This window comes from Bacillus sp. FJAT-27225, from assembly GCF_001685025.1.
In the GTDB taxonomy this organism is placed as follows: domain Bacteria; phylum Bacillota; class Bacilli; order Bacillales; family Cytobacillaceae; genus Bacillus_D.
On the sequence record NZ_MAYU01000023.1, the window covers coordinates 403,701 to 461,371 of the forward strand.

The window sequence follows — 57,671 nt, forward strand, 5'->3', positions numbered from 1 at the left end:
TTCAAAGCAATGAATACATTCTGGATAAATTAGTTTAAAACTGAAACAAAAATATATGTTATTTCGTCAGTTTAGGCGAGTATACTTAACGTATAGAAAAGTTCCGGGACAACCGGGGGCAGGATGTATGGGAGGAAAGGGTGGAGGAAGTGGCTGATATGGCAAAGCGGGATTCCCTGCTTTTCATTTATTTCGGATCAATAGCCTTTATTGATTTCATTTTTAGGTTGGGTGTCTTTGAAAATTTTTATTTGCGGGACTATAGTTTATCAATCCTTTTTATTTTGGCACTTTCATTTTTGTTCCACTTTTTGACCAGCTTCCTTTCTGGTATCGCCAGTTATGTAGTTGCCTGTCTTATTCTTTTGTCGGTGACGATTCTTTATGCCTCCCAATTTATCTATTTTCAATTTTTCAGGACCTTTTATAGCGTATATTCAGCTGGAAATGGCGGCCAAGTTCTAGAATTCTGGAAAGATATACGACTGCTAATTGCAGAGAACGCACTGTGGCTTGGGGTGTTTTTTATACCTCTGTTGCTGCTCGTGATTTGGGGAAGAAAGCTCATATCGCCCAAAAAATTCGGTAAATTGAACCGCATTTCGGTTGCATGTTGCTTTATCATTGTCCAGATTGCAAGTATTGGAACTGTTTTTGCAAGTGGAAAAGATATCAACTCAGCTTATGACTTATACTACCGAAACAGCTTCCCGCTGCTTTCCGTAGAGAAGCTTGGCCTTATCACAACGATGCGGTTGGATTTGCAAAGACTCGTGACCGGATGGTCTCCAAAGCTCAGAGCAGTTGTGGACCCTGGCCAGTCTGAAGTCCCACGTCCCAACCCACAGGATTATTCTCCCGAGAAAAAGGTTGAATATAATAGAATGAACCTCGATTTCGAAGCGATGGCTGCTGCCGAGAAGGACCAGGAACTAAAAAACATGCACACCTACTTCAGCAAGGTACAGTCTACTGAGAAAAACGATTATACAGGAAAGTTCAAAGGCTATAATCTTATATTTATCACCGCCGAAGGCTTTTCCCCATACGCAGTTAATAAAGACGTGACACCGACATTGTATAAGCTTGTCCATGAGGGCTATAACTTTAAAAATTTCTACAATCCAATCTGGGGGGTCAGTACGTCTGATGGGGAATATGTAGCGACACTTGGGCTTATCCCAAAGAGCGGAGTATGGAGCTTCCAGGAATCCGCAAAGAATTATCTGCCGTTTGCAATGGGAAACCAGCTGAAAGAACTTGGCTATATAACAAAGGCATATCACAACCATACGTATACCTATTACCGGAGGGATTTGTCCCATCCGAATATGGGCTATGAGTATAAAGGGCTTGGAAATGGCCTTGATGTAAAGAAGACATGGCCGGAGTCAGACCTGGAAATGGTTGAAAAGACCGGGCATGAGTATATTGGGGATAAACCCTTTCATGCTTATTACATGACGGTCAGCGGGCATATGCAATACTCGTTTACTGGAAACTATATCGCTTGGAAAAATAAGCAGCATGTTGCTTCTCTAAATCTTTCGGAACAGGCAAAGGCCTACCTTGCAACACAAATCGAGCTCGATCGTGCACTTGAAAACCTCCTCAGCCAGCTGGAGCAGGCAGGGGTGGCGGAGAGGACACTGATTGCTTTAAGTGCGGACCATTACCCTTATGGGCTTGACCCGGCTACGATAGATGAACTTGCGGGCCAAAAGGTTGAAAAAAATTTCGAGCTTTACAGGAGCCCATTTCTCCTTTATGCAAAGGGGATGAAACCTTTAGTCATTGATAAACCAGCTTCCAGCCTTGACATTATCCCAACACTGTCCAACTTGCTTGGCCTCGAGTACGACTCAAGACTATTAATGGGCCGGGACATCTTTTCGCAAGAAGCCCCTCTCGTCATGTTTATGAACAAAAGCTTTATCACGGACAAAGGGCGATATAATGCGATAACAGGGGAGTTTATATCTGAGCCGGGCACTGACGTTGACCAGGGGTATGTAAAGACAATGTCCTCCATAGTTGAGGCGAAGTTCTACTATTCGTCCAAAATTCTTGACCTTGATTATTATCGGAAAGTCTTAAACCCTTAATATATCTTGCTTTTATTTTCTTTGCGTACCGGCCCCAGCCGGTTTTTTTCTTTCCAACTTATCCATATTGCGCTGTTTTTGCTCAATAATCGACAAATAGTCACAAGGTTCTGTAAAATAAAGCTGGAGCATATTCTTTCCAGCCAGTGAAAAATACATGATGACCATTATTGTATGATGGAGAGTGAGATCTATGTCCAGCAGCTACCCGCTTTTTGGCGGCAACAAGGATTACATGGTATATAATCCCGATGAACTGATTGATTTGTTTCTGACCAACACAGCAGATGGCTTTGCTATAGTGGGCATGGATAATCGCTATATTCGCGTCAACCCAACATACTGCAAGATTTTTGGCTACGAAGAATATGAACTGCTCGGCAGACAATTTAATGAATTTGTCCATCCCGATGAAGTTTCGGGAATTTTTGAAGAAGTGAAGAAGGGGAAGATTTTTTCAAACATTCTTTCGCAGCGATACCATAAAAATGGCCAGATGATTGATATTGCTGTTTCATACTCGCCTTTTCGCAATTCTTCAGGGGAAATCATAGCAGTTATCGGCATTTTCCGGGATATTACCGGCTCGAGGAATCTTGAGAGAGAACTGAAGAAAAGCCGGGAACTTTACAGGCTCATTACCGAGAATACTACAGATTTAATTACTGTTCTCTCAAATACGAAAAATAAAACGATTATCTTTGCATCCCCTTCATATAAAAAGGTCTGTGGAATCGATCCGGCTCAATTGGTGGGGAGAAGTGTCTATGACTTTCTTTCAAAAAAGGAAGCGGTGGGCCTTTATAAAATTATTAAATGTCTATCGAAAAAGGGTGAACCTGTCCTTTTTGAAAACGAAATAAAACTGCCAAGAGGAGATATGCTCTATCTGGAATACAATATCTCAGCTATTCATGATGAGCATGGTGAAATTGATTCTTTCCTGACAGTTGCGCGCAATATAACAGATAGAGTAAGAAATGAAACCGCAATACGAAATCTTGACAGGCTATCAATCATTGGCCAGCTTGCAGCCGGGGTTGCACATGAAATCAGGAATCCGCTTACCTCTTTAAAGGGATTTTCCAAGCTTCTTTTAAACGATAATTCAAAGGAGAAGCAGGAGCAATACCTTGAGATTGTCCGCAATGAATTGGACCGGATTGATATGATTGTCAATGAATTCATGTCATTGGCTAAACCCCAGGCCATCAGATTTGAAAGAGCGAATTTATATCCTATCCTTGATGGGACTGTTAATATCATTCAGCCGCAGGCACTCCTCCACAATGTTGAAATCAAAACAAACTATCCCGCTGAAGACATTGCTCTCCTCTGCAGCCCGAACCAGTTGAAACAAGTATTCGTCAATTTTTTAAAAAATTCAATTGAAGCAATGCCAAACGGCGGAAATATTACGATTAAAGTGGAAAAAACAGCCCCTGACCGAGTAAACATTCTCTTTAGGGATGAAGGGTCAGGCATTGACCCGGAGATAGTACGATACCTGGGAACTCCTTTTTATACGACGAAGGACAAAGGGATAGGTTTGGGATTGACGGTAAGCAATAAAATCATTCAGGAGCATAACGGGGAGATGAAAATTTCGAGCCAGGTTGGAGTTGGGACCGATATTAGCCTCGAACTGGCATGCCTTCATAGTTAAAAAGACAGGCACATGGGAAAGCCCATTGCGCCTGTCTTTTTTATATTGGCTTAGAATACCGGTGGAAAATCAGCAAGCTGCATGCGCAAACAAATGCGACAAAGCCATACCCTCCGAAAATATCATATTTCCCCGCAAAAAAGCCAAAGCCCAAGCCTGTTAACATGCGGCTTGCATTAAGCCCGAGCGACTGGAAAGAGTCAAAGGTTGCCCTCATTTCTGAATCAATCCGGTGATGTAAAAATCCAGTCACAATTGGATTGACAATTCCAGATGCGAGACAGACAAGGTAGAGAGCAGCCAGGCCGGTTGGCCCTTTAACGGATGCCAGGTACAAAAAGCCACCGGTGAAAATAATTAACACGGCTGTTAATAGTTTGGCCGGTGTATATTTTCTGATTAACCAATGAGCAAGGAGGCTTCCTGGCAATGATAGCACCATAATCCCGGCAGAAAATACTCCAAAATACAATACTGGTATTGAAAGGCGGTCCAGATAAAGCTGCCAAAACTCGTAAATGTAATTGATTGCAGCCCCTGTTGCCATCCCCGAAAGCAGGATTGCACAGACTTCAGGACTCGATTTTAAAAAATGGATTGGGCCAGTCAAATATTCTTTTATAGGCAGGTTTTGCTTTTTTTCACCAGATCTAGTAGAGGCGGGTTCAGACAAGCTAATTGCAATCAAGACACAAAAGGCACTTGCTGCAAATGACAGCCAATAATTCAATTCGAAACCGAACTTATTCGCGAGAAGGCTTCCTGATAATGCTGCAAGAATCGCTGCAAAAAAACCGACAGCATCCAGGTAGCCAAGATGTTTTTCGAATCGGTCCTCAAGGTTTACTGTTTTTAAAGAATCATACATCAAGGCGTTGGCAGCACCGCTAAAGGCTGACATTGATACTCCCGCAAGAAATACAGAGGCAGCAAAATGCCAGAACTCACTCGAAAATAACAAAATTAAAAATTCAAATGCCCCAACTGCCGCGCTTATCAGGATCAGTTTTTTTCTGCCCCATTTGTCGGCAAGGATACCAGAAGGAACCTCTAATAAAACAATCGTAACTGCATAAAAAATTTCTGTGTAGATGACCATAAGAACAGTCATTCCGCGCTCTTCCCAGAACAGCCTTTCAATGACATAGGCCGGAATAAGGCTGTGGAAGAAGCTATACGCATAAAGAATTCGGATATTAAGCAGCTGATGCATTTCCCATTCTCCTTTCATTTAAAAGGTTCAAACCTTTCAAACGAGGAGGAGGACGGGGACAATCAGGTTAACAAGGAGGCCTTGGCAATTTCATAAAGAGCAGCTCCTTTCGACCGGTATTATTAAAATCTATGATTGTAGTTTTAGTATATTGCATCGGCTGCGAGGGAACAATTTTTACCAATGAAAAAGCCTGCCGGGACTCCGACAGGCATTTTCATTGTGTTTTAGGAAATTATAGATTTCGCGGTTAGAGATAACTCTTTTATCTAGTTTATCGACGTCTAGCTCCAGCCCCTACGCGTGCGCAAACTTCAGGGCTCCTCCCTACGATAAGTCATCATCGAATCGCTACCGCTCTTCGTGATTCCTTTATCTCAGTCGAAGCCCTTCCAGTTTGTACGGCGATGACCACTAAGGAAAGCTTCTCAGAATAATCATCGCAGAGACAGGCGCCTTTTGCCTGTCACGAAGGTGCTTGCGCTTTTGTTTTATTCGTATGATTTTTCCAGCTCGTCAATCAGCGACCCTACATAAGCGACCGCAGCCTTGATTGGCTCCGGAGTCGACATGTCAACACCTGCATGTTTCATAAGCTCAAGCGGAGTCTTGGTTCCACCCGCGCGGAGTACTTCAAGCCATCTGTCTACAGCAGGCTGTCCCTCTTCTTTAATCAGGTTGGCAACTGCGGTTGATGCGGTCAGTCCCGCCGAATAAGTGTATGGATAAAGACCCATATAATAATGAGGCTGTCGCATCCATGTCAGGCTCGCCCCTTCATCAAGGACAACGCTGTCACCCCAGAATTCAGACAGTACTTGCCCTTTCATTTCACTGAAAGTCTTGGCTGTCAGTGCCCCGCCTTTTTCTGCCGAAGCGTATACCCGGCGCTGGAATTCCCCTTCGAGGAGATGTGTAACAAAATTATGGTAGTACGTACTTAATAGCTGCAAAATGACCCAGCGGCGCATTTGCTTGTCGTCAGTCCCATCCATCAGATGCTGTGCAAGCAACAATTCATTCATTGTAGATGGCGCTTCAATAAAGTACATCGATGGCCGGGTATTCATAATACGCTGCTCTTTATTGGCTAAATAGAAATGCCCGGCATGCCCGAATTCATGTGCGAGAGTGAAAGCACCGCGCATATTATCCTGCCAGGTAATCAGGATATAAGGATGGGCTCCATAAGGGCTTGAACAGAAGGCACCAGTCGATTTTCCGATATTGTCTGCCCGGTCGACCCATCTCTCGTCAAAGCCCTTTTGAATCATTTCCGTATATTCAGTCCCCATAATCTTGAGAGATTCAATAATGACATCTCTCGCCTCTTCATATGAAGTTTCTGGGTTGAAGTTTGAGTCGAATGGCGCCTTCAAATCAGAAAAGCGAAGTTCGTCGAGGCCAAGCACTTTCTTTTTCAAAGTGGCGTAACGGCGCATATGCGGAGCCAGCTCGTTGAAAATGATGTCCAGCTGGTTATTATACATATCGAGTGTCACTTGCTGTGGCTCAAGCAGCATTTCAGTTACAGAGTTATATTTTCTCAGTTTTGCTGTTGCCACCTGTTTCTTCACTTCGGTTGAATAGGTACCGGCAATTGTATTTTTGTATTGTTTAAGCGTTGCGACAAACGAATCGTACGCTTTCCGGCGAACCTCTGTATCCGCAGAGAATTCATACCTGTTTTCGAAGAGGGCAAAAGAAACCGGCAATTCATTCCCTTGTTCATCTTGGATTGAAGAAAACTCCATGTCGGCCAGCTTGCTTAAATTATAGATGGTGTATGGGGCACTATGGACCTCGCCAAGCGCTGCCAGTACCTCCTCAGTTTCGGGAGAAAGACGGTGGCTCTTTGTTTCGAGAAGTTCATAAAGGTTTTTTCGGAACGGCTCGAGCCTCGGTTCCTTGGATATGTATTCTTCCAACGTCCCTTCAGGAAGGGAGAGGATTTCGGAATCTATGAATGAGAGGGCGGCGCTTGCCTGAGTACGGAGCGCAGCAGCTTTTCCGGAATTTGCCTGGTTCACAGGATCTGTCCCATCAGCTGACTGTTTCAGGCTTGCGTACGTCATGAGCTTAATTAATTTCATTGACAACTGTTCCTGTGCTTCAAGGCAGTCGGCCAGGACGGACTCACTATTTAATTGGCCTTTAAATCTTGCAAAGGCTGGAAGAGACTCCCCTGTTCTAATTAACTCATCTTCCCATGCCTGATCATCAGCAAAAAGGCTGCTAAGATCCCAGGTTGCTTCTTCAGGTACTTCAGAGCGGACAAGCCGCTTTTCAATTACTTTCTCCATGGATGTACCTCCTAAAATATTTCGGGATGCTAAGTATTATTCTATAATATTTGAAGATTAAGTCAACTGGGCAAAGAATAAAAAAATTGCCTATTACTACAAGGCTCTGGTTACAACCGAAGCGATTATGCTTTTTCCTAATTAAAATGTATGCCTATTTTTCTTAATCTACTTGACCTTGACGCAACGTAAAGGTATAGAGTGGAATTTAGGAGGGATTCAGATGGAGTATACAGTCCAAAAGCTTGCCAGCCTTGCTGGCGTAAGTGCCAGGGCACTTCGGTACTATGATCAAATTGGCATCCTTAAGCCGGCGAGGGTTAATTCATCAGGATACCGAATTTATGGGAAGGCGCAGGTAACCAGACTACAACAAATCCTTTTTTACAGAGAGCTGGGTGTCCCGCTTGATCAAATAAAGGAAATCCTAACTGCCCCAAACTTTGATGAGGAAGCGGCACTGAAAGACCATCGTGAAAAACTTCTGGAAAAAAGGCGGCAGCTTGACCAGCTGATTGCCAATGTTGAGAAATCCATTGACGCAACGAAAGGGAGATTAACGATGAGCGATAAAGAGAAGTTCGAAGGTTTTAAGCAAAAAATGATTGATGAAAACGAGAAGAAGTATGGGGAAGAAATCCGGCAAAAATACGGAAATGAAACAGTTGACCAATCATATGCAAAAGTAAAAAACATGAGCCCTGAGCAGCATGAGGAGGTAACAAAGCTTGCACTGGAAATCCAGAATACATTAGCAGCAGCTTTTAAAACCGGAGACCCTGCTGGAGAACTTGCCCAAAAGACTGCAGAACTCCATAAAAAGTGGCTGATGTTTTATTGGGCCAGCTACAGCAAGGAGGCACATGCAGGACTTGCGCAAATGTACGTTGATGACGAACGGTTTACGGCTTATTACGATAAGGAACAGCCTGGAACTGCTGAATTCCTGCGGGATGCTATCCATATCTATACTGGTTTTAAAAAGTAACACTCCGGCGGCTAAAGAATGCTTTAGCCGCTTTTCTGTTTTTTCACAAAGAGGAGAAGCCTTATAGACCCAGAAACCTCTAAGTTACAGGAAAATACATATAAGAAAGGACCTGGAGAATACTAGAAGTAAGTTTACTGTATTGCCACATTTAAAAAGCTAAAGAGGTTGACATTGAGAATGAATATCATTAACATTAAATTTGTAAGATAATTCACTAACCATAGTGAAAATGAGAAAAACATAGCAAGACTATTTTTTTTGTAAATAAATGATAATCATTCTCTATTAGACAATGAACCTAAAATTATGAAGGCCTGGGGAAAGCTACATGAAACTCACATATTTAATTGCAGCCTTTATCATCCTTTCTATAACATCCCTGTTTATCGGGGTCACCGATATTAGCCCGCTCGACTTGTTTACTCTGAACCGCGATCAGGCAGATATCTTGCTTGCAAGCCGGGTGCCCAGATTAATCAGTATTATCCTTGCGGGGATTGGGATGAGTATATGCGGATTAATCATGCAGCAGCTGACGCGGAACAAATTCGTTTCCCCAACTACAGCCGGAACAATGGACTCCGCCAGACTCGGGATTCTTGTTTCATTAATGCTTTTCACATCTGCAAGCCCATTTGTAAAAATGCTAGTCGCTTTTGCATTCGCCCTGGCTGGAACGTTTATTTTCATGAAGATCCTCGACAGGGTTAAATATAAGGATGCAATCTTTATCCCGTTGGTAGGGTTAATGTTCGGAAACATTATCGGATCAATTACGACGTTTTTTGCCTATAAAAATGATCTGATCCAAAACATGTCCTCCTGGCTGCAAGGGAACTTCTCGATGATGATTCAGGGAAGATACGAACTTCTATATATAAGCATTCCTCTTCTGGCAGTCGCGTTCCTGTATGCGAATAAATTCACAATTGCCGGAATGGGCGAAGAATTTGCAACAAATCTCGGCCTGAACCATAGGCAGATTGTCAACATCGGGCTTAGCATTGTAGCGATGATTACAGCGATTGTTATCCTGACAGTCGGGATGATTCCGTTCCTTGGCTTGATTGTTCCAAACATTGTAACGATGTACAGGGGTGACCATTTAAAGAATAGCCTTACCCATACAGCTCTAATGGGGGCGGTATTTGTCCTTACCTGCGACATCCTCGGCAGGGTCGTTATTTACCCTTATGAAATTCCAATCGGCTTAACCGTGGGTGTAATTGGCAGCGGGATATTTCTTTACTTGGTATTGAGGAGAAAGGCATATGAATAACAAAACTAAAATTCTGCTGCTTGGAGCCTTTTCCCTAGTTGCCATCCTCCTGTTTGTCTTCTTCGACCTTGGACCGAATTGGGATTATGCACTGCCAAGACGATTTAAAAAAATCCTTGCCATCGCCCTGACTGGCGCGGTTATTGCCATATCAACGGTTATCTTTCAGACGATTACCAATAACCGGATTTTGACGCCGTCCATTATCGGCCTCGATTCACTTTATATGCTCATCCAGACAGTCTTGATATTCGGATTCGGCTCGATGAGCGTGATGGTAACGAACAAGAACCTTAACTTCCTTATTTCTGTAGGATTAATGGTTATCTTTACTGGGATATTATACAGGCTTCTTTTTAAACGGGAAGGGCAAAACATCTATCTGCTCCTTCTTGTCGGGATCATCTTCGGAACATTTTTCGGAAGCATTACAACCTTCCTCCAGGTACTGATTGACCCGAATGAATTCCAGATTGTTCAGGATCGGATGTTCGCCAGCTTTAATAACGTCAATACCGACCTGCTCATCCTGGCTTTTATAACAGTTGTTGTAGTCATGGCTTACTCAGTTAAGTTCATTAAATACCTTGACGTTATGTCACTGGGTAAGGAGCATGCCATTAACCTTGGTGTCGACTATGATTATATTGTTAAACGGCTTCTTGTTGTCATTTCCATACTTGTTTCAGTTTCAACCGCACTCGTAGGACCGATTACATTCCTTGGCCTATTGGTGGCAAACGTAGCCCACGAGTTTTTAAAAACGTTCAAACACAGTGTGCTTCTGACCGGTTCGGTTTTCATCAGTATCATTGCCCTTGCCGGGGGCCAGTTCATCGTCGAGCGGGTGTTTACGTTCTCAACGACGTTGAGTGTCATCATCAACTTTATCGGTGGAGTGTATTTTATATATCTTTTGCTAAGGGAGAGTAAATAAATGTTGGATGTTATTTCTGTTTCAAAGGGATACGGTACAAAGAATGTTGTTGACAATGTCTCTGTAAAAATCCAAAAGGGAAAAATCACTTCCTTCATTGGCCCGAATGGTGCCGGGAAAAGTACTCTTCTATCGATGATTAGCCGCCTAATCACAAAAGACGAAGGCCAAATTCTGATCGATGGTGTTGATATAAGCAAAAAGAAGAGCACGGAGCTTGCCAAGAAAATTTCAATCCTTAAGCAATCGAACCATATCAATATGAGACTGACAATTCGTGAGCTTGTCTCTTTTGGGCGATTCCCGTATTCGCAGGGAAGGTTGAATAAACAGGATTGGAAGTTTGTTGATGAAGCAATCAGCTATATGGAACTTGAAGATATCCAGGATAAATACCTTGACCAATTGAGCGGTGGGCAAAGGCAGCGTGCTTACATAGCGATGGTACTGGCCCAGGACACAGAATACATTCTGCTTGATGAACCATTGAATAATCTTGATATGAAACATTCGGTTCAAATTATGAAGGTTTTGCGCAGACTGTGTGATGAACTGGGTAAAACGGTTGTAATCGTACTCCATGATATTAACTTTGCATCCTGCTACTCGGATTACATTGTTGCATTAAAAGATGGAAAGGTTGTTCAGGAGGGCCCTACATGTGATATTATCTCATGCCCGGTTCTAAACAAGGTTTACGATATGGATTTCCATATTGAAGAAATCAATGGTAATAATATCTGTGTCTTTTTCTCCTAGTAAAACTTACTTGACGTTGAGGTGGAAAGTATGAAGAACCTTGTTCTGCCACTGCTTCTCGCTGCTATGATGATAGTTGTTGCAGCCTGTGGAGCGGAAGATTCAAATAAAAGTGGAGATTCCTCGAAGAACTCGGAGGAATTGACAATCAAACACCAGCTTGGTGAAACGAATGTAAAGAAAAATCCTGAGACAGTCATTGTTTTTGATTATGGTGTACTTGACACTCTCGATCAACTCGGCGTAAAGGTAACAGGACTTCCCCAGGAAACGGTTCCTGGTTATCTTGAAAAGTATAAAGGTTCCGAGTATCAAAATGTCGGCGGCATCAAAGAGCCCGATTTTGAAAAAATAAACGAGCTTGGCCCGGATTTAATTATCATTTCCGGCCGCCAGCAAGATGCGTATGAAGAGCTTAGCGAAATTGCACCGACCATTTTTCTGGGGCTTGATACAAGCAAATACCTTGAGTCCTTTAAGGAAAATACGAAAACACTTGGCAAGATTTTTGAAAAAGAAGCTGAAGTGGAAGAAAAGCTTGCTGGGATTCAAAAAACAATTGATTCACTGAATGAAAAAGGAAAAGCGACAGGTAAAAATGGTCTTATTGTATTGGCAAGTGAAGGGTCATTAAGTGCGTATGGCCCCGGCTCACGTTTTGGAATCATTCATGACAACTTCGGTATTGAACCAGTCGACAAGAATATTGAGGTTTCAACACACGGCCAGACCATTTCATTCGAATACATTTTAGAGAAGGATCCGGATTATTTGTTTGTCATTGACCGTGGAGCGGTTGTCCAGGAAGGCGGTTCTTCTGCAAAACCACTGATTGAAAATGAACTGGTGAAAAAGACAAATGCCTACAAAAACGACAACATTGTTTATCTTAATCCCGATTACTGGTATATGTCAGGTGGAGGCCTCGTATCAGTAGCCGAGATGGCAAAAGAGATTGAAGAAGGAATCAACTAATGGTAATGCCCTCACTCCCGAATCGGAGAGAGGGCATTTTTTTAGATTTGAAAACGGAACGGGCGTTGAGGGAAGGTATCAACGCCCAAAACAGCAGAGGAGGACAAAAAAGGTCGTTGATAATAGGGTATCAACGCCCAAAACAGCAGCGGAAGCCAAAAAAGGTCGTTGATAATAGGGTATCAACGCCTAAAACAGATGCGGAAGCCAAAAAAGGTCGTTGATAATAGGGTATCAATGCAGAAAACGGCAGCGGAAGCCAAAAAAGGTCGTTGATAATAAGGTATCAACGCCCAAAACAGCAGCGGAAGCCAAAAAAGGTCGTTGATAATAGGGTATCAATGCCCAAAACAGCAGCGGAGGAGAAAAAAGGTGGTTGAGGAAAAGTTTCAACGCCCCAGACTGCAGCTCGCTACAATTTGAGGCGTTGAGTGATTAGGCTTTTTTCTACTTCTAGCTTCAGCGCCTACTGTCCTTCCCTTCGTCCAACTGAGTTAAAGGAAACACGAAGAGCGTTAGGCGATTCGATGTTCACTTATCGAGGAATTCCAGGCCATACGGCGCCAAACACCAAGCAGGGAGAGGCCATTTTTGCCTGTCAAGAGGCACTTGCGCTTTTTATTTTACCTGCGGTTATTGTTATTTCCGTTTACGTTGAAGACTCCCCGCATTGTGTCAGTGAAGTCGTTGAAAAGCCCGCGTCCGTTGCGGTTATTGTCAATATCGTTTGCATAGCCGTTCATTGTGTTATAGAAATCCGGGTTGTAGGAGATGTAGACTCTATGAATTTTCTTGTCTGCCTTCCTAACCTGGTCCGCGATTTTTTGGTCAAAAGCAGTTGATACATTCTGATAATCCTGGTCGCGGATAATATCTCCATCGTTGTTACCGAATGTCCTGTTATTTCCACCGTTATTATTATTCATGCCGTTTTGCATCATTGTGCCGTTTCCGGCTCCATTTCCTATACCAACCCCATTACCGGTTCCAAAACCGGTTCCTGTGTCGTAACCAAAACTTCCTGTATCATTCCCGACTCCATTGTTGTTATTCATTCCTTGGTTATTGCCGTTATGTTTGTTCCCTTTATTCCCGGCATCACCTTTGCCATTGATAATGCCGTCATTTCCGTGTTGATTAATTCGCCCATTTTCAAGCATGTTGTTATTGTCGTTATTTCGATCATTTAAAGTGTTAGCGCGGTTGCCATTGTTATTGCCGTTGTCATTGTTATTGTTATTGTTATCATCAAGCCTGACAGCAACATATGCATCGTTGTGTGAGATGATGACATGGGCTCTGTCTACACTATCGAGACGCTCAACAGACCGGGCTGCTTTTTCGGAAACTCTCAGATTGTGATTGTTGTCCGCATTGTTTGTTCTGACCCTGTTCGTTTGGACATTGCCGTTGTCGTTATTGTCAGCACCGCAGCCAGCAAGGCCAAAGAGCAATAAAGCGGAAAGAATCACTTTAAATCCTTTGTTCACACTACTCACTCCTTTTTATTTGGTTCAGGAGTTAGTTTGCGTTTATTATTTGGGGCATATTCATAGGTAAATCTTGGTAAAGATCTTATCCTAATATAGCCAGTTATAAATTGGTATCCGAGTAGCTTTAGCAGTATAAATTCAGCAAAGGAAAAATATTAAGAATTTTCCGTTGACTTATTTGAACATCATCCTTTATAATCCTCTATAACACCCGGTAGTTAAAATGAACAGTAAGTTAAAACCACATATAAAATCTCTTATCCAGAGTGACGGAGGGTCAGGCCCTATGAAGTCCGGCAACCTTCAAGCGCAAAGCTTGAAAAGGTGCTAATTCCTGCAGGCAGTTTTGCCTGGAAGATAAGAGGAGGAAACCCCTCTTCTTATGGAGAGGGGTTTTTTGTGTTAAGAGTTCATAACTGCCTAATCACATAGGAATTAACAATGGAGGGAAAAGACAATGACTAATCAAAATGAAAACTTCGGCCTAGAAACACTTTTATTACACGGCGGGCAAACGCCAGATCCAGTAACGGGATCTAGGGCAGTGCCTATTTATCAGACCACTTCCTATGTGTTCAACGATACAGACCATGCCCAGAATCTATTTTCATTGGCTGAGTCAGGGAATATTTACACCCGGATTATGAACCCCACAACTGATGTTCTTGAAAAAAGAATCGCCCTTCTTGAAGGCGGTGCGGCGGCGCTTGCTGTTTCTTCCGGCATGGCTGCAATTGCATTATCAATCATGAACGTCGCTGAGGCTGGGGATGAAATTGTAGCCGCGGAAAATCTATACGGCGGAACATATAATCTGTTTGCTGTTACACTTCCTAAGTTTGGCATAAAGGTGCGCTTTGTCGACTCGACCAATCCTGAGAACTTCCGCGATGCCATTACTCCTAAAACAAAGGCGGTGTTCGGTGAAATTATCGGCAACCCAAGCCTGAATGTATTTGATGTTGAAGCTGTAGCTAAAATTGCCCATGAAAATGGCGTTCCGCTTATCATAGACAATACCTTTGCTACTCCATATCAATGCAGGCCTATTGAATGGGGCGCCGATATCGTTGTCCATTCTGCAACAAAATGGATTGGCGGGCACGGAACAACAATTGGCGGCCTTATTGTCGATGCAGGCCGATTCGATTGGAACAGTGAAAAGTTTCCGGGCTTTACCCAGCCTGATCCAAGCTATAATGGGCTTCGTTTTGCCCAGGATGTCGGACCGCTTGCCTTTATCATCAAACTTCGCGTCCAGCTTTTGAGAGACTTAGGCTCTTCCTTAGCCCCTCATAGCGCCTTCCTCCTGCTGCAGGGTCTTGAGACACTGCACTTGAGAATTCAGAAGCATAATGAGAATGCCCAGGAAATTGCCCAATACCTGAAGGATCATCCTGCTGTCGAATGGGTTTCACATCCGGGTCTTGAAGAACACCCAAGCCATGAACTTGCAAAAAAATACCTTGGCGGCGGTTTCGGATCGATTATTGTTTTTGGCATCAAAGGCGGCCGTGATGCAGGTAAAAAAGTAATCGACAATATTAAGTTATGGTCCCATGTCGCAAATGTCGGCGATGCAAAGTCACTGATCATCCACCCTGCTTCTACTACACATCAGCAGCTCAGTGCAGAGGACCTAGCAAAAAGCGGTACTACCGAAGAACTGATCAGGCTTTCTGTCGGGCTTGAATCACTCAAGGATTTAAAGGAAGACTTGGACCAGGCCTTCTTCAAAGCTACCGGTATTTCAGCCAGGTCTGAGGAACAGCTAAATCGATGAAAGGCGGTGGAGGATCGATAAGCTTTGAGACGGTACCTCCGCTGGAATATGGAAAGATAAAAGTCGGTGACTTAAAACTTGAAAGCGGAGTAATCCTTCCCGATGTCGAGCTCGCCTTCGAAAGGAACGGAAAAAGGGGAGGACCTGTCATACTCGTATGCCATGCCTTGACAGGCAGCCAGTTTACGGTTGGGACAGAACAACAGCCAGGCTGGTGGCAAGGACTGATTGGACCTGGATTGTATATCGATACGAATCAATATGAGGTTATAACGTTCAATGTACTGGGCGGCTGCTCAGGTTCAACCGGTCCAACTAGTATAAATCCGTTAACCAGAAAGCCTTACCAATCAAATTTTCCAAAAATAACAATAAGGGATATTGTGCAATCGCAGTATTTGGCACTTCGCCAGCTTGGAATAAATAAAGTAAAGGCGGCAATCGGAGGTTCGCTTGGCGGTATGCAGGTGCTCGAATTGGCAATTGCCTATCCTGATTTCGCTGATGTCATTATTCCGCTTGCAGTTACCCCTTACCTTAGCGATTATGGAATTGCCTTTAACGTAATTGGAAGAAATGCAATTAAAGAGGACCCAGCCTGGAAAGGCGGCTTTTATTCAGAAGAGGATCGAATTGCAGGATTGGAAATCGCGCGAATGGTCGGAATGGTCACATACCGGACCGGCGCGTTGTTCAGTCAGAGATTCAACAGAGAACTTAGAGATAGCGAAACTTTTCAGGTTGAATCGTACTTAAAATACCAGGGTCAAAAGCTTTCTTCCCGTTTTGATGCCAATAGCTATTTGTGCTTATTAGAGGCGATGGACTCCCATGATATCGGGAGAGGGAGGCATGGCTGGAAAAAGGCAATTCAGCACATTAACGCAAAAACTCTGCTGATTGGCTATACAGGTGATTTGCTGTATCCTCCAGAACATGTGAAAGAAACGGCGGAAGCCCTGCAAGAGGCGGGAAAAGATGCTGCGTATGTTGAAGTAAGTACAGATTTCGGGCACGATGGATTCCTTGCCGAGTATTCGAAGTGGGGAGGAGTCCTGCAGGCTGCCCTGTAGATTTGAGGAGGGGATCAAGTGGCGGACATTCATGTTGCACTATTGGGCTTTGGTACAGTCGGCAAAGGCGTATATGAAACAATCAAGGTCCATCAAGCAAGATTAAAAGCGATCCTTGGCAAAAATGTAAAGGTTGCAGGCATACTAGTGAGAAACGTTGAAAAACATCAGCTGCAGGATGAGGATGTCCTTCTCACCTCAAACTTTGAAGATATTATTAATTTGCCTAAACTTGATGTAGTAATTGAAGCGATAGTAGGCAGGGAACCGGGTTTTTCCTATTTGAAAAAGTCAATCGAGAGAGGCTGCCATATCATTACGGCCAATAAGGAAATGTTTGCTTACCACGGAAATGAACTGCTTGATCATGCCTCGAGATATAAGGTGGCTGTTGGATTTGAAGCAACTGTTGCCGGGGGTATCCCGGCAATCCAAACACTAAGGACACTTTTGAACGTAAACAAAGTTGAAAAAATTGAAGGGATCGTAAACGGTACCTCCAACTATATATTATCCAAAATGCGCGAGGACGGCCTTGCATTTCAAAAAGCACTTCAGACCGCTCAGGAGAAGGGATACGCGGAGGCGGACCCTACAAATGATGTAGAAGGCTATGATGCGTTTTATAAAGCGATGGTCTTAAGTCAAATTGCATTTGGGGAACAGCCCGAATGGCAGAGAGTAACCAGAAAGGGGATATCCGGGGTTTCTCACTCTCAAATTCGGTTGTTTTCGGAATGGGGGCTGCGCGTAAAGCATGTAATTTCGCTCGAGAAAGGGGCAAGGGGCATCAGCTGTTCGGTTAAACCTGTGCTCGTTGGCCCATCACATCCATTGTACTCCGTCGAAGGTGTCCAAAATGCGATTTCAATAGACGCGGATATTGTCGGTAACATCATCCTTCAAGGCCCGGGCGCTGGAAAGTTTCCCACTGCTAGTGCAATCGTTGAAGACTTAATCCAGCTTAATGCAGGGCAGGGCTGTTACTTTGAACGGGAAGAAACGATTCGCTTTAAAAAAGACCCCCAGCTTAATTGGGTTATTCTTTCAAAACAGACGAACCTATTTATTCCTGAATCGCTCGAGGTAATCGGGCGGCTGGAGGACAAAGCTCTTTTTGTAAAAGGAAAAGAGAAGGATATAGATAAGCTCCTAGAGGTATATCCAGGGTTGAAAATTTACGAGCTTTATGGGCAAATTAACAACGGATTTTTACAAAAAACGCAGCTCAGTTCTGTCAGCCTGGAAAGAAAAGTGGCTGTCCCAAAAGGCATATAACCATGCTTTTGGGGCAGTTTTTTATATGAAAATTTTTTAAAATACTCTTTCCTAAGTGTCGAAGGAAAAAACAATGCCTGCCAGGCAGCACGATATGGGTAGTGGCGTTGGCAAAAACTGAACACTTGCACAAGCAACACGTGTATACCCTCATACTATATCACTGTACAATGTAAAAAATGTGAAGGGTGATAGTATGTTGGACAAAGTATCAATCCTTTTGCCAATAAGTGGAGATTTAGGGGCGAGAGGTGAGGCGTTTAAATGGGTGTTGAATTTTTACGAAACTATGATGCCTGAAGCAGAGATCTGTATCGGAAAGCATGAGGGTCACCCTTTTTCTAAATCGAAAGCAGTGAATGATGCTGCCAGAAAGGCTACAAGAGATGTTTTTGTCATTGCTGACACCGACATCATTTATGATCCAAAAATTATAATAAAGTCAATTAAACTTCTGGATCATCATGCTATAGTCGTCCCTGTCTTAAGGCGAAAGTTATTAACTGAATCTAGCACGAAGGATTTATTAAAAACTACTCCTTCATGGCCGCTAAAGGGGGAGTATGAAGCAGCTAAAAAAGAGAAAGTCACTAATGGCTTACTTAATGTCCTCCGCCGTCGCGATTTTGAAAAAGTGGGAGGATTTGATGAAAGATTCGAAGGATGGGGAGCGGAAGATGGCGCTTTCGTAAAATCAGTTCGATATACATGTGGTAAGAAAGCTCAACTCAAGTATTCTGCTATCCATCTTTGGCACCCGCCGGCGAGCCGGTCAAATTACAGTAAAAACTGGGAATTGTATAAAAACTATAAAAAAGGGCCTGAGGCAACATTGAAAGAAATAGAAAAAAGAAAAAGAAAAGAATAGATTGAAAACTAACAATCTGTGGGGATTTTTATTCTTCCCTCACTGATTGTTAGTTTCATTTTACTGCCTATGCCCATTTTTTCCATGGTGCTTTATTTGACTGCCACAGTTGGTCCAGTTCTCTCTTCTCCTTCAGAGTATCCATTGGCTGCCAGAATCCACGATGTTTAAACGCCACCAATTCACCAGAGGATGCAAGTGTTTCCAACGGCTCCCGTTCAAAAATCGTCTGGTCGCCCTCTATATAGCCGAATACTTCCGGCTGGCAAATAAAAAAACCTCCATTAACCCACATCCCATCTCCCGGGAGTTTTTCCTGCATTTTAGACACAGAATCGCCTTCTGTTATGTGTAATGAACCGAATCTTCCCTCAGGCTGGATTGCAGTCACAGTTGCTAATTTGCCATGGCTTTTATGAAAGTCCAGTAAATCCTTGACGTTTATATCTGCTAATCCATCGCCGTAGGTGAGCATAAAAGGCTCGTCACCAATATATTGCTGGATCCTTTTGATACGTCCGCCGGTTAAGGTGTTTTGTCCAGTATCAATTAAAGTTACTTTCCAAGGCTCGGAGGAGTGATTATAAATAACCGGTTTATCCGAATTAGATAAATCGATTGAAAAATCGGAGTGATTAAGAAGGTAATTCAAAAAGAATTCTTTAATCTTATAGCCTTTATATCCTAAGCAAATCACAAAATCATTGAAACCATAGGTGGAGTAGATTTTCATAATATGCCAAAGGATAGGATGGTCGCCGATTGTTATTAATGGTTTTGGAATTGTATGGGTTTCCTCACTTATTCTTGTCCCGAATCCGCCCGCCAGAATGACAACTTTCATAATAACCCCCCTAGTAACAATAGTTTTCTATCAAATTTCCCATTGCCATAAGTATCTCGAACAGTTGAATAATCCTTTCTCCTAACAGTAAGGTATGCAGAAAGTACCTCCTTGCATGGACTACTGTGGAATCATCATGTAAACTTTGGATAATAAATCGTTTAAAGAGCTATGACAGAATTCTGTGGCATTGTCCATATGGTTAATGCTTTTTTAAAGGGGACTGGCCCAAATGAAAAGAAAGTGGAAACGCACCTTATTAGCTTTGACTGCTCTCGTTTTATTCGTGTTTTTGAATAATACTTCCTACTTTTCAAAAGATGAGGCAGAATCCAGGCTTTTGGCCCATCGGGGAGCGGGACAAACCTTTTCAATGGAGGGGATTACCAATGAAACCTGCACAGCCGAGCGGATTTACCCTCCTGAACATGAGTTTCTTGAAAACACAATACCGTCAATGAAAGCAGCATTCTCAGCAGGGGCTGATATAGTCGAGCTTGATATCCATCCGACAAAGGATGGCAAGTTTGCAGTTTTCCATGATTGGACTCTCGACTGCAGGACGAATGGCACCGGAGTTACCCGGGACCATACGATGGAAGAGCTGAAGGCCCTTGATGTTGGGTATGGGTATACTGCCGACAACGGAAAGACGTATCCTTTCCGGGGGAAAGGTGAGGGGCTCATGCCGTCTCTTGATGAGGTGCTGGAGGAGTTTCCCGATAAGCAGTTATTGATTCATATTAAAAGCAATGACCACGATGAGGGAAAATTGCTGGCTGACTATTTACGTACTGTAGACGGACTGGAGTATATTTCGGTTTATGGGGGAGACGAGCCAATTGCATCATTGTTAAAAGAGCTTCCAGAAGTACGGGCAATGTCAAAGGCTACTCTAAAAAGCTGCCTCCTTCCGTATATGGCAATTGGCTGGACTGGTTTTATTCCGGAAGCGTGCAATAATACCCAGCTACATGTACCTGAAAAAATTGCACCCTTTATGTGGGGGTGGCCCGGAAAGTTTGTATCGAGGATGGAAAGTACAGGAACAAGAGTGGTTTTAGTCGCAGGGGATGGGGGTTTTTCAGAGGGTTTTGATTCAAGAGAAGATATAAAACGAATACCAAAAAAGTTTTCAGGATGGGTTTGGACGAACCGAATTGATAAGGTTGGTGATGAGAGACATCTTGAAGATAAATAAAGAATAATTGCCGCAGCGAACCCTCTTGCTGTGGCTTTTTTTGTGTTTCTTTTAATAAATATACACCAGTATGCATGGTAGGCAAAAGGTAGAAAAACGAAACAAAGGGTACTATAGGCTTTTTACCTATTTTTATAAAAAACGAAAATATTTATAAAAGACGGGTTGCATAAATATTAATCTATAATTATAATAATTCAATATGAGGAGGGGATGCAGTGAGAGCGGCAGTTATAGGAGGCACAGGATATAGTGCCATCGAATTGATTAGGTTGCTTGATAAGCATCCTGTTTTGGAAGTGGGGCCAATCATATCAAGTTCAAGCGCAGGAACTGAATTGAGCAGCGTTTTTCCCCATACAGGTGAGTTACTTGATTTAAGGATGGGAAGCTTTGATGCAAAAAAAATAACCGAGTCATCGGAGATCGCATTCTTGGCAGTCCCACCGGGAATCAGCCAATCACTCATTCCTCAATTAGTGGAAAACGGAATAAAATGTATCGACTTATCCGGGGACTTGAGGCTAAAATCCCCAGGTCAGTATGAGGAATGGTATAAACAAACTCCGGCAGAGCCGAAATTGATTGCAGAAGCTGTGTATGGATTAAGCGAGCTTTATTCGGAAGAAATAAAGAATGCCAGTATTATAGCCAATCCTGGCTGTTATCCAACTGCTTCCCTGCTGGGCCTGATGCCTGTTATAAAATCGGGGCTTGCAGATACAGGTTCAATTATTATTGATGCAAAATCTGGTGTTTCTGGTGCCGGACGCGGAGTATCGCTTGCAACCCATTTTTCGGAGATCAACGAAAATATGAAGGCTTACAAACTGGGCACTCATCAGCATATACCGGAAATCGAGCAAATTTTAACAGAACAGAGCGGCCGGGAAATCACAGTTACATTTACGGCCCACCTGGCACCAATGACACGGGGAATCCTGGCAACCATTTATGTGAATTTATCACAAGCGATTTCTACAAAAGAAATCATTGAATTATACCAAGAGTTTTATGCAGGGCATCCCTTTATCCGTATTAGAGATGAAGGAAGCCTGCCAGCAACAAAAGAAGTCAGCGGCAGTAACTTTTGCGACATCGGCCTTTTTTCTGATAAAAGGACCGGACGGCTTACCATCGTCTCTGTCATCGATAATTTGATGAAGGGCGCGGCTGGCCAGGCGATTCAAAATGCCAACTTAATGAATGGCTGGGATATACGTGCGGGCCTATACGATATCCCTCATTATCCATAATACAGCGGTGGCGACCCTGCCAGAAAAATGATCGAAGAAATTTAATATACGTCTTGACGACCCTGCGGGAAAAATACAAGCGTGGAGTCGTCAATAGAAACTCTTAACGACCCTAGGGGAGAAATTTACATTGTGCAGTCGTCTAGATTAAAGGACTGGAGAACAATAGAGGGAGGAAAGGCAAGTGCAGGCAATGTCGGGAGAAAAGATCATTCAGGAGAACAGTGGCGTCTTTAAAATGCCCAAAGGATTTAAAGCAGGGGGATTGCATTGTGGCTTAAAAAGGAAGAAGGAAGACCTTGGCTATATCACCTCCGAAATCCCGGCTACAGCTGCAGGAGTTTATACAGTAAATAGTTTTCAAGCGGCACCGCTCCATGTAACCAAAAAGAGCCTCGAGGTTGAGGGGAAAATCCAGGCACTGCTTGTGAACTCCGGCAACGCAAATGCCTGTACCGGCAATCAGGGGATAAAGGATGCCTATGAAATGCAAAGCCAATTTGCAAACGAACTGGGTATACCTGATCATCTGGTCGCAGTAACTTCTACAGGGGTAATTGGGGAATTGCTTCCAATGGCGTGCATACGGAATGGAATTAACAAGATCCTTAATCCGGAATATGAGGGCCCGGAAAGTTTTCAAAAGGCTATTTTAACAACAGACACATGCATAAAGAGTGCATTTGCCCAAGTTGAGGTAAATGGGAAGCTTGTAACGATTTCAGGAGCAGCAAAGGGTTCGGGTATGATTCATCCGAACATGGCCACAATGCTTGCATTTGTCACAACAGATGCATATGTTGAACAGCCTGCCTTGCTCTCGGCATTAAAGGAATCAACCAACCAAACCTTTAACATGATTACAGTTGATGGCGACTCCAGTACAAATGATATGGTGCTTGCAATGGCCAATGGGTTAGCCGGCAATGAACTTCTTAATGAAAGCCATCCAGACTGGGAAGCGTTTAGCTCAGAGTTTAAAGCCGTATGCGAGTCTTTGGCAAAACAAATAGCCAGGGACGGAGAGGGAGCAACAAAACTCCTTGAGGTCCGGGTTTCCGGTGCACAAAGCCTTGAAGCAGCCAGAGCAGTCGGGAAGGCTGTCATATCCTCTAATCTTGTTAAAACAGCAATCTACGGTGAGGACGCCAACTGGGGAAGGATTGTAGCGGCAATTGGCTATAGCGGTATTTCAGTAAATCCCGAGGCTGTTGAAGTAGCGATAGGACCTTATCCGGTCTTTGCAAATGGCCTGCCACTCCCGTTTTCAGAAGCAGAAGCAAAGGTTTATCTGGCGGGTGAAGAGATTGTGATTTTTATTAATTTGAATCAGGGTGACGCGGCAGCTTCCGCTTGGGGCTGCGACCTAACCTATGACTATATCAAAATCAATGCTTCCTATCGGACGTAAAGCGCGAAAGTCTGGCCTTGGATCTCTATTGACAACAGTTCTGATTTTGAACCACAAGAATATAGCCAAGACCCTTTATTGGAAACATTTTAATACTTTTGCAGTGCTGAAACGTAGCCAATGACTACTACTGATATCCAGATCGGGAAAATAGGCAGGTGAAAAAGAATGGAATACGTCGTAATTAAATGTGGCGGCAGCATCATGGAAAAAATGCCCCCAGCCTTGTTTGAAAATATAGTTTCACTTGCCAAATCAGGCCAATGGTCACCAATCCTTGTCCACGGCGGCGGCCCGTTGATTACTTCAATGCTCGAAAAGCTTAAAATCGAAAGCCGGTTTGTCGGGGGCCTAAGGGTAACAAGCAATGAGGTGCTTGACGTCGTTGAAATGGCATTAAGCGGGATTGCCAATAAACAGATTGTTAGAAAAATAGCCCTTGCAGGAGGAAAGGCAATCGGGATTAGCGGGACAGATGGCGGCTTACTAACGGCCAAACCAGCCGGAACTTCTGATGTGCTTGGCTTTGTTGGGGATGTAACTGATGTAAACACCTCAGTGCTTACACATCTCATCGGAGGTGGTTATATCCCTGTCGTTTCGCCAATCGGATGCGATCAGCAAGGACAGCGCTACAACATAAATGGTGATACCGCAGCTGCAGCCATTGCATCTGCACTAGGTGGAAAGCTTTGTTTTATTAGTGATATTCCCGGTATTTTAATCGATAAAAACGGCGGAGAAAAGTCCAAATTGGATACGGCAACGAAGAGCGACATCGATGAGATGATTGCTTCCGGCCAAATATGGGGCGGAATGATCCCGAAGGTCCGTTCAGCACTTAATGCTTTACTAGCGGGCGTCGGAGAAACAGTGATTATCAATGGACTTGAACCAGGCAGCCTTCTTGCGTATTGCAAAGGGGAAAACGCCGGTACGAAGATCGTCCTTGAAAAGGAGGCTATCCATGGCATTCAATAATGCGACATTAGAAGGCTCGGCAATCTTGCCGACATACGCAAGATTTCCTCTTACTCTTGTAAAAGGAAAGGGAAGCACTGTCTGGGATGCAGACGGAAACCAGTATCTCGATTTTACATCTGGTATAGCTGTCTGCAACCTGGGCCATGCACCCGAATCTGTAAAAATAGCTCTTGAGGAACAGCTGGGAAATCTATGGCATTGTTCCAATCTCTATCACATACCGGTGCAGGAGGAGCTGGCTTCCCTGCTTGCGAAAAATAGCTTTGCAGATTATGTGTTCTTTTGCAATAGCGGAGCTGAAGCAAACGAAGCTGCAATTAAGCTGGCAAGACGATATGCAAGAAAGGTCAACGGAATCGGCAATACCGAAATTATTACTTTCAAACAATCCTTTCACGGAAGGACAATGGGGGCACTGTCGGCAACTGGCCAGGCTAAAATTCACGATGGATTCTACCCGCTGCTAGAGGGATTCCGCTATCTGGAATACAATGACCCAACTGCACTTGAGGAAATAGCCTCAAGCAATGCCTGTGCTGTACTTCTTGAACTCGTACAGGGTGAAGGCGGGGTCGTACCAGCCAATCCGGATTGGGCCAAGAAATTGGAGGAAATCTGTAAAGAAAAAGGAATCCTGCTTATTGTTGATGAGGTGCAGACCGGAATAGGCCGAACCGGAACATTATTTGCATATGAGCAGTATGGGATTTCACCGGATATCATATCCCTTGCAAAAGGGCTTGGATCAGGGTTTCCGATCGGGGCTATTCTCGCTACCAGTGAGGCAGCAAAGGGGTTCGAACCAGGAAGCCATGGAAGCACATTCGGAGGCAATCCGCTTGCTGCTGTGGCAGGGCTGACTACTGTAAAAACGATTTTGTCAGACAATCTCCTCGAAGGAGCCCGCCAGCTATCTGAATTCCTGGATGATGGCCTCGCAAAGCTTAAAAAAAAGCACCCAGCCATCATTGAGGTGCGTGGGATGGGTCTTTTAAAAGGGGTAGAGGTTAACGGAAACGCATTGGATATTGTTAAAGCAGCAATGGATGAGCATGTCTTGCTCCTGACGGCCGGTCCTAATGTGGTGCGAATCCTACCGCCGCTGACTGCAACAAACGAAGAAGCCGCCAACTTTCTTGGGGCTTTGGATACAGTGTTAACAAACATATGAGAAGCTTTCTAATAATTGTCTAGCTCCAGCGCCTATCGCCTAGCAAACTTCAGGCCTCCTCCCTACGATAAGTCATCATCGAATCGCTTACGCTCTTCGTGATTCCTTTATCTCAGTCGAAGTCCCTCCAGTTTGTACGGCGATGACCAAGGCGCTTGCGCTTTTCTAAGGAAACGGAGTGGTTTGTTTGGATAAGGGATTTCTCATTCTGGAAACCGGCGACATCTTTGAAGGATCCCTAATAGGCAAGTTCAAGGGTTCCAGCGGGGAGGTTGTCTTCAACACCGGAATGACCGGCTATCAGGAGATTATTTCAGATCCATCTTATGCAGGGCAAATCATTACCTTCTGCTATCCTGCAATCGGCAATTACGGTGTGAATGCCCTTGATGACGAAAGCATTACGCCTTCGCTATCAGGGGTTATCATCAGTGACGCTTGTGAAACACCAAGCCACTTTCAGTCCATCAGCCGGTTTTCGGAAAAACTCGAGCAAGCTGGCGTACCGGGTCTTGCCGGTGTTGACACAAGGGCACTTGTCAAAAAAATCCGCGGGACAGGAACTGTAAAAGGAGTCATAACCAACAGGAGGGCACCCTGGACGGAACTTGAATACGAACAAACTAGTTCATGCTGGGTAGAAAAGGTTTCGGTTAAAGAACCAATAACGTATAAGAAAAACGGGCCTCATATTGTATTGATGGATTACGGCTTTAAAAAATCAATCCTGAACTTCCTCCTTGCGCGAAATTGCTCGGTCACAATCGTTCCTTATGATACGAAGCTTGAAGCGGTAAAGCAGGTATCACCGGATGCGGTTTTATTCAGCAATGGCCCTGGCAATCCAATGGAACTGAAGGAACTTTTTCCGGAAATCAAAAAAATTGCCAGCGCTTATCCGGCACTTGGCATTTGCCTCGGCCACCAGCTAATCGCTCTTGCCTTCGGGGCAAAAACAGAAAAGCTTCCATATGGGCACCGCGGGGCCAATCATCCTGTTAAAGAGCTCGCTACGGGCAAGGTAAAAATAACATCACAAAACCATGGCTATGTCGTTGTTGATGGGACAATCAATCAAAACGAATTCGATGTAACGTACAGGAATGTGAATGACCAATCAATTGAAGGTTTGCAGCATCTCACATATCCGATTACGACTGTCCAATTCCACCCGGAAGCTCACCCCGGTCCACGCGATACACTTCATATTCTTGAAGACTTTGTCGCCAACCTGAAACGTCTGGGGGAAACCCGTTATGCCATATTATAGCCAACTAAGAAAGGTCATGGTCATCGGCTCGGGTCCGATCGTCATCGGCCAGGCAGCCGAGTTTGACTATGCCGGTACCCAGGCGTGCATTGCCCTGAGGGAAGAAGGAATTGAGGTCATTCTCGTCAATAATAACCCGGCAACGATTATGACGGATGAAACAGTCGCAGACAAAGTTTATATTGAACCGCTAACAGTGGGGACACTTGAACAAATCATTCAAAAAGAAAAACCGGATGGAATCATCGGCACCCTTGGCGGCCAGACAGGACTGAATCTTGCTGTCCAACTGTACGAACAGGGAATCCTCGATAAATACAAAGTTGAATTGCTCGGGACATCGGTCGAATCAATTAAAAATGGCGAAGACCGCGAGCGATTCCGGAGCCTTATGCTGTCTATTGGTGAGCCTGTCCCGGAATCGGAAATCATCCACAGTGTGGATGAAGGGATTGCGTTTGCGAAAAAGATAGGACTGCCGGTCATTATCCGTCCTGCTTATACATTAGGCGGTGACGGCGGAGGATTTGCCGAGACGGAGGACGAACTTGAAGGAGTCCTCAAAAAGGGCCTCGCCGCAAGTCCAATCAACCAGGTGCTTGTTGAACGAAGCATTAAAGGCTGGAAGGAAATCGAGTATGAAGTAATGCGTGATGCCAATGACACATGCATTATTGTTTGCAATATGGAAAACTTCGACCCGGTCGGGGTCCATACAGGTGATTCAATTGTTGTCGCACCTTCACAAACACTGACCGATGTCCAATACCAGCTTTTAAGGGACGCTTCAATTAAAGTCATCCGGGAACTCGGTGTCATTGGAGGCTGCAATATCCAATTCGCCCTCCATCCAACCTCTAATGATTATTTCATTATCGAGGTAAATCCAAGGGTTAGCAGATCGTCCGCTCTTGCATCGAAAGCGACCGGGTACCCAATTGCCAGAATTGCCGCCAAGTGCTCGGTAGGATACCACCTTGATGAAATCCTTAACCCTATTACCGGGAATACGTATGCATCCTTTGAGCCAGCAATTGATTATCTTGTTGTCAAACTGCCGCGTTTTCCGTTCGATAAGTTTCCTGAAGCGGACCGGACGCTGGGAACACAAATGAAAGCGACTGGAGAAGTAATGGCCATAGACCGGAATTTTGAGGGCGCGTTGAATAAAGCAATTCGCTCATTGGAAATGAAAGTCTGGGGCTTAAAGACAGGATTGTTTTCTAACGTGGCGGATGCAGAGCTTGAACAGCTTATTACAATACCCAACGATATGCGGCTTTTCGCTATTTCAGAAGCCTTGCATAGGGGAGTAACGGTGGAAAGGATCCAGGCTCTTACCCAAATCGATTTATGGTTTTTACACAAACTGGAGACCATTACTGAATTGGAAAAAGAGCTTGCGTCCTTCAGATGGGAAACAGCTCCGGTAAAGCTCCTGAAAGAGGCTAAGCGAATCAATCTTTCCGACAGGCTGATTGCTGAGACGTTTGAAATAGCGGAAACTGAGGTGAGGCAAAAGTGGAAGGAACTTGGCATCTCACCTGGTTATAAAATGGTCGATACGTGCTCCGCTGAATTCGACGCCGTAACTCCTTACTATTACTCAACCTGGGCTGGCGGCGATGAGGCTGGGATTGGAGAAGGAAAGAAAGTGGCCGTCATAGGCTCCGGCCCAATCCGAATCGGCCAGGGAATTGAATTTGATTATTGCTCAGTCCATGCAGCTTTTGCCCTGAAAAAACGGGGTTATAAGGCGATTGTCATCAATAATAATCCAGAAACAGTCAGCACCGACTATTCTGTAGCTGATCGACTCTATTTCGAACCGCTTGCCTTTGAAGATATCATGAATGTTATTGAAAAAGAAGCAGTTGAAAGAGTAATGATCCAATTTGGCGGGCAAACAGCCATTAATCTTGCGCAAAATTTGGAGGCTGCCGGGGTCAAAATCTTGGGAACTGATGTCAAAAGTATTGACCGGCTCGAGGATCGGGACGGATTTTACCGGCTTCTTAAAGAGCTTGGAATTCCTCACATTGACGGGAAAATTGCTAGTAATGCAAAAGATGCACTGCATGCGGCCAAGGTCCTTGGCTACCCAGTTCTTGTCCGCCCTTCGTATGTAATCGGCGGCCAGTCGATGTTCACCTTTTACCTGGAAGAAGATCTCGAAAAGTATTTGGCTACTCTCGATGAAACAGATACACACATGTGGCCGCTTCTAGTTGATCGGTTCCTGCCGGGCTTGGAATGCGAAATGGATATTATTTCAGACGGAAAAACGATTTTAATTCCAGGAATTTTTGAACATCTTGAAAAAGCGGGTGTCCATTCAGGTGATAGCCTCTCGGTTTTCCCGCCTTTGGCTATTGAATCGGTGCTGAAAAAGACTATGGTCGAGTATGCAACGAAAATTGCAAAAACACTTCCGGTCATTGGAATTATGAATATTCAGTTCGTTATTCATGAAGGGATCGTTTTTGTACTGGAAGTTAATCCAAGGGCTTCAAGGACGGTACCGATCATTAGTAAAGTGACAGGAATCCCCTTAATCGAATGGGCAGCACTTGTTCAGCTTGGCGTCCCGTTATCAGAGCTGCATTCCGCAAATGGATTGCTTGAAGAACCGCCGTATTTCACGGTGAAAGCCCCTGTTTTCTCGAACGGCAAACTAAAAGGAGTCGACCCGGTGCTTGGGCCCGAAATGAAGTCAACTGGGGAGGCTTTGGGGCTCGGGATGAGTTTTTCGGAGGCGTTGTTTAAGGCGGCCCAACATGGAGAGCGTTCCATGAATATAGAAGGAAAAACAGTCTTTTGTTCAGTACCTGATCGTGAGAAGGATGAAATTCTTGAAGTAATCCGCAGCCTCCATAAAATCGGAGCGAACATAGTAGCTACGAAAGGGACTTTTAAGTTCCTTATTGAAAATGGAGTACCGGCGAGCGTGTATTCCTCGGATTCAAAAGCTCTTGAACAATTGTTCCGCGAAGGAAAGGTAGATGCGGTAATCAATATTCCGAGTCAAGGGCGGAAGCCGGGCACATTCGGATTTGCGTTAAGGCAGCTTGCAGTCCGCTACAACCTGCCTTGCTTTACACATATAGACACGTTGACCTCTTTTCTAAAGTTAAACAAGGAAGCTTACAGCAGTTCAAATACAACAGTCCGAACGATCCAGGACCTCCACGGTTTGAAGGACAAAATGATTGCCAACTAATTCGCTTGGAGGGATTTCTACAATGATAAAGGCAATAAGTCAGGGCGAAACCGTTGTGCCCAATTTAAAAGGAAGGCATTTTTTAAAGCTTTCCGATTTTTCAACTGAAGAAATCTACTCGCTGCTTGATTCGGCCATTCATTTAAAAAAAGCTCAAAAACAAGGGAAGCCGCAGCCTCATTTAAGCGGAAAAGTTCTTGGAATGATATTTGAAAAATCATCCACCCGGACAAGGGTTTCATTCGAAGTAGGCATGCTCCAGCTTGGCGGCCAGGCGATTTTCCTAAGCTCAAAGGATATTCAGCTTGGCCGGGGTGAAACGATCGCGGATACAGCAAAAGTGTTGTCCAGGTATGTTGACGGGATAATGATCAGGACGTTTGGTGATGAACGGATTGAGGAATTTGCCGATGCTTCCACTGTACCAGTTATTAATGGTTTAACAACCCTGCACCATCCAGCACAAGTTCTTGCCGACCTCCTTACCATTCTTGAGCATAAAGGAAAGTTGAAAGGGCTCAAGCTTTGCTATATCGGGGATGGAAATAACAACATGGCTCATTCCCTCCTGGAAGGAGCCGTCAAGGTCGGTATGAACATCAGCATTGCCAGTCCAAAAGGATATGAGCTAAACGAAGCAATTGTTTCCCAGGCTAGAGAGGATGCTATTCAGACTTGCAGTGAAATTGCGTTAACAAATGATCCGTCTGAGGCAATAAGCGGTGCTGATGTAGTTGTCACAGATGTCTGGACCAGCATGGGAATGGAAGGGGAAGCAGAGGAGAGGCTTGAAGCGTTTTCCGGGTTTCAGGTGAATGAGGAACTTTGTTCATTCGCTAAAGACGATTTTCTATTCCTGCACTGCCTGCCGGCACATCGTGGTGAAGAGGTAAGCGCCGGTATCATAGACGGTCCTCATTCGGTTGTTTTTGATGAGGCCGAAAACAGGCTGCATGCCCAGAAAGCGATATTGAAGGCATTGATGGAAGACTAAGGATCCTATTGCTTTGGGTCTATTAAAAACTTTGTATTACATTTTTGTATTGAATTTGTGATTGGTGATTTTATCACCCTGAATCACAAATATATCGCCCTGAATCAAAAGTTTATCGCCCTGAATCAAATATTTATCACCCGGAATCAAAAATTTATTAGACTTAATCACAGCTATATCGGAAAGTTCACAATCACTCGGGCAGCAGCCCAATTCAAATAAATGAGGTGGATTCATGTCTAAGGGGAAAATCGTACTCGCCTATTCAGGCGGGCTGGATACATCAGTTTCAGTAAAATGGATTCAAGAAAAGTATGGATACGACGTCATTGCTCTCGGGCTCGATGTTGGGGAGGGAAAGGATCTCGAAGCAATCCGCACGAAAGCCCTCAATGTAGGTGCGGTCAAGGCGTATATGATTGATGCAAAAGAATTGTTGGCAAAGGAATACATTGTTCCTGCCCTAAAGGCTAATTGCCTTTATGAAGGAAAATATCCTCTATCGTCAGCACTTTCCCGACCGCTCATTTCAAAGCTTCTCGTTGAGGTGGCGGAGAAGGAAGGCGCGGTTGCGGTTGCCCATGGCTGCACCGGAAAAGGCAATGACCAGGTCCGTTTTGAGGTTTCGATCCAGGCGCTAAATCCTAACTTGAAAGTAATTGCACCTGTACGCGAGTGGGGAATGACCCGCGACGAAGAAATAAAATACGCTGAAGAAAATGGCATTCCAATTCCGGTTGACCTTGATAACCCATTTTCGATTGATGCGAATATTTGGGGACGTGCCTGTGAAGCCGGCGTGCTTGAGGACCCGTGGGCAGAAGCTCCTGAAGCTGCGTTTGACTGGACAAATCCAATTGAACTGGCCCCGGATGCACCTGAATATGTAGAAATCGATTTTGAAAAAGGCGTGCCAACTGGCTTGAATGGGAAGAAACTCCCGTTAGTTGAGCTAATTGAAACGCTGAATGAACTTGGCGGCAAGCATGGCATTGGCCGAATTGACCATATTGAAAACCGACTGGTTGGAATTAAATCTCGCGAAGTTTACGAAAACCCAGCTGCGCTCATTTTAATTCAGGCACATAAAGAACTTGAGTTTCTAACATTGCCTCGTGAAGTAACCCAATTCAAGACACAGGTCGACCAGCAGATGGCCAAAATTGTCTATGAAGGTCTCTGGTATTCACCTCTTAAAGCAGCACTGGATGCTTTTGTGGACCAAACACAGGAAGTCGTAACTGGAACGATCCGTGTGAAGCTCCATAAAGGCACGCATATGGCAGTTGGCCGCAAATCCCCGCATAGCCTTTACAATGAAGAGCTTGCGACTTACTCGAAGGGAGATGCTTTCGATCATCTTGCTGCTGAAGGCTTTATTAAAATTTGGGGTCTCCCGACAAAGGTATATTCAGAGGTAAACAGTAAAAAAAGCGTTCTTAAATCGTAATAGTTTACTAGGTTCCTAGTCGTTCGGAAGTAGTTGGGATTCATTCGCAGGCATTGCGAGTGATTCGAAACCTGCTTCCGAACCTTTTTAATGAGAATTTTCCTAGAGGAGGGAAGCTATGTCCAAACTATGGGGAGGCCGTTTTACAAAAGAAACAAACAGGCTTGTAGAAGAATTCACGGCTTCGATATCATTTGATCAAAAACTCGTCATGGAGGATATCGAAGGAAGCGTTGCACACGCCAAAATGCTCGGCGAATGCGGGATTATCCCAATTGAGGATGCTGAAAAAATCATTGTAGGTCTTAACAAGATCAAGCAATTAGCCATAAACAATGAACTTGAGTATCTTGTAGAAGATGAAGATATTCATATGAATATTGAGAAGAAGTTGATAGAATTGATCGGTCCCGTTGGGGGCAAGCTTCATACCGGAAGGAGCCGGAATGACCAGGTCGCAACCGATATGCATCTTTATCTAAGGAATAAAACGGAAAACCTGATCGACTTATTAGCAGCAGTCCAGAAAGCCATAGTTGATAAATCCGAGGAGCATATTGATACGCTCATCCCGGGCTACACCCATCTCCAGCGGGCGCAGCCGGTTTCGTTTGCACACCATTTAATGGCCTACTTCTGGATGTTTGAACGAGATAAGCAAAGGCTTCAAGACAGCCTGAAAAGAGTAAATTGGATGCCGCTTGGCGCGGGAGCACTGGCAGGGACGACATTCCCGATTGACCGGGAGAAAACAGCAGAACTGCTTGGTTTTGGTACAATTTACCCGAATAGCATGGATGCCGTCAGTGACAGGGACTTCATCTTGGAATTCCTGTCGATTGGTTCGATTCTAATGATGCATATTTCGCGCTTGGCCGAGGAATTGGTTACCTGGTCAAGCCAGGAATTCAACTTCATTGAACTGGATGACTCGTTCTGTACCGGTTCAAGCATTATGCCGCAAAAAAAGAACCCTGACGTCCCTGAGCTTTTGCGCGGGAAAACAGGCAGGGTTTACGGAAATCTCATTGGGCTGCTTACTGTAATGAAAGGCTTACCGCTCGCTTATAACAAAGATCTACAAGAAGACAAGGAAGGCATGTTTGATACAGTGGAAACTCTTGAAGGGTCACTCCAGCTTCTAGCCCCAATGATTGAGACGATGACAGTAAATCAGGATGTAATGAGGAAGGCCCTAGATGAAGATTTTTCAAATGCAACGGATATTGCTGATTATCTTGTGACGAAAGGAATGCCGTTCCGCCAGGCGCATGAGGTAATCGGAAAAATCGTTCTGTACTGCATTCAAAATAAGAAGTATCTGGTAGACCTTAGTATTGATGAATATAGGGAATTCAGTGAGCTGTTCTACGGTGATATTTATAAAATCCTAACGCCGGAGCACGTTGCTGGTGCCAGGAATAGCTACGGGGGTACTTCCCCGGAGCAGGTCGCCAAACAAATTGACCTTGCAAGAAGCTATCTTGCATAAAAAATTAAGGCTGCCTATTCAAGATTACCTTGAATGAGGTGGCCTTTGTAATTTCATTATTGTTAAGGTCTGTAACGTTGCTCGTCCTTGCAGCAATTGAATAGGAGTCCGAAGCTGGGAGCAGATATCCGATACTGCCGATTTTTGTTTCCCCGCCCCCTATGATGCCATCCATATTTTCATGGAGAAGTTCAGTTTTTTCGCGAAGTGGCCTGCCATTGACGATAAGTTTATCAATTGGATTAAATTTCACGGGGAACGGATTCTGGTTAACGATCTCAGCGTCGATTTTTACAAAAATAAGTTCGCTAGCCGGTAAGCCATCCTCATTCCGTAAAGGTTTGAATTCCATTAGCTTTACATCTTTAACAATAAATTCGAGGCCGCCAAGTAGGAAAAGATCATAAACAGGTGAAGCAGCTAACATAGTTAACATTCCTTTACCCCCCATAATAGAGTCTCCGGGCTCTTGCAGTCTTTCAATAGGCGGTTTCTCTTCTAATCCAATCGTTGATTGTGCCGATGACGAACCGTGCTTAACTTTTTCATCTGCATCCTCAGGATAACCGCCATAAAACCCACTTAACATACATGCAACAATCAAAACGAGGAACGTTTTCTTCACCTACAGTCCTCCTTTGGAGAATCTTTTTCCAAACAGTTGCCGCAGCTTATCATCTTCTATCCTATCGTACCCCTACAATATGAATAAAACTTTAATAAACCCTAAAGTTTTCGTAAAAAGAAGTTTGAATCCATCTCGCTTGTCATATAAGAAAGAATGGTGAATAATGACTATAACGTTTTCCATGAAAAGGAGGTTTTTAGATGAAACTGAGAGTTTCCGCAGTCCAATACCACCTGCATACGATCTCTTCATTTGAAGAATTTGCCGCTCAGTGTGAGCATTATATAAAAACTGCAGAGGAATTTGGGGCTGAATTCGTGCTGTTTCCTGAATTCTTTACAACCCAGCTGTTGTCAATAGGAGACAGAAGTGGCAATGCCCTTACAATTAACGACCTGCCAGGTTTTACGGAACAATATCGCGCATTATTCACTTCATTTGCCAAGAAAACCGGTATGCATATTATTGGCGGTACCCATGTTATTGAAAAGGGGGGCAAGCTCTACAATACAGCCCATTTGTTTTATCCGGATGGCAGGGTTGGAGAGCAGGCAAAGCTGCACATAACACCGACCGAGGTCCATGAGTGGAATATGGAAAAAGGGGAAAGCTTTCAGATTTTCGAGACCGAAAAGGGCAAGATTGCGATCCTGACCTGCTATGATATCGAGTTTCCGGAAATTGTCCGGATGGCAAAGGCGAAGGGGGCCGATGTGATATTCTGCCCATCCTGCACAGATGACAGGCATGGCTTCCACCGTGTCCGTTACACAAGCCATGCCCGCGCAATTGAAAATCAGGTGTATGTTGTCCTTACCGGGACAGTTGGAGCACTCCCGACAGTAGATTTTATGCGTCTGAACTTTGGCCAGGCTGCCGTTATTACCCCAAACGATATTCCGTTCCCTCCAAAGGGCCTTCAGGTTGAAGGGGAAATAAACGACGATATGATTGTGACAGCAGATTTGGATCTTCAGCTTTTATATGAAGTTAGAGAACGAGGTTCAGTGACAACTTGGAGAGACCGAAGGAGCGACCTGTATGTTGATTGGGAAGAATTAGAATCCAAGGGGTGATCGCATGTACAAAAGCGAATTCTTTGTTTACCAGGATGATAAGCCAATTTCTGTTTGCATCAGGAATTATACTGAAGAGGATTTTGACGGACTAATTGAAATTCAGTCCGAATGTTTTCCCCCGCCGTTTCCTAAGGAGCTCTGGTGGAATAAAGAACAGCTTTCCAACCATGTTCATTTTTTTCCGGAAGGCGCCCTTTGCATAGAGGTGGATGGGATCCTTGCCGGATCGTTGACAGCCCTTCGTGTTAATTTCGACCCGGCACAGCCAGAACATACATGGGAGGAAATAACCGATGGAGGCTATATCCGCAATCATGAGCCAGACGGGAACACCCTGTATATTGTTGATATAAGCGTCCGACCGCGGCACCGGAAGCTTGGACTTGGAAAAATGATGATGCAGGCAATGTACCATGTTGTTATTGAATTGGGGGCTGAACGCCTTCTCGGAGGCGCGCGAATGCCAGGCTACCATAAAGTTTCTTCCGAGATGGAGCCAGCCAAGTACCTTGAGGCGGTCATGACTGGAGACTTGAAAGATCCGGTCGTCTCCTTTTTGCTCAGATGTGGGCGAGTGCCGGTGGCATTGGTTGAAAATTATTTGGACGATGAGGAATCCCGGAATTACGGAGTGCTAATGGAATGGAAAAACCCGTTTAAGAATGAAGGAGTGCCAGGAAATGGAATATAAACGCATAACAAGTATCGATGATCCAAACTTCAGGAAAATGCATAAACTGATGGGGCAAATTTTCCCTCCGGAAGAAGTTCTTGAATATGAACTGTGGAGAGAGCCTCTTGAGGATCCAGGTATCCGGGTGTTTGTGGCGCTTGATGGAGACGAGGTTGTCGGCGCGACCGAGTACCGGTATTACCAGGATTGGAACATCGCGATGACCGATTTCACGATCATTGGCCTGCAGGGAATGGGGATAGGCCGTTTCCTCGCTGTTAACCGAATGAAGGATCTGAATGCACTTGCTGAACAGAATGGCAAGGAGCTTTATGGAATGTTTGCCGAGATTTATGACCCTTATCGGGTGGAGAATTACGAGTTTGGCGGGGTTAAGGTAATGGACCCATATGTACGCCGCGAAGTTCTTTCCCATCTTGGGTACAAGCGAATTGATATTGAGTATGTCCATCCATCCTGGGAGAATAATGGAGAGGCGGTTACGGGCCTTGACTTAGGATTCATGCCATCTGATGACAGCCAGGAGGAAATTGAAGCGAGCCTTGTCGCTGACTTCTTGACCACTTACTATACGGTCTTGCCGAACAAACCCCCAGAATGGCTTGGCATGATTGACAGACTTCGGAAAAAAGACAGAGTAGCCTTACTGCCATTATAAAAAATGCCCCGCCAGCTTAAAGGAGCCGGCGGATTTTTTTATGCATTATAAATTGTAGTTAAAGGTATCCTTCAGTTGCCAATTTTATAAGAATATCGCGAAAGGCTAACACCGAGTCAATTTCAACATACTCATCGTCGCCGTGCCAGTTGGCTCCTGAGGGCCCGAACTCTATCGCCGGAATCCCATGCTTGGCAAAGTAGACAGTGTCGGCACTGCCATGTTGTCCGAAATATACTGCATCCCGGCCTGAATGTCTTTTAATAACTCTATCCAAATGCTTTAAAAATGGATGTTCTCGATTCGTGTTGATGGGTTCGGAATTCAATCCTGCCACCACGCCTATTCCCGGGCTGATTCCTTTAATTTGGTTAAGGATTTCTTCCTTGTCCTGTCCTGGTAGGTACCGAATGTCGAGGCCGATTGTACACTCTTCCGGTACGACATTATATTCATCTCCAGCGTTTATTTTTGCTAGATTAATTGAAGGATTCCTATAGTAATCGCTACTTTCCTTCGCAAACGGGAGATTCAAAATTTGTTTGTAGATCTCATACGCTTGTTCAATGGCATTAACTCCTTCCCAAGGCCTGCTGCCATGGGCGGCTTTTCCGGGAACCGTAATGTCGGCACGAAGAACGCCCTTTGCCTGATTAGCTATTCCAAGCCCAGTCGGCTCTCCGCAAATAATAAAATCTCCCCGGTAACCTGATTCTGCTAAAAATCCACTGCAATTCTCTCCGCCTGTTTCTTCATCCGATACAATTTGCAGTTGGATTTTCATGCCAAGTGGACGTTGTTTTAGCTCAACGAAAGCAGCCATCATGGCGGCGACACCGGCCTTCATATCAGCAGAACCACGCCCATATAATTTGCCATCACTTTCATAAGGGTTAAACTGGCCAGGCTTTCCTGCGACAATATCGACATGACCGTTTAGAATTAGCGTAAAGTTTCCGGTACCAATTTCGGAGACAAGCATCCTGCGCCCGTTATTTTCGAGAAAGGTTACTTCGACTCCTTGAGATGTAAGCCATTTTCCACAAAGGTCCACAGCTTTATTTGCGCCAGGTATTGTTGAACTGTCTATTGAAACTAATGTTTTTAAAAAGCTAATAACCACAATAATTCACCCCAGTTGGAACAATCCCATCCATTTTAGCACGGGCAACTGGTATGATACAGAAAATTGCATAAAAGGTTTAATCAATTGTTTTCAGGGAATAGTTGATGTTATGCTATTTTCTGTTGTTAATAAAACGGGAAGTTATCCATAGAGATTTCCACAAATAAAGTATAGTTTTTTAAAGTCTTCCACAGACTTATGCACATTATCCACAGAACTATCCCCAAAAGTTATTCACAATTCACAGAAAAAGGCACAGCCTCACCAAAGAAGCTGTGCCTACAATTATTTCCGTCTGCTTTTTGCCCGTTGGTCGGCAGCCTTGGAACGTGCCATTGCTTCAAGGTCGTCATGATCGGCAAGATCACGATCAAATTCCACATCAAGCCCGTCGCTGATTTTTAAATTTTTCGGAGTTTGTGGCAAGGAAGCAGTATTCTTATCGCGATTTCGATGTCCTCTTGAACGTGCCAAAAGCAAAAACCCCTTTCGGAAATAAGATAGGAGGAAATCCTCCGTAGTCTTATCGTTTCCGTCCGGGACTTTCACATAAGTGGAAATTTCCCACAAGCACTAGACTGGTTACTTTCTTCTGCCTGGGGGATCAAAGCCCGCAGCTCTGTCAGCCGCTTTAAATTCCCTTTGGTACAGGACTTCCTGGGTGCTCGTTAATGTTCTTCGATTCTTATCCTTTTTAGTTTTTTCCATTTTGATCCTTCCTTCCTGAAAAGTTAGGTGCTACTTCAATCCTTTCCTATATTGAAGCCAATGATTCAAACTGAAACGATATTTCTTAAATTAAGTATTAATCCAGGGCAAAAAGCAGCCGGTAATGATCCTTTAGCCTAAATTCAGAAAACCAAACATTTGAATGTTTTAATTTGATTTCCGCTAAATTTTTAACGGTGCTTACTTTTTAAAAATATCCTCCAGTGCTTCTGTTAGGTGTGGAAAGCGGAAGTGGAAGCCTTTTTCCATAAGGACAGTAGGAAGGGCTCTTTGCCCCTCCAGAACAAGGATACTCATTTCTCCAAGTAGGAGCCTCAGCGCAAAGGAAGGTACCGGCAGCCAATGCGGTCTTCGTAGTACCAGTCCAATTGTCTTGCCAAACTCTTTCATTGTTGCCGGGTGGGGAGCGGTAAAGTTAACAGGTCCTTTCAGATCGCTTTTCCCGATGGCGAAAAGAATAGCGCGGACAGCATCTTCTCGGTGAATCCACGATACCCATTGCCTTCCCGAACCAATTGTCCCGCCGCCAAAGAGTTTATAAGGGAGAGCCATCTGTGGGAGAGCACTTTGGTGTTGATCAAGGATAATTCCAAATCTGCAAAAAACAGTCCTAATTCCAAGCTCTTTTGCTTTGGAGCCGGCAGCTTCCCATTGTTTCACAAGATTAGCGAGGAAATCCTTGCCCGGCCTGTTCTTTTCCGTAAACGTTTCTTTTTCGGAAGTTCCGTACAATCCAACAGCGCTGGCTGAAATAAAAACGGCTGGTTTTCGATTAAGTTTCCCAAGAATCCGGATGGCTTCATTTGTTGCTGCAAGACGGCTTTTTACTAGCCTTTCCTTTCGTTCAGATGTCCAGCGTCCGCTGTTCAGGGATTCCCCTGCCAAATTAATGAATACATCGATTTCTTTCAGAAACCGCTCTGGCTCACTGCCTTCCACTAGCCACTGAACTTGTGAGAGTCCTGCCTTCGAACTCTCAGGAGTTTTTCTTGTCAAAATTACTACCTGATGTCCTTCCGACAATAATCTTTTAACAAGAGCGCCGCCAAGAAAACCTGTACCTCCAGCAATTGCTATCTTCAATTAAAACTCCCCCTATCCGATTCCGTTTGTTCTATTTTACATTGGAATGAGTTAAATGGCATAGTTAAGGTAGAAACGGGAAGAGGTGAGCGTATGCCAATCATAACGAAAATAACGACGCAGAAGCGCGACACGGGACGGTATAATATTTATATGGATTTTGGAAAAGGGGAAGAATTTGCCTTCAGCGCTGATGAGGCAGTGATTGTTAAGTTCCATTTAAGAAAAGGAATGGAACTGGATGAATTTTTGCTTGCCGAGGTCGGCTATCATGATGAAATCCGGAAGGCCTACAACAATGCAATCCATTTCCTGGCCCATAAAATGAGGTCGGAAAAGGAAGTCCGCAAATATTTAAAAGAAAAACAATTGGAGGAAGCGGCAATTAATGAGGTGCTTGTAAGGCTTACTGAACAAGGCTACTTGAATGACCGTGAATACGCCAATGCTTATGTGAGGACACAGGAAAATACAACAGACAAAGGTGCCTATGTTGTTCGGATGGCATTGAAGGAACGCGGAGTCGCCGACTCATTGATTGAGGAAGCCCTAAAGCAATATACTCAGGAAGCGCAATTTGAAAAGGCGAAAAGTCTTGCTGAAAAATACGCAAGGAAATATGCCTCTGATTCAGAAAAGGTGTTAAAGCAAAAACTCGATGCCATGCTCAGGAGAAAAGGGTATCAAACCGATGCCATTCAATTTGCTTTAAGTGAAGCCGACCTGGGAAGGGAAGAGGAGGACGAGCTGGAGGCGATCCGATCCCAGGGAGAGAAGGCACACCGCAAACATGCAAAACTGACAGGTTACGCCTATGAGCGAAAAATGAAAGAAACCCTTTTCCGAAAAGGATTCCAAATAGACTTAATAGATCGTTATCTTGCCTCAAGGCAAGAAGAATAAAAAATCATGACCCTCGTCATGATTTTTTACTTTCAATAATAATTTCATCGTTTTCCAGATGAGCTACTATATACTCAGCAACCTCTCGAGGCGACCTAAAACGTGAATGATCCGCTACATGGGTGCTGTTTTTCCAGAACGGGGTATCCATTCCGCCCATATACGCCGCAGTAAACCGTATGTTTTGGCCTTCATACTCCTTCTGCAGACTTTCGGTAAAGCCTCTTATCGCAAACTTGCTGGCGGCATAAACCGATTCATTTACCTTGCCCCGCAGTCCAGCGGTAGAAATAATATTGATCACGTGGCCCTGCCCTGTTTTTTCTAAAAAGGGGAGAATTGCCTTCGTCATGAATATAGTCCCATAGATGTTGGTTTGCAGCATCTTGATAATGTCAGGATCGCTCATCTTTGTAAGTGGGCCAAAGTGGCCAACGCCGGCATTGTTAATAAGTCCGTAAATTTGTTTTTCTTTGAGAGCATTCTTTAGCTTCTCAGGAATCGAAGCTATCTCGGTAATATCGATGACCAAGGTCTGTGCCAAACCGCCAGAGGCTTCAATTTCCTCTTTTACTTCCTGAAGCCGTGAAATCAACCTTCCGGCAAGGATAATTTCAAATCCTTTTTCTGCAAAAAGCAATGCAAGCTCTCTTCCAAGTCCCGATCCAGCTCCGGTTACAATGAAAGTCTTCATATGGAGTCCCTCCGAATAAAGCAGGATTCTTTCTAAACTGTCTTAAATTTACTATACTAGTGAGTAGGAATCCAACAAAGGTGGTTGCCTGATGCAGGAGGAAAAGCGATATAGCCAAATGACTGAATATGAATTAAAACAGGAAATAGCCCTATTAAAGGAAAAAGCAAGGAAGGCCGAGCAAATGGGGATAGTGAACGAGTTTGCTGTCCTAGAGAGAAAGGCTGTTATGGCGAAGGCTTATTTACTGGATCCTGACAACTATAAGCCGGGTGAAATTTATGCCATTGAAGGAGATCCAGGTTCCCACTTCAAGATTGATTATTTAAATGGTGTATTTGCCTGGGGATACCGCCTAAATGGTGATGGAAAAGAGGAAGCACTGCCTATTTCAATGCTTGTGAATAACTAGCCATTCCTTTATCATTAGCAATCTGCCTGGCATTTTTTAGGGAATGCCAGGCAGTGGGGAATTGCTAGAACGATTTTATCTCGTCGGGATTACGCTGCGATGATGCTTTCATCCGTTCCTGCGGGTGGGTATTAATTGACCCATCTGCCCGTTTAGAGGCATATTCTGCCTTTGCGCGTGGCTCGCCTTCCAGTTTATTATCGTTAGTATAAGGGAAACCTGTTTCCTTGTTTCTCATCAGCCTTGCCTCCAGCCATTGGATGTAACGCAGACAGCAACTCTTCTGCGTACAATTAGTATCTGCATATTTGTCGGCGATATGTTTTCACAATTCTCCCAAGAGAGGTGATAGTGATGAACGATTATCAAGAGCGATTGACCAATCTCCTCCTGGATAAAAATAATTATTTATCATACGGCCAGGCCCGGACATGGGTGGAACTGTTATGGGAAGATTTTGAGGCAACCTACGCCAAGGCCGGCAGGGAATATCTAGGCAGTGAAATGACTGAAAAGGTAGTTCGCCAGTGGATTGAATATTATGGCGGCAACCTCCATGAATTCGCAGCAAAAAACCCAAAATACAGCCAATATTTGAACCAGGATACGAAAAGGCTTCACTAAGTCATAAAAAAGCAACGGCATCCACATAAAACATGGAAATGCCGTTTTTTGTTTTGTTCCATTTTTTAAGGCTGAGACGCCTTTAAACTAAAAGACGAACCAAAGATGCTTGTGCCTTTTGTTCCTAATTTAGTTTAGCGCCTGTTGCTTGTGCTTTGTACTATCCCGGAAGAATTGAAAGTTTTTTCCGGAGTTTTTCCTCACTGTAGATCCAGCCAGTGTAGGAATTGAGTATATTCAAATCAGGGTCAAGATGGACGACAGCTACAAACGGGTAATGCCCGTTGCTTCGGTACCGCAAATCAATAAAGCGTACCTCATGGTAATCGTTAAAGTCTTTTACTTCCCACCTATATACAGGGGAGAACGATAAAAAGGCTGAAATATTTGAATCCTGTTTTGCCGCATGAATGACAGGTGTGTCAGGAACAGGGACCCGCTTAAATTTATCAAGGATTCGGACTGTCGATCCCTGAGCCCTGCCGACAAAAAATTCACTCTCGGTCATGACGGCAACACGCCAATGGTTGAATCTCATAGTTGGAGCGACGACAATTTGTGTCGCATTTGGAACCATTACTTTGACCGCGTTAACAACATCACGCTTAGCTGAAAAGCGCAGGAAGTAATAAAAAATCAGTATCCCATACACGACCAGGAAGGTGTACCCTGGAGGTGCACCCATAATCCAGACAGCCAGGCCGGCAACGTGAATCCCAAAAATAAATGGATCAAATGTATTGATGACCCCAAGCGCCACCCATTTGCATGAAAACGGCCGTAGTGCCTGTGTCCCATAGGCATTGAAAATATCGACAAATACATGCAAAAATACTGCAAGCTGTGTCCAAAGCCATAAATGAAGCAAATTGGCGTCAGGGTTAAAGAAATAAATTGCGCCAGTTATGGCGAGCGGCCATAACAGAACTGCTGGAACAGAGTGGGTTATGCCCCTATGATTGCGGATATAGACCGCGTTATTTCTCAATTTAAGGACTGTATCTATATCAGGAATCTGGGAGCCGACAATTGTACCAACCATTACGCTGGTGGCTGTTGCAGTATGTCCCGCAACAGTAGGATCCAACGTGGCCAAGGCTCCGAGCCCCAGTCCCATGACAACATGTGTACCTGTATCCAAGGTGCCGGTTCCTCCTTTTAGTGAGTCTCCCCGCCAAAATTGCTTGCCAGTTTCCATCGTATGTTTTACCGTAGAAGATGGTGTTAACGGGTAGTACGTTTAAAATGATTACTTTATTATATTCCCACTTTTGTTCGTCTTTAACATCAGGGAGGCTAAATTCAACTATGAAGACATTGGAAAATATTGAAACCATTAACATAGAAAAATTTCGTGAGCATCTCATTTCCTGGTTCCGGGCTGAGCAGAGAAACCTGCCCTGGCGGCTTGACAAGGACCCGTATAAAGTGTGGGTATCGGAAATTATGCTGCAGCAAACTAGAGTCGATACCGTCATCCCCTATTTTCAACGGTTTTTGGAACAGTTCCCAACGCTGGATGCATTGGCTGAAGCGGAGGAAGACAAGGTGCTCAAAGCATGGGAGGGCCTCGGTTATTACTCGCGCGCCAGGAATCTCCAGACTGCTGTCAGAGAGGTTAAAGAAAAATACAATGGTATTGTTCCTGATTCCCCCGAAGAGATTGCAACTCTTAAAGGAGTCGGCCCGTATACGGCTGGAGCGATTTTAAGTATTGCTTACGGAATCCCCGAACCAGCTGTAGATGGAAATGTGATGAGGGTCCTATCAAGAATTTTACTAATTAAAGAGGACATTGCCAAACCTTCTTCAAGAAAAATTTTTGAAAAAGCAGTGCGTATATTGATTTCCCATGAATCACCTTCTGATTTCAATCAGGCGCTAATGGAACTGGGGGCAATTGTGTGTACTCCTACTTCGCCTTCATGCCTGCTCTGTCCGGTAAGGGAGCATTGCCAAGCCTTTCATGAAGGAGTCCAGCATGAGTTGCCTATTAAAGCGAAAAAGAAAAAGCCGAGGGAGCTCCGTCTAGCAGCCGCGGTAATCAAAAATAATGAGGGTGAAATTTTGATTCGCAGACGGCCTAATCACGGGCTGCTCGCAAACATGTGGGAACTTCCATCCGTGGAGCTGCACCTTCCGTTCGCTGATGACCGGAGAGGCCTGTCCAGTCTTTATAGGGAAACTCTTGATACGGATGTGGAAATTGGTGAATCACTTGGCCAAATACAGCATATTTTCTCCCATCTTATCTGGAATGTGACTGTCTATTCCGGAAAATTGACTGCCGAATTAGGAAAAACCGACGAAATAAAGCTTGTTTCGCTGGAGGAGCTTTCAGAATATGCCCTGCCTGTGCCACACCAGAAAATGCTTGCCCTATACCTTCAAAACGGCAACTAATAAAGCAGAAGAGCCTGGCTGTATACGACAATTCGTACAGCCAGGCTCTTTTAATGGAAAACTCAATCGTAACTTATTTTGGAACCATGTGTATAATCAGCTTCGTTCCTGTTTATGCCGCCGCGCCTTTCAATTTCCTCGACGATTTCCTTGTGAATGGTTTGTCCTTCTGCGTTAAGGTAAGGAACAACCTGCTGAAGCGAATGGTGGAAGAATGCAAGTTCACTGTCTTCCCAGTCACTTTTTGGCATCATGGTCAACTCAGTCATATCCCGTCCAACATACATGGCAATTCTCCTTTCGTAATGGATTGCTCAAGTCTAGTGTTAGGATTCAATTGTCATCTATACCCTGAAAGGCTAAAATAGAAACAAAATGACACGGAAAGGAATACATAACATGACACAAAAAGTTGCACTTGTAACGGGAAGCAGCCGGGGAATTGGCAAGGCTGCGGCAATCAGGCTTGCCAAAGCGGGATATGATATCGCTATTAACTATGCGCGGAGTAAATCGGCCGCGCTTGAAACTGCCGCCGAAATAGAAGCACTTGGACGGAAAGCGATTGTGATCCGTGCCAATGTCGGGGACGTTGAAAAGATAAGAGGTATGTTTCAGAAGGTTGAAGAGGAATTTGGGAGGCTGGACGTGTTCGTTAATAATGCCGCATCCGGAGTTCTTCGTCCTGCAATGGATCTTGAGGAATCACATTGGGACTGGACGATGAACATCAATAGCAAGGCCTTGCTTTTTTGTGCTCAGGAAGCGGCCAAGCTGATGGAAAAAAACGGCGGCGGAAAAATCGTCAGCATCAGTTCAATCGGTTCGATTCGATATTTGGAAAACTATACTGCAGTCGGAGTATCGAAGGCAGCACTTGAAGCGTTGACCCGCTATCTTGCTGTAGAGCTAGCTCCAAGGGGTATTACTGTGAATGCCGTTTCCGGCGGACCTGTCGACACAGACGCGTTGACCCATTTCCCTAACCGGGAAACTCTTTTGGCTGAATCCAGGAGCAAAACGCCAGCAGGCAGAATCGTTGATATGGAAGATCTTGTTGACTGCGTGATGTTTCTCGTTTCAGAGGAGTCTAAAATGATTTGTGGGCAGACGATTATTGTGGATGGCGGGCTATCCTTGTTGGTTTAGTGTTTTTTTACCAAAAAAAGTTCGGATAGACAATCACCTTCATGGTTAAATTAACATTCGTGGAGGTGATTACAATGGCAAACTTCAACAACCAAGGAAGCCGTGCTTCTCAAACTAACGCTCAAGAAGTTCGTCGCCAAAATTCTCAAGCTGCTCAAGGCGGACAAGGACAATTTGGCACTGAATTCGCTAGCGAAACTGATGTACAACAAGTAAGACAACAAAACCAGCAAGCTGAAAGCCGTAAGAACCAAAACAGCTAATTGTAAGACAAGCAGGCTCTCTCCCAAGGAGGAGGGGGCCTTTTTCTATTTTCTACACATAACTGGAATTAAAATCTCGACAAGTTGAGGTTGGCTTTATCGACAAAACTTCTTCTAAACCTACAGAAGTAGTCAAAGGAAAAGAAGAGTATTTAAAGAATACATAGAAGAGCAAAAAGTGAGGCGGTGGAATGTGTGAAAACCTTCAATTGTTTAATATCCGAACAAATGAAAACGATGGAAAAGCTTCTATATCTGCAGGGGGAATTGGAGCGATGCCAGGAAATTGAAAGCCAGCTGCAATTGCTTCAAAACGAAACAGAACTTGAGAGCATCCAGCAGGAAATCATATCAATGAAAAAGGAACTTCGGGAAATTCAAAGGACATTTGAACGTCAGACAGATGAAGTCATCCGTTCCTATCAGCATAAGGGAAGCTTCGCAAAAACATCTCTATAAAGTTGTTGAGACCAGTTCCATAGGAACAGAACTTCTAATTAGTATGGGCCATTTTATCCTAAAAATGGCTCTTTTGTTTTAAAATTGTCCTTCAACCGTTATAATAGATTGAAACGGGAATTGTCTTTTGTTGCCTTTTGTCGCTTTTTTGATTTAAGATAGGTTGCAAAGCGTTCGGGAAATGAAAGTAGGGGAGATTCATGGGTTTACCCATCGAAGGAGAACCAATGCAAATACACAGTTATAAACATAACGGGCATATCCATCGTATATGGGACGAAACCACCATTTTGAAAGGTTCCGAAAACCTGGTAATTGGCGGAAATGATCGGACGGTTGTCACGGAATCCGATGGCCGCACCTGGGTGACAAGGGAGCCGGCAATTTGTTATTTCCATTCAGAATGCTGGTTTAATGTAATCGGAATGATTCGCGAGGATGGCGTGCACTATTATTGCAATATCAGTTCTCCATTCATCTTTGACGAGAATACGTTGAAGTATATAGATTATGACCTTGATATAAAAGTATTTCCGGATATGACATACAACTTGCTTGATGAAGATGAGTATGAGCGGCATCGCAAGGAAATGAACTATCCTGAAGTAATAGACAAGATTCTCAAGAAGAATGTTGAGAAACTAATCAGATGGATTAACCAGCGGAAAGGGCCGTTCTCACCGGAATTTATTGATACGTGGTATGAGCGTTATCTCAGTTATAGAAAGTAAGCTTTAGCATGTTACAATGCCCTGTTGATGAATATCAACAGGTGTTTTTGTTTGGCTGCTTCATTGCTGGATAAGTATAGTATAAAGACATTTTTTTAAAAAACAGAATGTCCAGGGGGAGGAAACAAGTTGGAGAGTATCCGAAGGTATCTCCATTTCGTAAAGCCGTATAAATGGCAAATCATTGGAACAATTTTTATTGGAATTATTAAGTTTGCAATACCGCTTATTATTCCGATCCTTATTAAATATGTCATGGATGATATTGTTGGCAGTGAAACACTGACCAAGGCTGAAAAAATTGATAAGCTGTTTTGGATCATGGGAATCATGATGGTCATCTTCGTCATCCTTAGGCCGCCAGTCGAATACTATAGGCAGTATTTTGCGCAGTGGACATCGAGTAAAATCCTGTATGACATCCGTGATAAACTATACAATCATATGCAGAAGCTAAGCTTCAAGTATTATGCAAACACGAAAGCGGGCGAAGTGATATCAAGGGTCATTAACGATGTTGAACAGACGAAAACATTTGTTATTACGGGCCTCATGAACCTCTGGCTTGATGTTGCGACAATCTTGATCGCGATTGCCGTTATGTTCACAATGAACGCCAAACTGACCATTGTATCTCTTGTTTTATTTCCGTTATATGCTTTTTCGGTTAAGTATTTCTTCGGAAACTTAAGGAGCCTGACCCGAACCCGCTCACAAGCTCTTGCCGAGGTGCAAAGCTATTTGCATGAACGGGTCGCCGGCATGTCTGTTATTAAGAGCTTCGCAATAGAGGATTATGAGCAAAATCAATTTGATAAACGAAACAAGAACTTTTTAGAAAAGGCACTTGACCATACAAGCTGGAATGCAAAAGCATTTGCAGTTGTTAATACGATTACCGATATTGCGCCATTGATCGTTATTGCCTATTCTGGGTATCTCGTCATTGAGGGACAATTAACACTTGGGACAATGGTCGCTTTCATTGCATACATTGAACGTCTCTATAATCCGCTCAGAAGGCTGGTCAACTCCTCTACAACCTTGACCCAGTCATTTGCGTCAATGGACCGGGTATTTGAATTTGTCGATGAAAAATACGATATCGTTGATGAGCCCGGTGCAATCGAGTGTACCGAGGTAAACGGGAATATCCGCTTTGAAAATGTCAGCTTTTCGTATGGGGACAATTCCGAAATGGTTTTGAAGAATATCAATCTCGAGGCCAAAAAAGGTGAAACGATCGCTCTCGTTGGCATGAGCGGCGGAGGAAAGTCTTCTCTTGTCAGCTTGATACCCCGCTTTTACGATGTAACCGAGGGGAGGATTCTCCTTGATGGCGTTGACATCCGAAAATTTAAGGTCCAATCGTTGAGGGACAAAATCGGCGTGGTTTTCCAGGATAATATTTTATTCAGTGACTCGGTACGGACGAATATACTGCTGGGCAAGCCTGGGGCAAGCGATGAAGAAGTGGAAGAAGCGGCAAGGCAGGCAAACGCTCAGGAATTTATCGCGAGCCTTCCTGAAGGCTATGAAACGAAGGTGGGTGAACGAGGAGTAAAGCTGTCGGGCGGCCAGAAACAAAGGGTTGCAATTGCGAGAGTTTTCCTCAAAAATCCACCTATCCTCATCCTGGACGAAGCAACTTCGGCGCTGGATTTGGAAAGCGAGCATCAAATTCAGGAAGCCCTTGAGAAGCTAGCCAAAGACCGGACAACCTTCATCGTTGCCCACCGTCTATCCACCATCACCCACGCCGACAAAATCGTCCTAATCGAACACGGCCAAATCGTCGAAATCGGCACCCATGAACAACTCATGGCCAAACAAGGCGGCTACTACAGACTATTCCAAGTCCAGCAGCTTGAAGACTAGCAGGGGTCAAACAGGGGTCAGACCCCCTTCGTGGACATTCCGCCACTTTTGTCCTCCCCACGCAGACAAAAGCGAAGCTGAACGAAACGGATAAAAAAACCGGAATGAAGCCAATACTTCATTCCGGTTTTTTCTATTCAATAAAGTAGTACGCACGGAGGCTTCTTAATTAACTAATTTGATAACATAAAAGAGTTTACTATTCCAAAGGTGCGGACAATCAAAATGGCAGTTTATTCAACGGGTTCTTCAACTGTAATTTCATTTTCCTCTTTGTGATAGGAAAGGAAACTTGTGACTAATGTATCCAGGTGTTCAACATGCTCATCATAATCAAGGATGGCTGAAATAATCTGCATAGTATGGTATAGATGGTTGTCATCCTCTTCTTCGTAATCCCGCTGTCTTGAGATAAACATGCGGAAAACTTCCTTTTTATCAAGGCATTGGATTGGATTTTCTGCAGCAATTGATGGCCGCACCTTTCCAATGTATTTCAGCATTATCTGTTCATGAAGTGTAATAAGGCAATCAAGCTGTTCCTGTATGGAAAGCTGAAAGTGTTCAGGAAGGGAATGATACTCATTTTCGAAACGATGCAGGCGGTTGAGAGTATCTAAAGCGCGCCTTGTTGTAGTAATCATTTGTCTGTAAATAACAAGTTTCCTAGCCTTTACAGCATCATCCCGTTTAAAGTAATTCCGCTCTTCCTTGTACATCGTGTAAGTCAAATCTATTTTTGCAAGTGTATCCTTTAGTTTTTCTATATCGGCCTTAAGCAGGTTATGGTCCGATGCATTCCGTGTAGAGAGCCGAATCCAGCGGATTGCTTCTTCGGTTGTGCTTGAAATCTTATGGTAAAGCCTGTTTTCGTACCGCGGCGGCAGGAACACAAGATTCACAATAAATGCCGAAAATACCCCGAGCATAATTGTCCCAAACCTGAGAGCTGCGAATCGAATGAATTCATCGTCTGGCATATACATGATTGACACCAGTGTTACGAGCGCGAGGCCCATAGTATTTTCCAATTTTAGCCTTAGATTAATAGTAATGACGATAATTGCCGCTAAACCAATGACGACTATATGGTTTCCGAGGAGAAGATAGAAGGCTGCAGCGATGAGAGCCCCAATAAAATTCCCCTGAACTTGTTCAAGTATTGATTGATAAGAGCGATAAATCGTTGGCTGTACAGCGAAAATGGCAGCAATGGGTGCCATTACCGGTGAAGGGACATTTAGCAATTCACCAAGAAACAAAGCAAGTACAATAGCAATTCCCGTTTTTAATATCCGGGCACCTAACTTCATTTTATTAAATCCTTTCAATCTTCTTTTACGTTACTTTAAACCTTTTGTATGTAACCTAAACAATTCTGTTACTATACCTTGTTTACAGAAAGGAAGCAAGGGAGGCTCCGGAATAAAGCTCTCTTTCTCCCGATTCTATCTTATTTTTCAAAGCTCCGACATCAAAGCCTTAGAAAAATCATAGAAGCGTAGGTGGAGCAACAGCCCATACATGCCCGATTGGTGAGATACATTGAAACTTCTTGCTGCGTCTTATCTAGGCTTAGTTGAACCAATCGGGTTCAATCGTGCAAGGTAATCGCTGCGCCCTTTGGCGAGTTGGTGGCAGTAGAATGGGACTAACAATCAGTGTGGGGTGAAGAATTCCCCACTGATTGAAGTTCCACTCTATTCGTTCATTAAAGAATAGAACGCGTTGTCCACCGCATGGAGAGTGGCTTCAATGTCCTCTTCGGTATGGGCAATGGTGACGAACCACGCTTCATACTTTGAAGGTGCCAGATTGATACCCTGGTTCAACATCAGCTTAAAGAACCGCGCAAACATCTCCCCATCTGTATTCTCGGCCTGCTCATAGTTTTCAACCTTTTCGGTTGTAAAGTAGACAGTCAGGGCACCTTTTAACCTGTTGATTGTAATTGGAACATTGTATTTGGCTGCAGAATTTAAAATGCCTTCCTCAAGCATTGCTCCCAGCCTATCCAGATACTCATACACTCCGTCTTGTTTCAGAACTTCAAGACATGCGATTCCAGAGAGCATCGAAGCCGGGTTTCCGGCCATTGTCCCTGCTTGATAGGCGGGACCAAGCGGTGCGACCTCTTCCATGATTTCCTTTTTGCCGCCGTAGGCACCGATTGGCAGTCCGCCGCCAATGATTTTCCCAAGGGCAGTCAAATCAGGAGTAATACCAAGGATATCCTGTGCACCTCCATATGCAAACCGGAATGCTGTAATGACTTCATCAAAAATTAACAGCGCTCCTGCTTCATGGGTAAGTTCCTTTACCTGCTCAAGGAAGCCTGGCTTTGGCTCGACAATCCCGAAGTTGCCAACGATTGGTTCAATCATGACAGCCGCAATCTGGCTGCCCCATTTCTCAAGTGCTTCCTTAAGAGGCTCAACTTCATTGAAAGGAACCGTAATCACTTCCTGGGCAATGCTTTTCGGTACCCCCGCTGAATCAGGTGTCCCAAGTGTCGAAGGGCCAGAGCCGGCAGCGACAAGGACGAGATCGGAATGGCCGTGGTAGCATCCAGCAAACTTGATGATTTTATCCCGGCCGGTATACGCGCGGGCCACGCGGATCGTTGTCATGACTGCTTCGGTACCTGAATTCACAAACCTGACTTTGTCCATGCCTGGCATCGCTTCTTTAAGCATTTTGGCAAGGATGATTTCATGTGGTGTCGGGGTACCGTACAGGACACCCGTTTCAGCTGCCCTGGTAATCGCTTTTGTGATATGCGGATGGGCATGGCCAGTTATGATCGGGCCATAAGCCGCCAAATAGTCAATATATTGATTGCCGTCAACATCCCAGAAATAGGCGCCAGATGCGCGCTCCATCACAACAGGGGAACCGCCGCCAACAGCTTTATAGGAACGGGAAGGGCTATTGACCCCGCCGACAATATGTTCAAGAGCTTCGCTATGTAATCGTTCAGAATTGGTAAAGTTCATAAGACATTAACCTCCTAATGTAAATACGTTACTATTCTAGCACAAATCGAGACGTTTCAGGTTTGCCAATTAGCACAACCCTTTTTCACCTGTTTGTCCTCTTTGTTAAAAAATGTACAAAAAGATGCCAGAATAACGTGTGGAATGTCCTGCATAACTCAGGAATGTTCCAAAACATGTCCTGATTGCACAACGCCCAACGTGATGGCGGACGGACCCGTATCGACGTAACATCAAAACTATTCCCTTATGCGGATAAGTTGTTTCGCGAATGGGAAATAGATAAACTGTTTTAGTTAGAGTGTATGTTCAGGAGGACGAATAATGGACAAGGAAAATGCAATTATAGTGGAAGGTCTCCGCAAGGAATTCAAAGCCTATTCCAGCCGGTCTGGCCTAAGTGGTGCCTTCAGGGATTTATTCACCCGGAATTATAAAATTGTTCCTGCAGTTAACGACATTAGCTTTACGGTCAAACGGGGCGAAATGGTTGGATATATTGGTGAAAATGGGGCGGGAAAATCAACGACGATTAAAATGCTGACAGGCATCCTGACTCCGACTTCAGGTAAGATAATCGTCAATGGGATGAACCCCCATAAGGAGCGGGAGAAGTTCACCCAGACAATAGGCGTCGTCTTCGGCCAGCGTTCGCAGCTTTGGTGGGACATAGCCGTGCAGGAGTCATTCAGGCTTCTGAAAAAAGTGTACAAAGTGTCCGATGAGGATTATAACTCCCATATGAATCACGTGATTAAGACACTCGATATCGGACCGCTCCTTGACAAGCCAGTCCGGAAACTTTCACTCGGGCAAAGGATGCGCTGTGAGCTAGCTGCGGCATTGATCCATAATCCGCCGCTCCTTTTTCTAGATGAACCGACAATCGGGCTAGATGTTTTAGTTAAATTAAAAATACGGGAGTTCCTGAAAGAAATAAATGAAAAATACAACACGACAATTCTTTTGACTACCCACGACCTTACCGATATTGAAGCCCTCTGCGAGCGTGTCGTCATGCTTGATGAAGGCAAAATCATCTATGATGGGGCACTTCAAGATCTGAAGGAAAAATGGGGTGAAGGCAAAGAACTGCAATTCCAATTCCTTGAGGAGACAGAGCTGGTGCGTCTTCAGCATCTTACTGCGGATATGCCGGTCAAATGGGAAATGGATGAGAAGGGACAAATTTTCACAGCACAGACTGACGATGTTGATGAAGTCATCTCCCAGATTATCGCCCGGGTTGTATCCACGTTCAAAATAAAGGACGTTAAAATAAACGAGGTTTCAACAGAAGAAATTATCCGCAATATTTATGAGAAGGGTTCAGCATAGGAGGAGCAGCAATGGATAAGTACCTTGAAATGGTGAGGATCCGATTCTTAATGATGCTCGCCTACAGAACAAACTACTATACCGGGATTCTAATCTATAGCATTAATATTGGGGCCTATTACTTTCTTTGGGAAGCGATTTACAGCGGGAAGGACAGTATTGAGGGTTTGACAGTTGGGCAAATGACAACGTATGTAGCAATAGCCTGGATGGCAAGGGCTTTTTACTTTAATAACCTTGACCGGGAAATGGCGATGGAAATCATGGAAGGGAAAGTTGCGATTGAGCTGATCCGCCCATACAGCTACCTTGGCATGAAAATGATGCAAGGTTTCGGTGAAGGGATTTTCAGGCTTTTCTTTTTCTCTGTTCCCGGAATGATGATTGTCATGCTTATTTTTCCAATCAAACTTCCACTTGATCCTGCAGTGTGGGGGCTGTTTGCAATCTCAATCCTGTTCAGCTTCCTGATTAACACCCAAATTAATCTGCTGACAGGCATTACGACTTTCTTCTTATATAATAATGCTGGACTCATACGGGCGAAACGGGTTGTCATTGATCTGTTTTCAGGGCTGCTCTTGCCAATGAGCTTCTTTCCAGGCTGGGCACAGGAAATTATGAAATACCTGCCTTTCCAAGGAATCAGCTATATTCCGAGCATGATTGTCACAGGCGGTTTTACCGGAAGCCTGGTGTTTGATGCAATCCTCCAGCAGGCAGTATGGGTAGTGATATTGCTTGTACCGATTTATCTTCTATGGCAGCTGGCTAAAAAGCAGCTTGTTATTCAAGGAGGCTGACAATGTTTTACGCATCGATGTTCTTACAGTATGCGGGGCAGTATATGAAAACAAGGCTCGAGTATAGAGCAGATCTTGTTGTTGAAATTTTTTCCGACCTGCTGTCCCAGGCAGTCAACTTTATATTCATCCTTGTCGTTTTTGGCCATACATCGCTCTTAAATGGCTGGACGAAGGATGAAATCATCTTTATTTACGGATTCTTTCTTGTCCCGTATGCAGTATTCTCTGCCTTTTTTAACATTTGGGACTTTAACGAGCGCTATATTGTAAAAGGAGAGCTTGACAGGATCCTGACCCGTCCCATTCATAGCCTGTTCCAGATTATTCTCGAACGTCTAGAACTTGAAGCCCTTTTTGGAGCTGTCACGGGAATGGCCGTCATGTGGTATGCCGGGCAGAATCTCGGCCTTGACCTTACCTGGTATGATCCGCTTATCTTCCTTCTGTTCGTGGCTGGCGGTGCGCTCATTTACGGCGGCGTCTTCGTGATGCTGGCATGCATCAGTTTTTGGGCTGACGCCAAAACCTCGATCATGCCGATGATGTACAATATCGGCAATTACGGGCGTTACCCGGTCGATATATACAACAAGGCAATCCGGTTTGTCCTAACCTGGATTCTGCCTTTCGCCTTCGTTGGTGTTTACCCGGCCGCCTACTTCCTTGGTCGTACGGAATGGTATGGATATGCCTTCCTGACTCCATTAATGGGAATCATCTTTTTCACTGTATCAGTCTTTTTATGGAACCAGGGGGTCAAGAAATATAGAGGCGCCGGAAATTAAATTTACTAGCTGCCACTCATCCCGCATATAGTTAAATGGACAAACCTATCGGGTGGTGGGCGACTTGTTTTATCTATTATTGGCCGGAACAAGCTTCTGTTTGTTTATGAGCATTAAAACATTATTTACGCAAAACCAGGTGAGGGGAAAACTTGTATCGTTTGAAAACTTTCTTTATCTCGGGATGATTTATTTGACGGTACTGATTGGGTTTGGGATGGTATATCTTCTCCTCGGGCTATTTGTTGAGCCCGTTTTGGCGGATCCGGGAAGTACGCAGAGCGGATTCCTTCAACAGGCCGAGGCTGCCGTTTACTTTAGTGCCATGACACTTTTTTCGGTTGGCCATGGCGATGTCATCCCGCTCGGCCCTGGCAGATGGATTGCTATCATTGAAGCTCTGATTGGCTACACCATCCCGGCAGCCTTTGTGGCAAAGGCTGTCATGGAAATGGATAGCTAACTCTGTTTTGGACCCTTTAAGGGTTCTTTTTTAATTGTAAAAATTGACCTACGCCTTCGGGGTGAGCATCACAGTTGTGCAACGCCACTGAATTGGATAGTCTAAAAGTAAACACATTACATTGGAGTGAGCAAAATGGCAGTACAGGAAGGATTGCAAGCCCCTGATTTCAGCCTCCAGGCAAACACTGGGGAGACAGTATCGTTATCCGATTTTAAAGGAAAGAACATAGTGCTTTATTTTTATCCAAAAGATATGACACCTGGCTGCACAACTGAGGCTTGTGACTTCAGGGACCACCATAAAAGCTTTGAAGACGCCAATGCCGTGATTATTGGCATTAGCCCCGATCCTGTTGAAAGGCACCGGAAATTTATCGAGAAATACGGCTTGCCGTTTTTGCTATTGGCCGATACTGACCACAAGGCCGCAGAAGCATATGGTGTTTGGAAGCTGAAAAAGAATTTTGGCAAAGAATACATGGGAATTGAGCGGAGCACGTTTGTTATTGACCAAGCAGGGAAAATCGTCAAAGAATGGCGCGGTGTTAAGGTTAAAGGCCACGTGGAAGAAGCGCTCGAGTTTCTTAAGGCAAACGTATAAAGCCTATTTTTTGTAAGAAAGGCTACTGTCCATACGTTTATACAAGGGGAGAATACCTTATAGTAGGGCATACCTCCTCAGATATTTTTTTAGGGACCGGACATTCCGGCCCCTTTTTTTTTATGTCTAGCTTCAAAGGGAATCACCTTAGAATAATCATTGCAGAGACAGGCGGATATTGCTTGTCGCGAAGGGCCCCTTGCCTGTCTTGAAGTCGCTTGTGCTTATCTTATAGAAGTATTTAGAATTTTCATGTAGTGCACCTATGATGGTATGATTTAAGAAAAACAGGAGTGTTTACTGTGAAGATAGTGTTTACATTCATACCGCCAGAAAAACTGCGCGAGCAACTTGAAACCGAGTTTCCCCAAATTAGCTTTCATTACGGAAAAGGGCCTGCAGGAGCGGGTGAAGAACTTGAAAAGGCAGAGGTTATTGTTACATATGGAGAAGATTTAAACGAACACTATATACATAAGGCCAAAAGACTGCAATGGATCATGATCATGTCTGCTGGAATGGAACGGATGCCGTTTGAAGCGTGCAAGAAGCGGGGTATCCATGTAACAAATGCAAGAGGAATTCATAAGATTCCAATGGCTGAATTTACGATGGGTACGATGTTTCATCATGTGAAAAAATTTCCCGAAATCCAGCGAAATGAGCAGCTTCAAGAATGGAACCGAAAGGTAAAAGTAGGGGAATTGGCCGGAAAACATGTTCTTATACTTGGGATTGGCGCCATTGGGGGAGAAATTGCACGGCTTTCAAAGGCTTTCAGAATGGAGGTTACGGGGATCAACCGGAGTGGTGACCACCATAAGGAAGCTGACCGTACCGAAACATTTGAAAACATCAACGAATTCCTTCCAAGTGCAGACTTTATTGTTTCGGTGCTGCCGAGCACAGGAGAAACGAAGTATTTACTAACGGAAGAGCATTTTCGCAGGATGAAACCAGCTGCTGTTTTTATAAACATTGGCAGAGGGGATTTAATTAGAGAGGAAACCCTTTTGAAAATCATGGAGGAAAAAGTGATTGCCCATGCGTATCTTGATGTATTCGAAAAAGAACCTCTTTCTAAAGGACATCCTTTTTGGGGCATGGAAAATGTTACGGTGACACCACATTTATCAAGCATTACTGAGCAG

54 protein-coding genes and 1 riboswitch (1 of these 55 only partly in view) are annotated in these 57,671 nt (G+C 44.2%); of the genes, 39 read left to right on the forward strand and 15 right to left on the reverse strand.

The window, feature by feature from the left end:
• Positions 1–140 precede the first annotated feature (140 nt).
• The gene (locus A8F94_RS20795; RefSeq protein WP_139070152.1) at positions 141–2,105 is read left to right on the forward strand and encodes an LTA synthase family protein; all 1,965 of its coding nucleotides are present in this window, start codon (positions 141–143) and stop codon (positions 2,103–2,105) included.
• A 193-nt stretch (positions 2,106–2,298) separates the two neighbouring features.
• Positions 2,299–3,771 carry a PAS domain-containing sensor histidine kinase gene (locus A8F94_RS20800; protein ID WP_066204871.1) on the forward strand — a complete coding sequence of 491 codons (1,473 nt, stop codon included), beginning with the start codon at positions 2,299–2,301 and terminating at the stop codon, positions 3,769–3,771.
• Between the two features lie 40 nt (positions 3,772–3,811).
• Here the strand turns inward: A8F94_RS20800 and A8F94_RS20805 are convergent, their stop codons facing one another.
• Together A8F94_RS20805 and pepF are read right to left on the reverse strand one after the other, a co-directional pair.
• Positions 3,812–4,984: an MFS transporter gene (locus A8F94_RS20805; RefSeq protein ID WP_066204874.1), complete on the reverse strand. Its 1,173-nt coding sequence runs from the start codon at positions 4,982–4,984 to the stop codon at positions 3,812–3,814.
• Between the two features lie 491 nt (positions 4,985–5,475).
• Positions 5,476–7,287, reverse strand: a complete 1,812-nt coding sequence (pepF, locus tag A8F94_RS20810) for an oligoendopeptidase F (RefSeq protein WP_066204877.1) — start codon at positions 7,285–7,287, stop codon at positions 5,476–5,478.
• 223 nt (positions 7,288–7,510) lie between these two features.
• On the opposite strand from pepF, the gene A8F94_RS20815 reads away from it, so the two are divergent.
• The 5 genes from A8F94_RS20815 to A8F94_RS20835 all read left to right on the forward strand — a co-directional run bounded on the left by A8F94_RS20815 (position 7,511) and on the right by A8F94_RS20835 (position 12,228).
• Positions 7,511–8,275, forward strand: a complete 765-nt coding sequence (locus A8F94_RS20815) for a MerR family transcriptional regulator (RefSeq protein WP_066204880.1) — start codon at positions 7,511–7,513, stop codon at positions 8,273–8,275.
• Between the two features lie 331 nt (positions 8,276–8,606).
• On the forward strand, positions 8,607–9,557 hold the full coding sequence (locus A8F94_RS20820; protein ID WP_066204882.1) for an ABC transporter permease: 951 nt from the start codon (positions 8,607–8,609) through the stop codon (positions 9,555–9,557).
• A complete protein-coding gene (locus tag A8F94_RS20825; RefSeq protein ID WP_066204885.1) occupies positions 9,550–10,494 on the forward strand; it encodes an iron chelate uptake ABC transporter family permease subunit in 945 nt (314 codons plus the stop codon). The genes A8F94_RS20820 and A8F94_RS20825 overlap by 8 nt, the downstream gene beginning before the upstream one ends.
• The gene (locus tag A8F94_RS20830) at positions 10,495–11,253 is read left to right on the forward strand and encodes an iron ABC transporter ATP-binding protein (RefSeq protein ID WP_066204889.1); all 759 of its coding nucleotides are present in this window, start codon (positions 10,495–10,497) and stop codon (positions 11,251–11,253) included. It abuts the gene before it with no gap.
• A 30-nt stretch (positions 11,254–11,283) separates the two neighbouring features.
• A complete protein-coding gene (locus A8F94_RS20835; RefSeq protein WP_066204896.1) occupies positions 11,284–12,228 on the forward strand; it encodes a siderophore ABC transporter substrate-binding protein in 945 nt (314 codons plus the stop codon).
• A gap of 623 nt (positions 12,229–12,851) precedes the next feature.
• Here A8F94_RS20835 and A8F94_RS20845 read toward each other — a convergent pair.
• Complete coding sequence (locus A8F94_RS20845; protein ID WP_066204904.1) at positions 12,852–13,718, reverse strand: YhcN/YlaJ family sporulation lipoprotein; 867 nt, start codon at positions 13,716–13,718, stop codon at positions 12,852–12,854.
• A 257-nt stretch (positions 13,719–13,975) separates the two neighbouring features.
• Positions 13,976–14,085: riboswitch (SAM riboswitch) on the forward strand.
• A 93-nt stretch (positions 14,086–14,178) separates the two neighbouring features.
• On the opposite strand from A8F94_RS20845, the gene A8F94_RS20850 reads away from it, so the two are divergent.
• The 4 genes from A8F94_RS20850 (at position 14,179) to A8F94_RS20865 (ending at position 18,723) form a co-directional block, all read left to right on the forward strand.
• Complete coding sequence (locus A8F94_RS20850) at positions 14,179–15,504, forward strand: O-acetylhomoserine aminocarboxypropyltransferase/cysteine synthase family protein (RefSeq protein WP_066204909.1); 1,326 nt, start codon at positions 14,179–14,181, stop codon at positions 15,502–15,504.
• Positions 15,501–16,577, forward strand: a complete 1,077-nt coding sequence (gene metX, locus A8F94_RS20855; protein ID WP_066204911.1) for a homoserine O-acetyltransferase MetX — start codon at positions 15,501–15,503, stop codon at positions 16,575–16,577. Before A8F94_RS20850 ends, metX begins: the two co-directional genes overlap by 4 nt.
• A gap of 18 nt (positions 16,578–16,595) precedes the next feature.
• Positions 16,596–17,855 (forward strand): homoserine dehydrogenase, encoded by a 1,260-nt coding sequence (locus tag A8F94_RS20860; RefSeq protein ID WP_066204914.1) that lies wholly within the window; start codon positions 16,596–16,598, stop codon positions 17,853–17,855.
• A 271-nt stretch (positions 17,856–18,126) separates the two neighbouring features.
• On the forward strand, positions 18,127–18,723 hold the full coding sequence (locus A8F94_RS20865; protein WP_175384484.1) for a galactosyltransferase-related protein: 597 nt from the start codon (positions 18,127–18,129) through the stop codon (positions 18,721–18,723).
• A gap of 67 nt (positions 18,724–18,790) precedes the next feature.
• Here the strand turns inward: A8F94_RS20865 and rfbF are convergent, their stop codons facing one another.
• Entirely contained in the window at positions 18,791–19,567 is a 777-nt protein-coding gene (rfbF, locus tag A8F94_RS20870; RefSeq protein ID WP_066204919.1) for a glucose-1-phosphate cytidylyltransferase, read from the reverse strand.
• A gap of 232 nt (positions 19,568–19,799) precedes the next feature.
• Between rfbF and A8F94_RS20875 the strand changes: the two genes are divergently transcribed.
• The 10 genes from A8F94_RS20875 to argH all read left to right on the forward strand — a co-directional run bounded on the left by A8F94_RS20875 (position 19,800) and on the right by argH (position 34,016).
• Positions 19,800–20,768 (forward strand): glycerophosphodiester phosphodiesterase family protein, encoded by a 969-nt coding sequence (locus A8F94_RS20875; protein ID WP_441294207.1) that lies wholly within the window; start codon positions 19,800–19,802, stop codon positions 20,766–20,768.
• A 218-nt stretch (positions 20,769–20,986) separates the two neighbouring features.
• The gene (argC, locus tag A8F94_RS20880) at positions 20,987–22,024 is read left to right on the forward strand and encodes an N-acetyl-gamma-glutamyl-phosphate reductase (protein ID WP_066204924.1); all 1,038 of its coding nucleotides are present in this window, start codon (positions 20,987–20,989) and stop codon (positions 22,022–22,024) included.
• 193 nt (positions 22,025–22,217) lie between these two features.
• Positions 22,218–23,435, forward strand: coding sequence for a bifunctional ornithine acetyltransferase/N-acetylglutamate synthase (gene argJ, locus A8F94_RS20885; protein ID WP_066205208.1), 1,218 nt, complete (start codon positions 22,218–22,220; stop codon positions 23,433–23,435).
• A 168-nt stretch (positions 23,436–23,603) separates the two neighbouring features.
• Positions 23,604–24,416 (forward strand): acetylglutamate kinase, encoded by an 813-nt coding sequence (argB, locus tag A8F94_RS20890; protein WP_066204927.1) that lies wholly within the window; start codon positions 23,604–23,606, stop codon positions 24,414–24,416.
• On the forward strand, positions 24,403–25,590 hold the full coding sequence (locus A8F94_RS20895; protein WP_066204930.1) for an aspartate aminotransferase family protein: 1,188 nt from the start codon (positions 24,403–24,405) through the stop codon (positions 25,588–25,590). Before argB ends, A8F94_RS20895 begins: the two co-directional genes overlap by 14 nt.
• A gap of 187 nt (positions 25,591–25,777) precedes the next feature.
• Positions 25,778–26,860: a carbamoyl phosphate synthase small subunit gene (locus A8F94_RS20900; RefSeq protein WP_066204933.1), complete on the forward strand. Its 1,083-nt coding sequence runs from the start codon at positions 25,778–25,780 to the stop codon at positions 26,858–26,860.
• Positions 26,847–30,080, forward strand: a complete 3,234-nt coding sequence (gene carB, locus A8F94_RS20905) for a carbamoyl-phosphate synthase (glutamine-hydrolyzing) large subunit (protein ID WP_066204940.1) — start codon at positions 26,847–26,849, stop codon at positions 30,078–30,080. Before A8F94_RS20900 ends, carB begins: the two co-directional genes overlap by 14 nt.
• A gap of 22 nt (positions 30,081–30,102) precedes the next feature.
• Positions 30,103–31,074 carry an ornithine carbamoyltransferase gene (gene argF / locus A8F94_RS20910; protein WP_066204947.1) on the forward strand — a complete coding sequence of 324 codons (972 nt, stop codon included), beginning with the start codon at positions 30,103–30,105 and terminating at the stop codon, positions 31,072–31,074.
• 235 nt (positions 31,075–31,309) lie between these two features.
• Positions 31,310–32,524, forward strand: a complete 1,215-nt coding sequence (locus A8F94_RS20920) for an argininosuccinate synthase (RefSeq protein WP_066204952.1) — start codon at positions 31,310–31,312, stop codon at positions 32,522–32,524.
• Positions 32,525–32,642: 118 nt separating this feature from the next.
• On the forward strand, positions 32,643–34,016 hold the full coding sequence (gene argH / locus A8F94_RS20925; protein ID WP_066204955.1) for an argininosuccinate lyase: 1,374 nt from the start codon (positions 32,643–32,645) through the stop codon (positions 34,014–34,016).
• 4 nt (positions 34,017–34,020) lie between these two features.
• Here the strand turns inward: argH and A8F94_RS20930 are convergent, their stop codons facing one another.
• Positions 34,021–34,641, reverse strand: a complete 621-nt coding sequence (locus A8F94_RS20930; protein WP_066204958.1) for a hypothetical protein — start codon at positions 34,639–34,641, stop codon at positions 34,021–34,023.
• Positions 34,642–34,844: 203 nt separating this feature from the next.
• Here A8F94_RS20930 and A8F94_RS20935 point away from each other — a divergent pair, with 203 nt between their 5' ends.
• Genes A8F94_RS20935 through A8F94_RS20945 form a run of 3 tightly spaced genes read left to right on the forward strand, consistent with a single transcriptional unit; the run spans position 34,845 to position 37,075 of the window.
• The gene (locus tag A8F94_RS20935) at positions 34,845–35,720 is read left to right on the forward strand and encodes a carbon-nitrogen hydrolase family protein (RefSeq protein ID WP_066204961.1); all 876 of its coding nucleotides are present in this window, start codon (positions 34,845–34,847) and stop codon (positions 35,718–35,720) included.
• 4 nt (positions 35,721–35,724) lie between these two features.
• Complete coding sequence (locus A8F94_RS20940) at positions 35,725–36,414, forward strand: GNAT family N-acetyltransferase (protein ID WP_066204964.1); 690 nt, start codon at positions 35,725–35,727, stop codon at positions 36,412–36,414.
• Positions 36,404–37,075, forward strand: coding sequence for a GNAT family acetyltransferase (locus A8F94_RS20945; protein WP_066204967.1), 672 nt, complete (start codon positions 36,404–36,406; stop codon positions 37,073–37,075). The genes A8F94_RS20940 and A8F94_RS20945 overlap by 11 nt, the downstream gene beginning before the upstream one ends.
• 58 nt (positions 37,076–37,133) lie before the next feature.
• On the opposite strand, the gene A8F94_RS20950 is transcribed toward A8F94_RS20945, so the two are convergent.
• From A8F94_RS20950 to A8F94_RS20965, 4 genes are all read right to left on the reverse strand, one after another.
• Positions 37,134–38,198, reverse strand: a complete 1,065-nt coding sequence (locus A8F94_RS20950; RefSeq protein WP_066204970.1) for a M20 family metallopeptidase — start codon at positions 38,196–38,198, stop codon at positions 37,134–37,136.
• A gap of 288 nt (positions 38,199–38,486) precedes the next feature.
• Entirely contained in the window at positions 38,487–38,675 is a 189-nt protein-coding gene (locus A8F94_RS20955; protein ID WP_066204973.1) for a YfhD family protein, read from the reverse strand.
• A 108-nt stretch (positions 38,676–38,783) separates the two neighbouring features.
• The gene (locus tag A8F94_RS20960; RefSeq protein ID WP_066204976.1) at positions 38,784–38,909 is read right to left on the reverse strand and encodes a YfhE family protein; all 126 of its coding nucleotides are present in this window, start codon (positions 38,907–38,909) and stop codon (positions 38,784–38,786) included.
• A 201-nt stretch (positions 38,910–39,110) separates the two neighbouring features.
• Positions 39,111–40,013 (reverse strand): TIGR01777 family oxidoreductase, encoded by a 903-nt coding sequence (locus tag A8F94_RS20965; protein ID WP_066204979.1) that lies wholly within the window; start codon positions 40,011–40,013, stop codon positions 39,111–39,113.
• Between the two features lie 93 nt (positions 40,014–40,106).
• On the opposite strand from A8F94_RS20965, the gene recX reads away from it, so the two are divergent.
• Positions 40,107–40,916 carry a recombination regulator RecX gene (gene recX / locus A8F94_RS20970; protein ID WP_066204981.1) on the forward strand — a complete coding sequence of 270 codons (810 nt, stop codon included), beginning with the start codon at positions 40,107–40,109 and terminating at the stop codon, positions 40,914–40,916.
• Between the two features lie 16 nt (positions 40,917–40,932).
• Here the strand turns inward: recX and A8F94_RS20975 are convergent, their stop codons facing one another.
• Complete coding sequence (locus tag A8F94_RS20975; RefSeq protein ID WP_066204984.1) at positions 40,933–41,610, reverse strand: SDR family NAD(P)-dependent oxidoreductase; 678 nt, start codon at positions 41,608–41,610, stop codon at positions 40,933–40,935.
• 91 nt (positions 41,611–41,701) lie between these two features.
• On the opposite strand from A8F94_RS20975, the gene A8F94_RS20980 reads away from it, so the two are divergent.
• Positions 41,702–42,022: a YfhH family protein gene (locus tag A8F94_RS20980; RefSeq protein ID WP_066204987.1), complete on the forward strand. Its 321-nt coding sequence runs from the start codon at positions 41,702–41,704 to the stop codon at positions 42,020–42,022.
• A gap of 64 nt (positions 42,023–42,086) precedes the next feature.
• Here the strand turns inward: A8F94_RS20980 and A8F94_RS20985 are convergent, their stop codons facing one another.
• Complete coding sequence (locus A8F94_RS20985) at positions 42,087–42,263, reverse strand: small, acid-soluble spore protein K (protein WP_139070153.1); 177 nt, start codon at positions 42,261–42,263, stop codon at positions 42,087–42,089.
• A gap of 113 nt (positions 42,264–42,376) precedes the next feature.
• Between A8F94_RS20985 and A8F94_RS20990 the strand changes: the two genes are divergently transcribed.
• The gene (locus A8F94_RS20990) at positions 42,377–42,646 is read left to right on the forward strand and encodes a YfhJ family protein (protein WP_066204991.1); all 270 of its coding nucleotides are present in this window, start codon (positions 42,377–42,379) and stop codon (positions 42,644–42,646) included.
• 160 nt (positions 42,647–42,806) lie between these two features.
• On the opposite strand, the gene A8F94_RS20995 is transcribed toward A8F94_RS20990, so the two are convergent.
• Entirely contained in the window at positions 42,807–43,787 is a 981-nt protein-coding gene (locus tag A8F94_RS20995; protein ID WP_066204993.1) for a metal-dependent hydrolase, read from the reverse strand.
• 167 nt (positions 43,788–43,954) lie between these two features.
• Here A8F94_RS20995 and mutY point away from each other — a divergent pair, with 167 nt between their 5' ends.
• Entirely contained in the window at positions 43,955–45,049 is a 1,095-nt protein-coding gene (gene mutY, locus A8F94_RS21000) for an A/G-specific adenine glycosylase (RefSeq protein ID WP_066205002.1), read from the forward strand.
• Positions 45,050–45,111: 62 nt separating this feature from the next.
• On the opposite strand, the gene A8F94_RS21005 is transcribed toward mutY, so the two are convergent.
• Positions 45,112–45,336 (reverse strand): hypothetical protein, encoded by a 225-nt coding sequence (locus tag A8F94_RS21005; protein WP_066205006.1) that lies wholly within the window; start codon positions 45,334–45,336, stop codon positions 45,112–45,114.
• 112 nt (positions 45,337–45,448) lie between these two features.
• Here A8F94_RS21005 and fabL point away from each other — a divergent pair, with 112 nt between their 5' ends.
• From fabL to A8F94_RS21030, 5 genes are all read left to right on the forward strand, one after another.
• A complete protein-coding gene (fabL, locus tag A8F94_RS21010) occupies positions 45,449–46,198 on the forward strand; it encodes an enoyl-[acyl-carrier-protein] reductase FabL (protein ID WP_066205008.1) in 750 nt (249 codons plus the stop codon).
• A 74-nt stretch (positions 46,199–46,272) separates the two neighbouring features.
• Entirely contained in the window at positions 46,273–46,461 is a 189-nt protein-coding gene (locus tag A8F94_RS21015) for a gamma-type small acid-soluble spore protein (RefSeq protein WP_077247849.1), read from the forward strand.
• A gap of 195 nt (positions 46,462–46,656) precedes the next feature.
• Positions 46,657–46,920, forward strand: coding sequence for a YgaB family protein (locus A8F94_RS21020; RefSeq protein ID WP_066205011.1), 264 nt, complete (start codon positions 46,657–46,659; stop codon positions 46,918–46,920).
• Between the two features lie 200 nt (positions 46,921–47,120).
• A complete protein-coding gene (gene ntdP, locus A8F94_RS21025; RefSeq protein ID WP_066205012.1) occupies positions 47,121–47,651 on the forward strand; it encodes a nucleoside tri-diphosphate phosphatase in 531 nt (176 codons plus the stop codon).
• A gap of 129 nt (positions 47,652–47,780) precedes the next feature.
• On the forward strand, positions 47,781–49,529 hold the full coding sequence (locus tag A8F94_RS21030) for an ABC transporter ATP-binding protein (protein WP_066205015.1): 1,749 nt from the start codon (positions 47,781–47,783) through the stop codon (positions 49,527–49,529).
• 233 nt (positions 49,530–49,762) lie between these two features.
• On the opposite strand, the gene A8F94_RS21035 is transcribed toward A8F94_RS21030, so the two are convergent.
• Together A8F94_RS21035 and A8F94_RS21040 are read right to left on the reverse strand one after the other, a co-directional pair.
• Complete coding sequence (locus tag A8F94_RS21035; RefSeq protein WP_066205020.1) at positions 49,763–50,842, reverse strand: FUSC family protein; 1,080 nt, start codon at positions 50,840–50,842, stop codon at positions 49,763–49,765.
• A gap of 387 nt (positions 50,843–51,229) precedes the next feature.
• Positions 51,230–52,525 (reverse strand): glutamate-1-semialdehyde 2,1-aminomutase, encoded by a 1,296-nt coding sequence (locus tag A8F94_RS21040; RefSeq protein WP_066205022.1) that lies wholly within the window; start codon positions 52,523–52,525, stop codon positions 51,230–51,232.
• 324 nt (positions 52,526–52,849) lie between these two features.
• Between A8F94_RS21040 and A8F94_RS21045 the strand changes: the two genes are divergently transcribed.
• The 6 genes from A8F94_RS21045 to A8F94_RS21070 form a co-directional block, all read left to right on the forward strand.
• Positions 52,850–53,863 carry an ABC transporter ATP-binding protein gene (locus A8F94_RS21045; RefSeq protein WP_066205025.1) on the forward strand — a complete coding sequence of 338 codons (1,014 nt, stop codon included), beginning with the start codon at positions 52,850–52,852 and terminating at the stop codon, positions 53,861–53,863.
• 11 nt (positions 53,864–53,874) lie between these two features.
• Positions 53,875–54,666 (forward strand): ABC transporter permease, encoded by a 792-nt coding sequence (locus A8F94_RS21050; RefSeq protein ID WP_066205028.1) that lies wholly within the window; start codon positions 53,875–53,877, stop codon positions 54,664–54,666.
• A 2-nt stretch (positions 54,667–54,668) separates the two neighbouring features.
• Positions 54,669–55,454 (forward strand): ABC transporter permease, encoded by a 786-nt coding sequence (locus A8F94_RS21055; protein ID WP_066205032.1) that lies wholly within the window; start codon positions 54,669–54,671, stop codon positions 55,452–55,454.
• Between the two features lie 55 nt (positions 55,455–55,509).
• The gene (locus tag A8F94_RS21060; protein ID WP_368072802.1) at positions 55,510–55,917 is read left to right on the forward strand and encodes an ion channel; all 408 of its coding nucleotides are present in this window, start codon (positions 55,510–55,512) and stop codon (positions 55,915–55,917) included.
• A gap of 135 nt (positions 55,918–56,052) precedes the next feature.
• Positions 56,053–56,520, forward strand: a complete 468-nt coding sequence (gene bcp / locus A8F94_RS21065; protein WP_066205035.1) for a thioredoxin-dependent thiol peroxidase — start codon at positions 56,053–56,055, stop codon at positions 56,518–56,520.
• A gap of 302 nt (positions 56,521–56,822) precedes the next feature.
• Positions 56,823–57,671, forward strand: the 5' portion of a protein-coding gene (locus A8F94_RS21070; protein WP_066205038.1) for a D-2-hydroxyacid dehydrogenase. 102 nt of this gene lie beyond the right edge of the window; 849 of the gene's 951 nt are visible here — the first part of the coding sequence; the start codon lies at positions 56,823–56,825; its stop codon lies off the right edge, out of view.

Coding starts and splice junctions, on each gene's coding strand:
- A8F94_RS20960 (WP_066204976.1), bottom strand. CDS start 38,909: ATGGAAAAAACTAAAAAGGATAAGAATCGAAGAACATTAACGAGCACC.
- A8F94_RS20990 (WP_066204991.1), top strand. CDS start 42,377: ATGAACGATTATCAAGAGCGATTGACCAATCTCCTCCTGGATAAAAAT.
- A8F94_RS20940 (WP_066204964.1), top strand. CDS start 35,725: ATGTACAAAAGCGAATTCTTTGTTTACCAGGATGATAAGCCAATTTCT.
- argF (WP_066204947.1), top strand. CDS start 30,103: ATGATAAAGGCAATAAGTCAGGGCGAAACCGTTGTGCCCAATTTAAAA.
- A8F94_RS21040 (WP_066205022.1), bottom strand. CDS start 52,525: ATGAACTTTACCAATTCTGAACGATTACATAGCGAAGCTCTTGAACAT.
- A8F94_RS21005 (WP_066205006.1), bottom strand. CDS start 45,336: ATGTATGTTGGACGGGATATGACTGAGTTGACCATGATGCCAAAAAGT.
- A8F94_RS21055 (WP_066205032.1), top strand. CDS start 54,669: ATGTTTTACGCATCGATGTTCTTACAGTATGCGGGGCAGTATATGAAA.
- argB (WP_066204927.1), top strand. CDS start 23,604: ATGGAATACGTCGTAATTAAATGTGGCGGCAGCATCATGGAAAAAATG.
- A8F94_RS20835 (WP_066204896.1), top strand. CDS start 11,284: ATGAAGAACCTTGTTCTGCCACTGCTTCTCGCTGCTATGATGATAGTT.
- A8F94_RS21045 (WP_066205025.1), top strand. CDS start 52,850: ATGGACAAGGAAAATGCAATTATAGTGGAAGGTCTCCGCAAGGAATTC.
- argJ (WP_066205208.1), top strand. CDS start 22,218: ATGTCGGGAGAAAAGATCATTCAGGAGAACAGTGGCGTCTTTAAAATG.
- A8F94_RS21035 (WP_066205020.1), bottom strand. CDS start 50,842: ATGAAGTTAGGTGCCCGGATATTAAAAACGGGAATTGCTATTGTACTT.
- A8F94_RS20815 (WP_066204880.1), top strand. CDS start 7,511: ATGGAGTATACAGTCCAAAAGCTTGCCAGCCTTGCTGGCGTAAGTGCC.
- fabL (WP_066205008.1), top strand. CDS start 45,449: ATGACACAAAAAGTTGCACTTGTAACGGGAAGCAGCCGGGGAATTGGC.
- recX (WP_066204981.1), top strand. CDS start 40,107: ATGCCAATCATAACGAAAATAACGACGCAGAAGCGCGACACGGGACGG.
- A8F94_RS20850 (WP_066204909.1), top strand. CDS start 14,179: ATGACTAATCAAAATGAAAACTTCGGCCTAGAAACACTTTTATTACAC.
- rfbF (WP_066204919.1), bottom strand. CDS start 19,567: ATGAAAGTTGTCATTCTGGCGGGCGGATTCGGGACAAGAATAAGTGAG.
- A8F94_RS20920 (WP_066204952.1), top strand. CDS start 31,310: ATGTCTAAGGGGAAAATCGTACTCGCCTATTCAGGCGGGCTGGATACA.
- A8F94_RS20805 (WP_066204874.1), bottom strand. CDS start 4,984: ATGCATCAGCTGCTTAATATCCGAATTCTTTATGCGTATAGCTTCTTC.
- A8F94_RS20945 (WP_066204967.1), top strand. CDS start 36,404: ATGGAATATAAACGCATAACAAGTATCGATGATCCAAACTTCAGGAAA.
- argH (WP_066204955.1), top strand. CDS start 32,643: ATGTCCAAACTATGGGGAGGCCGTTTTACAAAAGAAACAAACAGGCTT.
- carB (WP_066204940.1), top strand. CDS start 26,847: ATGCCATATTATAGCCAACTAAGAAAGGTCATGGTCATCGGCTCGGGT.
- A8F94_RS20820 (WP_066204882.1), top strand. CDS start 8,607: ATGAAACTCACATATTTAATTGCAGCCTTTATCATCCTTTCTATAACA.
- A8F94_RS20895 (WP_066204930.1), top strand. CDS start 24,403: ATGGCATTCAATAATGCGACATTAGAAGGCTCGGCAATCTTGCCGACA.
- A8F94_RS21015 (WP_077247849.1), top strand. CDS start 46,273: ATGGCAAACTTCAACAACCAAGGAAGCCGTGCTTCTCAAACTAACGCT.
- A8F94_RS21050 (WP_066205028.1), top strand. CDS start 53,875: ATGGATAAGTACCTTGAAATGGTGAGGATCCGATTCTTAATGATGCTC.
- pepF (WP_066204877.1), bottom strand. CDS start 7,287: ATGGAGAAAGTAATTGAAAAGCGGCTTGTCCGCTCTGAAGTACCTGAA.
- A8F94_RS20975 (WP_066204984.1), bottom strand. CDS start 41,610: ATGAAGACTTTCATTGTAACCGGAGCTGGATCGGGACTTGGAAGAGAG.
- A8F94_RS20935 (WP_066204961.1), top strand. CDS start 34,845: ATGAAACTGAGAGTTTCCGCAGTCCAATACCACCTGCATACGATCTCT.
- mutY (WP_066205002.1), top strand. CDS start 43,955: ATGAAGACATTGGAAAATATTGAAACCATTAACATAGAAAAATTTCGT.
- ntdP (WP_066205012.1), top strand. CDS start 47,121: ATGGGTTTACCCATCGAAGGAGAACCAATGCAAATACACAGTTATAAA.
- bcp (WP_066205035.1), top strand. CDS start 56,053: ATGGCAGTACAGGAAGGATTGCAAGCCCCTGATTTCAGCCTCCAGGCA.
- A8F94_RS20800 (WP_066204871.1), top strand. CDS start 2,299: ATGTCCAGCAGCTACCCGCTTTTTGGCGGCAACAAGGATTACATGGTA.
- A8F94_RS20830 (WP_066204889.1), top strand. CDS start 10,495: ATGTTGGATGTTATTTCTGTTTCAAAGGGATACGGTACAAAGAATGTT.
- metX (WP_066204911.1), top strand. CDS start 15,501: ATGAAAGGCGGTGGAGGATCGATAAGCTTTGAGACGGTACCTCCGCTG.
- A8F94_RS20980 (WP_066204987.1), top strand. CDS start 41,702: ATGCAGGAGGAAAAGCGATATAGCCAAATGACTGAATATGAATTAAAA.
- A8F94_RS20875 (WP_441294207.1), top strand. CDS start 19,800: ATGAAAAGAAAGTGGAAACGCACCTTATTAGCTTTGACTGCTCTCGTT.
- A8F94_RS20825 (WP_066204885.1), top strand. CDS start 9,550: ATGAATAACAAAACTAAAATTCTGCTGCTTGGAGCCTTTTCCCTAGTT.